This window comes from Nitratireductor kimnyeongensis, from assembly GCF_019891395.1.
Taxonomy (GTDB): Bacteria; Pseudomonadota; Alphaproteobacteria; order Rhizobiales; family Rhizobiaceae; genus Nitratireductor; species Nitratireductor kimnyeongensis.
On the sequence record NZ_CP078143.1, the window covers coordinates 2,332,600 to 2,389,370 of the forward strand.

53 protein-coding genes, 1 tRNA gene and 1 pseudogene (2 of these 55 only partly in view) are annotated in these 56,771 nt (G+C 58.3%); 31 read left to right on the forward strand and 24 right to left on the reverse strand.

Going from position 1 to position 56,771, the window contains the following annotated elements; genetic code table 11:
• Nucleotides 1-212, reverse strand: partial view of a trans-sulfuration enzyme family protein gene (locus KW403_RS11090; protein WP_223019552.1) — the 5' portion only. It extends 979 nt beyond the left edge of the window; the window shows 212 of its 1,191 coding nt (coding positions 1-212); the start codon lies at nucleotides 210-212; the stop codon falls past the left edge of the window.
• Between the two features lie 115 nt (nucleotides 213-327).
• Here KW403_RS11090 and KW403_RS11095 point away from each other — a divergent pair, with 115 nt between their 5' ends.
• Nucleotides 328-1,206: a LysR substrate-binding domain-containing protein gene (locus tag KW403_RS11095; RefSeq protein ID WP_223019553.1), complete on the forward strand. Its 879-nt coding sequence runs from the start codon at nucleotides 328-330 to the stop codon at nucleotides 1,204-1,206.
• A 41-nt stretch (nucleotides 1,207-1,247) separates the two neighbouring features.
• Here KW403_RS11095 and KW403_RS11100 read toward each other — a convergent pair whose 3' ends face one another.
• Genes KW403_RS11100 through KW403_RS11110 form a run of 3 tightly spaced genes read right to left on the reverse strand, consistent with a single transcriptional unit; the run spans nucleotide 1,248 to nucleotide 3,846 of the window.
• Entirely contained in the window at nucleotides 1,248-2,030 is a 783-nt protein-coding gene (locus KW403_RS11100) for an amino acid ABC transporter ATP-binding protein (RefSeq protein WP_378596372.1), read from the reverse strand.
• On the reverse strand, nucleotides 2,023-2,937 hold the full coding sequence (locus KW403_RS11105; RefSeq protein ID WP_246637752.1) for an amino acid ABC transporter permease: 915 nt from the start codon (nucleotides 2,935-2,937) through the stop codon (nucleotides 2,023-2,025). The genes KW403_RS11100 and KW403_RS11105 overlap by 8 nt, the downstream gene beginning before the upstream one ends.
• A 6-nt stretch (nucleotides 2,938-2,943) precedes the next feature.
• Nucleotides 2,944-3,846 (reverse strand): transporter substrate-binding domain-containing protein, encoded by a 903-nt coding sequence (locus KW403_RS11110; RefSeq protein ID WP_223019554.1) that lies wholly within the window; start codon nucleotides 3,844-3,846, stop codon nucleotides 2,944-2,946.
• 655 nt (nucleotides 3,847-4,501) lie between these two features.
• On the opposite strand from KW403_RS11110, the gene KW403_RS11115 reads away from it, so the two are divergent.
• Nucleotides 4,502-5,548, forward strand: coding sequence for a Bug family tripartite tricarboxylate transporter substrate binding protein (locus KW403_RS11115; RefSeq protein WP_223019555.1), 1,047 nt, complete (start codon nucleotides 4,502-4,504; stop codon nucleotides 5,546-5,548).
• Nucleotides 5,549-5,649: 101 nt separating this feature from the next.
• Nucleotides 5,650-7,422 (forward strand): thiamine pyrophosphate-binding protein, encoded by a 1,773-nt coding sequence (locus KW403_RS11120; RefSeq protein ID WP_246637753.1) that lies wholly within the window; start codon nucleotides 5,650-5,652, stop codon nucleotides 7,420-7,422.
• A 369-nt stretch (nucleotides 7,423-7,791) separates the two neighbouring features.
• On the opposite strand, the gene KW403_RS11125 is transcribed toward KW403_RS11120, so the two are convergent.
• Entirely contained in the window at nucleotides 7,792-9,372 is a 1,581-nt protein-coding gene (locus KW403_RS11125; protein ID WP_223019556.1) for a PucR family transcriptional regulator, read from the reverse strand.
• Nucleotides 9,373-9,551: 179 nt separating this feature from the next.
• Between KW403_RS11125 and KW403_RS11130 the strand changes: the two genes are divergently transcribed.
• Genes KW403_RS11130 through KW403_RS11165 form a run of 8 tightly spaced genes read left to right on the forward strand, consistent with a single transcriptional unit; the run spans nucleotide 9,552 to nucleotide 16,725 of the window.
• Nucleotides 9,552-10,742 (forward strand): M20 family metallopeptidase, encoded by a 1,191-nt coding sequence (locus KW403_RS11130; RefSeq protein ID WP_223019557.1) that lies wholly within the window; start codon nucleotides 9,552-9,554, stop codon nucleotides 10,740-10,742.
• Between the two features lie 25 nt (nucleotides 10,743-10,767).
• On the forward strand, nucleotides 10,768-11,751 hold the full coding sequence (locus KW403_RS11135; protein ID WP_246637754.1) for a TRAP transporter substrate-binding protein: 984 nt from the start codon (nucleotides 10,768-10,770) through the stop codon (nucleotides 11,749-11,751).
• A 54-nt stretch (nucleotides 11,752-11,805) separates the two neighbouring features.
• Nucleotides 11,806-12,306, forward strand: coding sequence for a TRAP transporter small permease (locus tag KW403_RS11140; RefSeq protein ID WP_223019559.1), 501 nt, complete (start codon nucleotides 11,806-11,808; stop codon nucleotides 12,304-12,306).
• Complete coding sequence (locus KW403_RS11145; RefSeq protein WP_223019560.1) at nucleotides 12,303-13,574, forward strand: TRAP transporter large permease; 1,272 nt, start codon at nucleotides 12,303-12,305, stop codon at nucleotides 13,572-13,574. Before KW403_RS11140 ends, KW403_RS11145 begins: the two co-directional genes overlap by 4 nt.
• Nucleotides 13,575-13,608: 34 nt before the next feature.
• Complete coding sequence (locus KW403_RS11150) at nucleotides 13,609-13,923, forward strand: UxaA family hydrolase (RefSeq protein WP_162742236.1); 315 nt, start codon at nucleotides 13,609-13,611, stop codon at nucleotides 13,921-13,923.
• A complete protein-coding gene (locus KW403_RS11155; protein ID WP_223019561.1) occupies nucleotides 13,892-15,133 on the forward strand; it encodes a UxaA family hydrolase in 1,242 nt (413 codons plus the stop codon). Before KW403_RS11150 ends, KW403_RS11155 begins: the two co-directional genes overlap by 32 nt.
• Nucleotides 15,130-15,948 (forward strand): sugar phosphate isomerase/epimerase family protein, encoded by an 819-nt coding sequence (locus tag KW403_RS11160; protein ID WP_223019562.1) that lies wholly within the window; start codon nucleotides 15,130-15,132, stop codon nucleotides 15,946-15,948. The genes KW403_RS11155 and KW403_RS11160 overlap by 4 nt, the downstream gene beginning before the upstream one ends.
• Before the next feature lie 24 nt (nucleotides 15,949-15,972).
• The gene (locus tag KW403_RS11165; RefSeq protein ID WP_223019563.1) at nucleotides 15,973-16,725 is read left to right on the forward strand and encodes a fumarylacetoacetate hydrolase family protein; all 753 of its coding nucleotides are present in this window, start codon (nucleotides 15,973-15,975) and stop codon (nucleotides 16,723-16,725) included.
• Between the two features lie 66 nt (nucleotides 16,726-16,791).
• On the opposite strand, the gene KW403_RS11170 is transcribed toward KW403_RS11165, so the two are convergent.
• From KW403_RS11170 to KW403_RS11180, 3 genes are all read right to left on the reverse strand, one after another.
• Nucleotides 16,792-18,063, reverse strand: coding sequence for a TRAP transporter large permease (locus tag KW403_RS11170; protein ID WP_223019564.1), 1,272 nt, complete (start codon nucleotides 18,061-18,063; stop codon nucleotides 16,792-16,794).
• Nucleotides 18,060-18,584: a TRAP transporter small permease gene (locus KW403_RS11175; protein WP_223019565.1), complete on the reverse strand. Its 525-nt coding sequence runs from the start codon at nucleotides 18,582-18,584 to the stop codon at nucleotides 18,060-18,062. The genes KW403_RS11170 and KW403_RS11175 overlap by 4 nt, the downstream gene beginning before the upstream one ends.
• 68 nt (nucleotides 18,585-18,652) lie before the next feature.
• Nucleotides 18,653-19,657 carry a TRAP transporter substrate-binding protein gene (locus KW403_RS11180; RefSeq protein ID WP_223019566.1) on the reverse strand — a complete coding sequence of 335 codons (1,005 nt, stop codon included), beginning with the start codon at nucleotides 19,655-19,657 and terminating at the stop codon, nucleotides 18,653-18,655.
• Between the two features lie 242 nt (nucleotides 19,658-19,899).
• Here KW403_RS11180 and KW403_RS19545 point away from each other — a divergent pair, with 242 nt between their 5' ends.
• The 4 genes from KW403_RS19545 to KW403_RS11200 all read left to right on the forward strand — a co-directional run bounded on the left by KW403_RS19545 (nucleotide 19,900) and on the right by KW403_RS11200 (nucleotide 23,629).
• On the forward strand, nucleotides 19,900-20,049 hold the full coding sequence (locus tag KW403_RS19545) for an integrase core domain-containing protein (protein ID WP_485020655.1): 150 nt from the start codon (nucleotides 19,900-19,902) through the stop codon (nucleotides 20,047-20,049).
• A gap of 274 nt (nucleotides 20,050-20,323) precedes the next feature.
• Nucleotides 20,324-21,010 carry a TetR/AcrR family transcriptional regulator gene (locus KW403_RS11190; protein ID WP_223019568.1) on the forward strand — a complete coding sequence of 229 codons (687 nt, stop codon included), beginning with the start codon at nucleotides 20,324-20,326 and terminating at the stop codon, nucleotides 21,008-21,010.
• A 750-nt stretch (nucleotides 21,011-21,760) separates the two neighbouring features.
• Entirely contained in the window at nucleotides 21,761-22,282 is a 522-nt protein-coding gene (locus KW403_RS11195; protein WP_223019569.1) for a TRAP transporter small permease, read from the forward strand.
• A 30-nt stretch (nucleotides 22,283-22,312) separates the two neighbouring features.
• Nucleotides 22,313-23,629, forward strand: a complete 1,317-nt coding sequence (locus KW403_RS11200; RefSeq protein ID WP_223019570.1) for a TRAP transporter large permease — start codon at nucleotides 22,313-22,315, stop codon at nucleotides 23,627-23,629.
• A gap of 166 nt (nucleotides 23,630-23,795) precedes the next feature.
• Here KW403_RS11200 and KW403_RS11205 read toward each other — a convergent pair whose 3' ends face one another.
• A complete protein-coding gene (locus KW403_RS11205; protein ID WP_223019571.1) occupies nucleotides 23,796-24,332 on the reverse strand; it encodes an OsmC family protein in 537 nt (178 codons plus the stop codon).
• A gap of 186 nt (nucleotides 24,333-24,518) precedes the next feature.
• Between KW403_RS11205 and KW403_RS19505 the strand changes: the two genes are divergently transcribed.
• The 7 genes from KW403_RS19505 (at nucleotide 24,519) to KW403_RS11240 (ending at nucleotide 31,109) form a co-directional block, all read left to right on the forward strand.
• Nucleotides 24,519-24,638 (forward strand): LysR family transcriptional regulator, encoded by a 120-nt coding sequence (locus tag KW403_RS19505; RefSeq protein WP_223019572.1) that lies wholly within the window; start codon nucleotides 24,519-24,521, stop codon nucleotides 24,636-24,638.
• 6 nt (nucleotides 24,639-24,644) lie between these two features.
• Complete coding sequence (locus KW403_RS11215) at nucleotides 24,645-25,469, forward strand: LysR substrate-binding domain-containing protein (protein WP_223019573.1); 825 nt, start codon at nucleotides 24,645-24,647, stop codon at nucleotides 25,467-25,469.
• Nucleotides 25,470-25,999: 530 nt separating this feature from the next.
• Entirely contained in the window at nucleotides 26,000-26,959 is a 960-nt protein-coding gene (locus KW403_RS11220; RefSeq protein ID WP_223019574.1) for a cyclase family protein, read from the forward strand.
• A gap of 95 nt (nucleotides 26,960-27,054) precedes the next feature.
• A complete protein-coding gene (gene hisD, locus KW403_RS11225; protein ID WP_223019575.1) occupies nucleotides 27,055-28,395 on the forward strand; it encodes a histidinol dehydrogenase in 1,341 nt (446 codons plus the stop codon).
• Nucleotides 28,395-29,159, forward strand: a complete 765-nt coding sequence (locus KW403_RS11230; protein ID WP_223022529.1) for an SDR family NAD(P)-dependent oxidoreductase — start codon at nucleotides 28,395-28,397, stop codon at nucleotides 29,157-29,159. Before hisD ends, KW403_RS11230 begins: the two co-directional genes overlap by 1 nt.
• A 72-nt stretch (nucleotides 29,160-29,231) precedes the next feature.
• Nucleotides 29,232-29,720, forward strand: coding sequence for an OsmC family protein (locus KW403_RS11235; protein ID WP_223019576.1), 489 nt, complete (start codon nucleotides 29,232-29,234; stop codon nucleotides 29,718-29,720).
• 258 nt (nucleotides 29,721-29,978) lie between these two features.
• On the forward strand, nucleotides 29,979-31,109 hold the full coding sequence (locus KW403_RS11240; RefSeq protein WP_223019577.1) for a C4-dicarboxylate TRAP transporter substrate-binding protein: 1,131 nt from the start codon (nucleotides 29,979-29,981) through the stop codon (nucleotides 31,107-31,109).
• 567 nt (nucleotides 31,110-31,676) lie between these two features.
• Here KW403_RS11240 and KW403_RS19510 read toward each other — a convergent pair.
• From KW403_RS19510 to KW403_RS11280, 8 genes and pseudogenes are all read right to left on the reverse strand, one after another.
• A pseudogene (locus KW403_RS19510) lies at nucleotides 31,677-31,974 on the reverse strand (transposase); the annotation flags it as partial.
• A 149-nt stretch (nucleotides 31,975-32,123) separates the two neighbouring features.
• Nucleotides 32,124-33,638 carry a tripartite tricarboxylate transporter permease gene (locus KW403_RS11250; protein ID WP_246637755.1) on the reverse strand — a complete coding sequence of 505 codons (1,515 nt, stop codon included), beginning with the start codon at nucleotides 33,636-33,638 and terminating at the stop codon, nucleotides 32,124-32,126.
• Nucleotides 33,635-34,087, reverse strand: coding sequence for a tripartite tricarboxylate transporter TctB family protein (locus KW403_RS11255; protein WP_223019578.1), 453 nt, complete (start codon nucleotides 34,085-34,087; stop codon nucleotides 33,635-33,637). The genes KW403_RS11250 and KW403_RS11255 overlap by 4 nt, the downstream gene beginning before the upstream one ends.
• Before the next feature lie 25 nt (nucleotides 34,088-34,112).
• The gene (locus tag KW403_RS11260) at nucleotides 34,113-35,090 is read right to left on the reverse strand and encodes a hydroxyacid dehydrogenase (RefSeq protein WP_223019579.1); all 978 of its coding nucleotides are present in this window, start codon (nucleotides 35,088-35,090) and stop codon (nucleotides 34,113-34,115) included.
• Nucleotides 35,083-36,384, reverse strand: coding sequence for a Zn-dependent hydrolase (locus tag KW403_RS11265; RefSeq protein ID WP_223019580.1), 1,302 nt, complete (start codon nucleotides 36,382-36,384; stop codon nucleotides 35,083-35,085). Before KW403_RS11265 ends, KW403_RS11260 begins: the two co-directional genes overlap by 8 nt.
• A complete protein-coding gene (locus KW403_RS11270; protein WP_223019581.1) occupies nucleotides 36,381-37,178 on the reverse strand; it encodes a maleate cis-trans isomerase family protein in 798 nt (265 codons plus the stop codon). Before KW403_RS11270 ends, KW403_RS11265 begins: the two co-directional genes overlap by 4 nt.
• A gap of 23 nt (nucleotides 37,179-37,201) precedes the next feature.
• Entirely contained in the window at nucleotides 37,202-37,996 is a 795-nt protein-coding gene (locus tag KW403_RS11275; protein WP_246637756.1) for an HpcH/HpaI aldolase family protein, read from the reverse strand.
• 173 nt (nucleotides 37,997-38,169) lie between these two features.
• Nucleotides 38,170-39,126 (reverse strand): tripartite tricarboxylate transporter substrate binding protein, encoded by a 957-nt coding sequence (locus KW403_RS11280; RefSeq protein ID WP_223019582.1) that lies wholly within the window; start codon nucleotides 39,124-39,126, stop codon nucleotides 38,170-38,172.
• Nucleotides 39,127-39,372: 246 nt separating this feature from the next.
• Between KW403_RS11280 and KW403_RS11285 the strand changes: the two genes are divergently transcribed.
• A complete protein-coding gene (locus KW403_RS11285; RefSeq protein WP_223019583.1) occupies nucleotides 39,373-40,032 on the forward strand; it encodes a GntR family transcriptional regulator in 660 nt (219 codons plus the stop codon).
• Between the two features lie 38 nt (nucleotides 40,033-40,070).
• Here the strand turns inward: KW403_RS11285 and KW403_RS11290 are convergent, their stop codons facing one another.
• A complete protein-coding gene (locus KW403_RS11290; protein ID WP_223019584.1) occupies nucleotides 40,071-41,291 on the reverse strand; it encodes a pyridoxal phosphate-dependent aminotransferase in 1,221 nt (406 codons plus the stop codon).
• A gap of 105 nt (nucleotides 41,292-41,396) precedes the next feature.
• Between KW403_RS11290 and KW403_RS11295 the strand changes: the two genes are divergently transcribed.
• Nucleotides 41,397-42,311 carry a LysR family transcriptional regulator gene (locus KW403_RS11295; protein ID WP_223019585.1) on the forward strand — a complete coding sequence of 305 codons (915 nt, stop codon included), beginning with the start codon at nucleotides 41,397-41,399 and terminating at the stop codon, nucleotides 42,309-42,311.
• Here the strand turns inward: KW403_RS11295 and KW403_RS11300 are convergent.
• On the reverse strand, nucleotides 42,267-43,037 hold the full coding sequence (locus tag KW403_RS11300; RefSeq protein ID WP_223019586.1) for an aspartate dehydrogenase domain-containing protein: 771 nt from the start codon (nucleotides 43,035-43,037) through the stop codon (nucleotides 42,267-42,269). The two genes, KW403_RS11295 and KW403_RS11300, sit on opposite strands and share 45 nt — an antisense overlap.
• A 447-nt stretch (nucleotides 43,038-43,484) precedes the next feature.
• Nucleotides 43,485-44,615, reverse strand: a complete 1,131-nt coding sequence (locus KW403_RS11305) for a helix-turn-helix transcriptional regulator (RefSeq protein WP_223019587.1) — start codon at nucleotides 44,613-44,615, stop codon at nucleotides 43,485-43,487.
• 184 nt (nucleotides 44,616-44,799) lie between these two features.
• On the opposite strand from KW403_RS11305, the gene KW403_RS11310 reads away from it, so the two are divergent.
• From KW403_RS11310 to KW403_RS11325, 4 genes are all read left to right on the forward strand, one after another.
• Complete coding sequence (locus KW403_RS11310; RefSeq protein WP_223019588.1) at nucleotides 44,800-47,526, forward strand: autotransporter outer membrane beta-barrel domain-containing protein; 2,727 nt, start codon at nucleotides 44,800-44,802, stop codon at nucleotides 47,524-47,526.
• A gap of 170 nt (nucleotides 47,527-47,696) precedes the next feature.
• Nucleotides 47,697-47,770, forward strand: a tRNA-Gly gene (locus KW403_RS11315).
• 106 nt (nucleotides 47,771-47,876) lie between these two features.
• Nucleotides 47,877-48,140, forward strand: a complete 264-nt coding sequence (locus KW403_RS11320) for a DUF6460 domain-containing protein (protein ID WP_223019589.1) — start codon at nucleotides 47,877-47,879, stop codon at nucleotides 48,138-48,140.
• Between the two features lie 19 nt (nucleotides 48,141-48,159).
• Nucleotides 48,160-49,506: an MATE family efflux transporter gene (locus KW403_RS11325; protein ID WP_223019590.1), complete on the forward strand. Its 1,347-nt coding sequence runs from the start codon at nucleotides 48,160-48,162 to the stop codon at nucleotides 49,504-49,506.
• 3 nt (nucleotides 49,507-49,509) lie between these two features.
• On the opposite strand, the gene KW403_RS11330 is transcribed toward KW403_RS11325, so the two are convergent.
• Both KW403_RS11330 and KW403_RS11335 read right to left on the reverse strand, forming a co-directional pair.
• On the reverse strand, nucleotides 49,510-50,601 hold the full coding sequence (locus KW403_RS11330; protein ID WP_223019591.1) for a quinone-dependent dihydroorotate dehydrogenase: 1,092 nt from the start codon (nucleotides 50,599-50,601) through the stop codon (nucleotides 49,510-49,512).
• Nucleotides 50,598-50,945, reverse strand: coding sequence for a DUF952 domain-containing protein (locus KW403_RS11335; protein WP_223019592.1), 348 nt, complete (start codon nucleotides 50,943-50,945; stop codon nucleotides 50,598-50,600). Before KW403_RS11335 ends, KW403_RS11330 begins: the two co-directional genes overlap by 4 nt.
• 137 nt (nucleotides 50,946-51,082) lie before the next feature.
• Between KW403_RS11335 and KW403_RS11340 the strand changes: the two genes are divergently transcribed.
• Nucleotides 51,083-51,565, forward strand: coding sequence for a hypothetical protein (locus tag KW403_RS11340; protein WP_343224034.1), 483 nt, complete (start codon nucleotides 51,083-51,085; stop codon nucleotides 51,563-51,565).
• Nucleotides 51,566-51,624: 59 nt separating this feature from the next.
• On the opposite strand, the gene KW403_RS11345 is transcribed toward KW403_RS11340, so the two are convergent.
• The gene (locus tag KW403_RS11345) at nucleotides 51,625-51,999 is read right to left on the reverse strand and encodes a hypothetical protein (RefSeq protein ID WP_223019593.1); all 375 of its coding nucleotides are present in this window, start codon (nucleotides 51,997-51,999) and stop codon (nucleotides 51,625-51,627) included.
• 201 nt (nucleotides 52,000-52,200) lie between these two features.
• On the opposite strand from KW403_RS11345, the gene KW403_RS11350 reads away from it, so the two are divergent.
• A complete protein-coding gene (locus KW403_RS11350; RefSeq protein WP_223022533.1) occupies nucleotides 52,201-52,854 on the forward strand; it encodes a response regulator transcription factor in 654 nt (217 codons plus the stop codon).
• Nucleotides 52,855-52,863: 9 nt separating this feature from the next.
• Here the strand turns inward: KW403_RS11350 and KW403_RS11355 are convergent, their stop codons facing one another.
• Complete coding sequence (locus tag KW403_RS11355) at nucleotides 52,864-56,352, reverse strand: PAS domain-containing hybrid sensor histidine kinase/response regulator (protein WP_223019594.1); 3,489 nt, start codon at nucleotides 56,350-56,352, stop codon at nucleotides 52,864-52,866.
• Nucleotides 56,353-56,552: 200 nt separating this feature from the next.
• Here KW403_RS11355 and mscL point away from each other — a divergent pair, with 200 nt between their 5' ends.
• A protein-coding gene (gene mscL, locus KW403_RS11360) for a large conductance mechanosensitive channel protein MscL (protein WP_223019595.1) crosses the window boundary here: on the forward strand, nucleotides 56,553-56,771 show its 5' portion. Its footprint extends 198 nt past the window's final position; the window shows 219 of its 417 coding nt (coding positions 1-219); its start codon is at nucleotides 56,553-56,555; its stop codon lies beyond the right edge, outside the window.

The window sequence follows — 56,771 nt, forward strand, 5'->3', positions numbered from 1 at the left end:
TCAAGCCTGGAGAGTTTCTCTTCCAATGTGCGTGTCGTGGGGGTTCCGTAGAGCCCGTAGGAATATCCCTTGTCCCCACGTTCGCCGCGGCTTGCATAGGCTGCGGCATCGGAGAATACGATCGTCGATCCGCGATGCACCCCCACGCCCAATGGGTCGAAACCATCTGTGGCGACCCGCGGCGTGACAACACAATCTGTCAAATCACTCATATGAATTGTTTCCTTCCCGAGCGCGAACCACTGTGTGGTATTCTTTCAGGTTATTGAGATTGCTATTTTTGCTTGGAAATCTTATTGGCAACACGTCCATATGAGGGGGCTCCTGATGAACCTGCGTCAGATCGAGGTGTTTCGCGCTGTTGTGACAAACGGAACCACCGCCCGTGCGGCCGAGGTGTTGCGCATATCGCAGCCTGCGGTCAGCAAGATGATCCAGGAGCTGGAGAGAACGCTTGGCTTTCCGGTGTTCGACCGCATCAAGGGGCGATTGCGGCCCACTGCCGAGGGGCAGCTTTTCTTTCGCGAGGTGGAGCAGGCCTTCACGGGGCTTACCGAGTTGCGAAGTGCCGCCGCTCGCATTCGCGATTTCGGGTCGGGGAAACTTCGGATCGCCTGTCTTTCGGCGCTGTCCACCAATATTGCGCCGCGCGCTCTCCAGCAGTTTGCCAAGCGGCACCCCAATATCGCTGTGACGCTTCAGACCCGAACCTCCTCGGTCGCGCGCGATTTGGTCGCTTCTGGCCAGTTCGATGTGGGCATCGTGGCCGACGAGATCGACACCACCGGGATCGATGCGCGTCCATTCGCGAACTTCCGGGTGGCAATCGCCCTGCCTGAGGACCACCCGTTGACGCAGAAAGACATTGTTCGACCGGAGGATCTTGCGGGTCAGAGGTTCATCGCGCTTTCTCCTGAGGACACGACGCGTCAGGAGGGCGAGGCTGCCTTCGAACGCGCGAACATCACGCAGCATACGGTGATCGAGACGCCCTTCTCGACGACGATCTGCGCGATGGTTGCCCAAGGCCTCGGCGTCGGTCTGGTCAATCCGCTGACCGCCGAGCCCTATCTGGGGCGCGGGCTGGTGCTGCGGCCTTTCGAGCCCGCGCTTCATTTCCGTACACTGCTGATTATGCCGCCGAACCGCCCGCCTTCGCGGATTCTGAATGATTTCATCAGCGATCTGAAAAACGTCATCGAATAAGGCGTCAGCTCCCGCTGTCAGGGCCTTCTCGCGCGACATTGTCAAAGCACCTTCGAGAGAAACGCTTTGGTGCGCGTGCTCTTGGGGTTCTCCAGCATCTCCTTCGGCACGCCCTCCTCGACAATCATCCCGTGGTCCATGAAAACCAGGTGGTCACCCACTTCCCGGGCAAACCCGATTTCGTGTGTGACGAGCATCATGGTCATGCCACTGCGCGCCAGGTCCTTGATGACATCGAGAACCTCGCCGACCAGTTCGGGGTCCAGTGCCGATGTTGGCTCGTCGAACAGCATCACTTCCGGGTCCATGGCCAAAGCACGCGCGATGGCGACGCGCTGTTGCTGGCCTCCCGAAAGCTGGTTTGGATAGCGATCGGCCAGATCCGCCAGTCCCACGCGGTCAAGCAGTTCCTTTCCGCGTCGGTTTGCTTCGGCTCTGGCGATGCGCCTTACCTGAATCGGGCCTTCGGTGACGTTCTGCAGAGCGGTCTTGTGTGGAAACAGATTGAACCGCTGAAACACCATACCGGTCAGTCGCCGCTGTTTGTCGATCTGTCGGGGAGACAGTTCGTGCAAACGTCCATTGCGCTCGACATAGCCCTGCAATTCGCCATTGATCCTCACGCGCCCGGCCGAAATCTCCTCAAGCTGGTTGATACAGCGCAACAGGGTCGATTTGCCCGAGCCAGAGGGGCCGATCGCTACGCAAACCTCACCCCGCCCGATCCTGAGATCGACGCCACGCAGCGCGTGAACCTTTCCGAAGAATTTGTGAATGCCCTCAAGCGAGACGGAAAGGTCATCAGACATGGCGGGATTAGACATGGCGGGTCTCAACATAATCCTGCCCCTTTCCGAAATGGCGTTCGAGGTAGAACTGGCCGACCATCAGGATCGACGTGACAACCAGGTACCAGAATGCTGCGACCATCAGCATCGGCACCGGCAGATAAAGCCGGTTGGCAATCGCATTGGTGGCGAACATCAGGTCGAGAGTGAAGGGGACGGCAAGCACCAGTGATGTGCCTTTCAGCATCCCGATGGTCTCGTTCCCGGTCGGAGGGATGATTGTCCGCATCGCCTGCGGCATCAGGATGCGCCACCAGATTTTCGTGCGCGACATTCCTATCGCCTGCGCGGCCTCCGTCTGCCCACGGTCGATCGCCTTGAATCCCGCGCGAAAGATCTCTGCCAGATATGCGCTTTCGTTCAGCCCCAGACCGAGAAGGGCCGCGACACCGGCGGTGATAACCCACTGGGTCGGCACGCCGAAGATTTCCGGACCGAACGGGATCGACAATGAAATCCGCGGAAAGAGAACCGCGACCAGACCCCAGAAGAGGAGTTGCGTATAAAGCGGTGTACCGCGGAAAAACCAGATCCACACCCATGCCAGACCCCGATAGATCGGGTTGTCGCTTTCGCGCATGAGGACCAGGGTGATGGCGCAGACGATAGCCAGCGCCATCGAGGCGATCGTCAATATCAGGGTCCAGCCCACGCCGCTCAGAACCTGTGGGGCGAACAGGTATTTCGCGAAGACGTTCCAGTGAAAATTCGGGTTGACCACGGCACTGTGGACGAACTGCAGAACGAACACAGTCAGAAGTGCCACGCCGATCCAGCGCCCGGGATGTTTCCGCGGCACCACCTCATTGAGCACGACTGTATCGTCGCGGTTCCGGGAGATGCGCGCATCCCCCGGCATTGTCTCTGATGTGTTGACTGACATGCTGCTTTACTGGCTCACATCCGGATTGACGAGCGCTTCAGGCACTGCGAACTGGCCCACACCCCACTCGGCGTAAATATCCTTGTAGGTGCCGCTCTCGATCAGGTGGTTGAGCGTGTCGGCTATGAGTTGGGTCAGTTCCATGTCGTCCTTGGGGACGGCAATGCCGTTGAGTCCCCGTTTGCCCATGGGGCCAACTGGAGAGAGGTTTTCCAGAGCACCGTTTGATTGAACGACAGCATACGCAGCCGTACCACCGCCAGTCGCCGTCGCGTCGGCACCACCAACCGCGACCCTGGTGTTCGCTTCGGTCTGGACCGAGAAGGGAAGTTTCTTGATCGGCTCCTTGCCGGCAGCCACGCAGGCTTCATTGTCTTTGTCGACCTGTTTTTCGTGGTAGCTGCCCGACTGGATGGCGATGGTGGCGCCGCAATATTCGGCCGGATCGAACCCGGTGGGGTTTCCCGCACGCACCACCCAGAGGCTCTGGGTGTCCGCATAGCTAACGAAGTTGACCGCCTCCATGCGCTCCGTCGTTATGGAAAACGCCGAAATGCCGATGTCGAAATTCGTTCCCAGAGCCGGCAGGATCGATGCGAAAGGCGCGGTGCGCGATTCATATTTCAGGCCCAGTGTATAGGCGATGGCCTTGCCGAGATCGACGTCGATGCCCTCTGGCGTCTGGCCGTCCGGGCCCGCCAGATATTCCCACGGCGCATAGGCGTTGTCAGACCCGATGATCAAGACGCCGCGGTCGCGGATCTCCTGCGGAACACGGTCTGCAAGCTCTGAAACGGCTTCCACGCCGGATAGGTCGAAATTCTGGGCTGATACTGGCCCGGCAACGAGGAATGTTGTTGCCAGAAGCGCGGCAGCGGAGCTCGAACAAAGTCGAATTGGAATGGTCATTTCGCAGAATCCCCTCATCAACGCGTTGATCGCATCGGTTGTTGTTGGATGAAGTCGTGCCTTCGAGTGCTCGACAAAACCAAGGCTAAGAGGATGATTCTATTTCGTCCAATATATAATATTCGCCAGTCAATTCCTGCAGGTTATCGAACACGACGTCTAAACAACCAGATTCCGATGGTGACCGCACCAACCTCTCGCCACTGAGGCGCGTGCTCATGGGGTATTTCCGCTCGTTGAGCGCGAAGGGAGTTATGTAAATCTCATAATATGAGAAATTAATATAAGCTCTTCAGGGTTGCTATGAAAGCCAGAATAGTAGAAAAATCCAATGTTGCGCGGGAAATTAAGTTCGCCATGCCAATTTTGGTCCGGTGATATCGCTTAATATCAGATTATTCAATGTTTCATTTGACATAGAAAATCCTGTAAAATAGGATTTTATTGAAACAAAATCGAGAATTGGTGAGGAGTAGCCGTTTGCTGATGTAGAGCGTCTCTCAATGCTCGTCAGGTGGGCATCTGTGCGTTCCGGCGTTTCCGAGAACCTCGTCGCAGAATGAGAGATCTGCTGCCCTCTGGTGCTGGCATCGGCGCACATCTCATCAGCGCAAACGATAAAGAGATCAATCGCAATACCTAGGGAGGAGAACGCGTGAACAACTGGAGAAGCATCTTGAAGCGGGCAGGGGGTGTCGCAACCACCGTTGCGCTCGCTGCCTTGGCAACCTCGTCTTTCGCTCAAGACGATCACTATGCCGGCAAAACGATCAACATGATCGTCGGCGGCAATGCCGGCGGCGGATTTGATACCTATGCCCGCATTTTGGCCAATCATATGGCGGACCACATTCCGGGCAATCCCGAGATTCTGGTTCAGAATATGCCAGGCGCCGGCAGCGCTCTCGCAGCCGAGTACGTTTATGCGAGCAAGAACACAGACGGAACTCTGATCGGCGCAATTTATCCAGGCGCGATTGTAGCCCCCTTGTTCGATTCCAGCTTCAACGGCCGCTACAAGCCGACCGAGTTCGTTTATCTGGGGACTGCGAATTCTGCCAATCGGGTTTGCGGGTTCATGGATACCGCGGCTGCAAGCAGCTTCGAGAAGGCGGCAACCGAAAAGGTGGTGTTGGGTGGTGATGCGCCTGGCGGATCGATTTACGATTACGGCCGGCTTCTGAGCAATCTCACCGACGCTCAGATCGAGGTCATCCCTGGCTATACCGGCACGCGCGATATTATTCTCGCCATGGAGCGTGGAGAGCTCGACGGATTGTGTGGCATCTCCTGGTCCAGCCTCAAAAACCAGGCTCGCCCGCTCATCGAGGCCGGTAGGCTCAATGTCGTGGTCCAGATCGCGTTGGAGCCGGGTGATGAGTTGAACGAAATGGGCGTGCCCGAAGTCTGGAACTTCGTTTCGGAAGAAAACGAACCCGTGCTTCGTCTCGTGGTCAACCAACAGGCCTTTGGCCGCCCCTATGTGCTCTCGCCTGACACGCCGCCCGAGCTGGCAGAGGTGCTCAGGAACGCATTCGATGCCACTATGAAGGACGAGGATTATCTGGCTGAAGCCTCCAAGGCCCAGATCGAGATCGCACCGGGCTCTGGCGGATATATCCAGTCACTGGTGGAGGAAATGTTCGCCGCCGATGAGGCACTGGTCGAGCGCGCCCGCTTGGCGATAGCTCCGCCCGAATGAGACCGGTCTGACATGAGCTGATCAGGATGAAAGTCCTGTGCGGCCACAGGCAACACGCGCTGTGGCCGTTCAATTTCTATTCTCCAGAAAAAGGTGTGCAGATGACCAAGGCGGGTGCAGGGGATTTGAGCAACGGGCATATGCCGGCGTGTGAAACGCCATTGGAAAGCGCCAACGACGGCAGGTTCGGCAGTGACGTCGTCGCCGAGACGCTGCGCGCACTGGACATCCCCTATATCGCGCTGGTTCCGGGCTCGAGCTACCGCGGATTGCATGACAGCATGGTCAATCATCTGGGAAATACGAACCCGCAAATGCTCGTTTGCCTGCACGAAGACGCTGCGGTCGCCATCGCCCATGGCTACGCCAAGGTAACCGGCAAGGCCATGGGCGCGGCGCTCCATTCCAATGTCGGGCTCCTGCATGGGGCGATGTCGATCTTCGACACCTGGTGCGATCGCATGCCGATGCTGATCATTGGCGCCACCGGCCCACTTGATGCGGCGACCCGGCGTCCGTGGATAGACTGGCTTCACACATCACGAGATCAGGGCGCTGTTATCCGTCAATTCACCAAGTGGGACGACGTGCCCTACTCGCCGGCGGCGGCACGGGAGGCATTGGTGCGAGCCAAGTGGGTTTCCGAGACGGTTCCAAAGGGCCCCACTTATGTCAGCCTCGATGTCGACATGCAGGAGAAGCCATTGACGGGGCAGGTTCCGCAAACCGCAGTGGGACGATTGATGCCCCGGCCTGACACTGCTGGCAGCAAGGAGGCCGTTGAGACAGCTTGCCAGATGCTCCAGAACGCCCGGAAGCCAGTCATCCTCATGGGCCGTTTCGATCGCGAGCAGGCGGGATGGGATGAGCGGGTGGCGCTCGCCGAAATGTTGGGCGCAACGGTAATCACCGATCTCAAATTGGGAGCGGCTTTCCCTACTGAGCATCCGCTTCACGTGGGGCCTCCGGGAACGCGGCTGGCTCCTGCAGCCAAAGAGGCTGTGAAAGCCGCTGATGTCGTGCTCAGTCTTGACTGGGTGGACCTTGGCGGGGCTTTGAAACAGGCTGGGCTTGGGGATCATCCCGAACCTCGGATCATTCACGTATCTCGAGATCACACGATCCATAATGGCTGGAGCATGGACCACCAGATGCTGCCAGTGGCGGATCTGTTTATCTCGGCCGACCCTGCAAAGGTGGTCCCGCAGCTCCTTGAGGCACTCGGGCTGAACCGCAAGCCATACGAGCGCCGGGAAGCACTGCCTCTGCCGCAGGCAACAGAAAACGCCGACGAGTTCACCATCCACGATCTGGCGCTCGAACTCCGCCGGGCAATGGCGGACAGATCCGTCAGCATCGCCTGTCTACCGCTTTCGTGGAATGGCAATTTCTGGCCGTTCCGTGATCCCCTCGATTATCTTGGTTTCAATGGCGGCGCTGGGGTCGGAGGGGGGCCGGGCATCGCGGTGGGGGCAGCGTTGGCCCTCAAGGGGAGTGGGCGTTTGCCATTGGCCATCTGCGGCGATGGCGATTTCCTGATGGGGCATACTGCCCTGTGGACGGCTGTTCATTACAAGCTGCCGCTTCTCATGATCGTTGCCAACAATCGCTGTTACTTCAACGATGTCAAACATCAGGAACAGATGGCTGTGACGCGCGGACGGGAAGTGGAAAACAAGTGGATCGGCCAACGGCTCACCGAGCCGGATGTCGATATTGCAGCGCTCGGTGCGGCTCAGGGGGCAAGCGCCTTTGGGCCGGTTTCCAAGGGCGATGATCTTTTCGCTGTCTTCGAGAAGGCCATTGCCGAAGTCGAAGCGGGAGGCGTCGCAGTCGTGGATGTCCGTATCGCAAGCGGCTATGCAGGACAATAGGCTGGAGCTCTCCGGTTTGCATCATCGTGCCTTCCCGGAGGATGGGGAAAGGTGAAAGCAGCGCGGGGACGGCGACAGTTGGCGGCCGATGGCCCCCGCCTTGCTTTCCACACCGATGCCACCCCGACAACTTCACCATCATCTCAAACACCTGTGTGATGCTGGACTTGGGGGCGCGGTATGACGCGCGCTATGCCGGCGTGAGGGAAGGGTGGTCGGTCAGCTCTCGCGATCAGTCAGCTGAATACTCCCCGCAGATTGAAAGGCCGACTTCAAACGGCAGCGGGGAGACGGAGACGGTGTTCTGGGAGCATCATTGAATCTCGCGCCAAGGTCGTCGAGAAGGCGACTTCGCGGGATCCGAGCGCGTCAGGAGACAAGTGGAAGAAGCTTCAGAGCAAGGTGGTAATGCAAGCGCAATTTCGGCTGTAGCGCTTTCTTGCCTGTCAGTTCGGTGATTTGGGAGATGCGATAGCGCACCGTGTTGTGATGTAGATTCAACACCCGCGCCGTCTCCCGGTAGTTGCCATTCGCATCCAGGAAAACACGGAACGTTTCAATCAGGTCGACACGGTGTTGCTTGTCATGGTCGATGAGCGTTCCGAGCCATTCATGCACGAACCGGTTCACGTCCGGCTGCATGGAACTTCTCGAGAAAAGACGGTAGAATCCGGTGTCATCATAAAGATACACACCGCCTGTCCTGCTCGTGCTTCGGCCATGTTCAAGCGCTTGCACAGCCTGCTCATAAGCGCGGTAGAAATGTTCGACGTCCGTCACCTGGCTGATGCCTGCCGACCACAGGACATCACTCGCCCCCATCCTCTTCAACCCTTCATCCACCTGTTCCTTGAAGAAGTCGGGCTGACACAGCCCTTCTTCCTCCTCGGCAACCATCAGCACGACACGGTTGTTGGCGATGACCCCGGTGATGGTTTCGCCATGTTGAGAGAAATGCACTCTCAAGGCATTGGAAAGGCCAAGCAGACGATCGGCAGCGGTGTCATGAAAAGCAACCACAATTCCCACATAGCGTGCATGAAGATGCTTGCCGATCGCACTGTAACGCGCGGTCAATGCGGCATAGGTCTGCGAACCGAGTGTGCGGTCGATCAACGACAGAACCAACTCGTTCTGCCGTTCGAAAACCGTGCTCTGATCAGCCCTGATCTGACGAACCTTCAGGGAGACCAGAACCTTGGCGTAGCCCAAATGGTCGAGGTCCTCACTGGTCAGTTTGCGGTTTTGTTCGACAACGACGAGCGTCCCGGTCATTCCGCCAGACTGCTCATAGGGTGTGAAGACAATGCTCGTGCGATGACCGGTCCTGCGGGTAAATGTCTTGTGGGATTGTATGGTTTCGCTCGGCCATCCTTCTTCCACTAGAAGGGCCCGGGCGTCGGCGATATCCTTGCTGGGCTTGCTGGGAGCATGCAGCACGAGGCCATCCATGGGGCTGGCCACAATCACCGGATTGGCGAGCAGGGCGTTGAGATCATCGAGCAGATCCTGCAGCGTCGAATCGACGAGGGACAGCTTCCCCAACCTCTCTCCAAAGCGTTCGGTTTGAGAAACGGTCTCCGCTTTCACCTCGAAATAGTTCGACATGACCGGCGTGATGATCTCGACCCATGCCACATCTTCGGGAACCACGATTATGGGAAAGTTGAGCGCGTTCGCACAGTCGATCATCTTTTGCGGCACGCGCTTCATGTAGCGGTTGAGCTTCAGACCGAGTCCCGACGCTCCATGCTCCACGAGTTCTTCGACGAAATGATCGAGGCTGTGGCGCAGTTGCAGCAGCGGATAGGTCGAGGTCAGAGCGAGTTCCTCACCCCGCAGCCAGCGTACGGCGTCCGGCGCATCGAGCACTGTTGCGGTTTTGACAACCCGGTCCAGCCCCAATTGTCCGGCAAGGAGACAGCCCTCCTGCATCGCTGGCAGGGCCATAACCTTTCCGATTGTCAACACCATGCTCTTGAAACCCCACCCCATGCGCGTCCCGCGCCGGCAACCTTACAGACTTGTATCCAAAGTACAAAGAACTTTGCCGGCGTTTCATGACGCTGGTCAATAGTTTTCCGGCTTCCGAATCGGTACGTTCATTGTGGGTTCAAGGGGGAAAGCAGTTGAATTCTAACAATCCCGTGGCGTCGCCGGCACGGCTTGATGCGCTCGAATTTCTTCAAGAGGCAGTGCGTTGCAACACCATTTCATCGACCGGCAACGAAATCGTTTTGGCTCGCATGATCAAGGCACGCCTGGACGCTCTTGGGGTCGACTGCGATATCCTTGAAGAGGATGGGCAACAGGCAAATCTGGTCGCCACCTTGCGGGGGCAGGGCGCGGGGAACAAACCTGGTCCACGCCTCGTCCTGAGTGGGCATCTGGATACCGTGCCGATCGGTGATGCCACCTGGACACACGATCCCTTCTCGGCCGCGATTGATGAGGGTCGCATCTACGGGCGCGGCACAGCGGACATGAAAGGCGGCCTTTTCGCTCTGCTGTTTGCGTTTATGAAACAGAAAGACCTCGCGCCTGATCTTTGGAATGGCGAATTGATCTTCGCGGCCACGTTCGGCGAAGAGATCGGTGCGCTTGGCGCATCGACGATGGTCGGCAAAAAGCAGATACCCCGATTTGACGCAATGATCGTGGCGGAGCCGACCGACAACCGTCTTGTCATTGCGCATAAGGGTGTGATCTGGCTTCGGGTGACCAGCTTCGGCAAAACCGCACATGGCTCGATGCCCGGATCCGGCACAAACGCTGTCGACAAGCTTCATCTGTTTTATGACCGCCTCCAATCCCTTGATCTCGGCCCCACGACGACGCCATTGCTGTCTGAGCCCACATTTGCCGTCACGACGTTCAATGGTGGTGGTGCACCCAATGTCATTCCCGACCACTGCCAGATGACCATCGACATCCGGACGGTGCCGGGGCAGGACCAACAGGATGTGGTGGCCCAGATCGAGGCGCTTGCCGCAGCACTTGCAGATGAGGATCCCGAAGCGCGTTTCGAGGTGGAGTGCGCGCTCAATCTTCCGGGCCTGCTGACGGATGAGGCGGCACCGATTGTCCGCATCTGCCAACAGGTTCTCGCAAGACGCACGCCCGGTGCCGAAGCCGTGCGGGGGGCACAGTATTTCACCGATGCTTCGGCCTTTGGTGCGCATGGCGATGACATCGTCATCCTCGGCCCCGGAGCGCCTGAGCAGGCGCATCAGACCGACGAGCACCTCCTCGTCGACGACTTTTTCAACGCGATCGATATCTACGGAGAGATCATCGCGCAGTACTTCAGCCAGAACTAAAAAAGAAAGGGAACACATGACATATATGGCAAAAACGAAAGCAACCCTTGCTGCCGCGTGGCTCGGTGCGGGGTTCATCTTCGCTGCAGGTGCAGCGAATGCGGAAACGACCTTGAAGGTGGGCCATGTCTTTGCGGCCGACCACCCCTGGCAGATCGCCCTGGAGGGACTGTCGAAGGATGTCGCTGAAGCAACAGGCGGTGAGGTCGTCATCCAGGTTTATCCGAGCTCCCAGCTTGGCGGCGACCGTGAAGTGGCCGAAGGCTTGCAGTTGGGAACCGTTGAGATGGGTCTCTTCGGCACCGGCGCTCTTCAGGTTCTGGACAAGCGCCTGATCATCGAGGAGTTGCCCTATGCCTGGCCGACCCGCGAAAAGGCCTATGCTGCCGTGGACGGTGAACTCGGCGATGCGCTCGCTGAAATCCTGGCGGCCAAGAACATCAACACGCTGAGCTGGTGGGAAAGCGGTTATCGCCACATCACGAACTCTGCCCGCCCGATCGAGACTCCCGAGGATCTGAAGGGCATCAAGCTGCGTGTGCCGGAAGCCGAACTGCGTCTCGATACGTTCCGCGAGCTAGGTGCACTGCCGACACCAATGGCGTTCTCCGAAGTCTTCACCTCGCTGCAGCAGAAGGTCGTCGACGGACAGGAAAACCCGCTGGCCACGATCTATGCATCCAAATTCTACGAGGTGCAGGACAACCTCGCGCTGTCAGGCCACATCTGGGGCTCGGCCATTCTCACGATTTCCAGCAAGGCCTGGGAAAAGCTGACGGATGAGCAGAAGACCATCCTGAGCGAGAAGGCCGAAATCTGGAAAGAGAAAGAGCGCGAGATGATCCGCGCGAGCGATGAGGAAGTGCTCGCAAAGCTCGAGGCCGAGGGCATGAAAATCACGCGGCCCGATCCGGTGGCATTCCAAGAAATGGTTCAGCCTGTCTGGGACAAGTATGAAGGCGTCTTCGGGGAAGATCTCCTCGCCATCGTGCGCAAATACTCAAACTAGTTGAATGCGCGCAGGCCGGTGTCGCGCCGGCCTGCCGCAATTGGGGTTTCCGCGATGACGCAATTCCTGCTCGGCGCCAGACAGCTTCTTGTCAAGCTTGTCCAGTGGCTTCTCATGCTGATGTTGCTGACCATGACCTGTGTGATGTTCGCACAGATCATCTGGCGCTATCTCCTGCAATCGCCGCTGGTCTGGTCTGAGGAACTGGCGCTTCTGCTCATGGTCTGGATGACATTTCTCGGCTCGGCGCTGATGCTTGAGCGCAAGGAACACGTCGCCATCGACCTTCTGGTTGAATGGCTGCCGCCATCGCTCAACCGGGTGATGCAAATCATCGGTGCGCTTGTGGTGCTTACCTTCAATCTGGCGCTGACCTATGGCGCGCTCCTCATCGTTGAAACCGCCAGAGAGGCAATCATGCCCGGCCTCAAGATCTCCAGCGCCTGGCAATATATGGGCGTCCTGATAGGCGGCGGGCTTCTCGTGCTCGTTTCCATTGAGGCCCTGATACAGGCCTTGTTCGGCAGTCAGGAAGCGCAGGAGTCGCGTTCATGAGCATCGTTCTTTTCGTTCTGCTTCTTGGGCTGATCCTCATCAATGTCCCGATAGCATTTGCAATCGGCTTTGCCTGCCTCACCTATCTCTTTGTGAAGGACATCAATCTCGCGCTCGTGGCACAGCGTTCGGCGACGGGTATCTATTCCTATCCGTTTCTTGCGCTCCCCATGTTCGTGTTTGCCGGAGTGCTGATGGAGCATGGCGGTATCACGCAGCGCATGATGCGTCTTGCAAACGCCGTCATCGGCCACATCTCGGGTGGGCTTGCCGCGGTCACCGTGGCCGGCAGCGCCCTGTTCGGTGCTCTTTCCGGTTCCGCCATCGGCGATACCGCCGCCATCGGCTCCATCATGATCCCGGCCATGAAGGCCAAGAATTATGCGGCCGGCTTTGCGGCAGCCCTTCAGGGTTGCAGCGGCGTGCTTGCTTCGCTCATCCCGCCAAGCCTGACCATGGTCATTCTGGGGGCTACGGGAAACATATCGATCGCAGGCCTGCTGATCGGCGGTCTGGTGCCCGGCCTCCTGATGGCCCTGCTCCTGATCATCGTGTCCTTGCTCATCAGCCGCCGGCGCGGTTATGGCAAGGGTGAGCGCGCGACATGGCGCGAGTTCATCTCTGCCGTCTCGGACTCGGTGCTTCCGCTTCTGCTGCCGGTCATCATCCTCGGCGGCATTCTGGGCGGCATCGTCACCGTCACGGAGGCTGCGGTTCTGGCCGTGGTCTATGCATTCCTGCTGTCCGCGGTAATTTATCGCGAGGTCAAGATCTCGGACCTGCCGGCGATCTGCATGCAGGTGATGCGCATTGCCGTGCCGGTGCAGCTCATCGTGGCAATCTCTCACCTGTTCGTGTGGATCGTCGCGACCGAGCAAATCCCCCAGCAGCTCACCGCATTTTTCGCGGCTGTGGCGCCGGATCCGATGACGTTCCTGATCCTGCTCAACTTCCTGCTCCTGCTGCTTGGCACGTTCATGGAAAGCAATGCGCTGATCATCATTCTGATTCCGATCCTGATGCCGGTGGTCAATCAGTATGGAATTGACCCGCTGCATTTCGGCGTCATGTTCGTGGTCAATTTGTGCATCGGGGCCAACACACCGCCACTCGGTGTTACGCTGATGACGGGTGCGAAGATTGCCGGGGTGCGGTTTGCCGAAGCGTCGCGGGCGGTGCTCCCGTTCCTCGGGGCCATGGTCATCGTGCTCATACTGACAATTCTGTTCCCGAAACTGTCGACATTCTTGCCGGGCCTGTTCCTATAGCCGGGGCCCGTGAGAGTCATTCAGGAGTTTGACGTTGGAAAAGACAGCCATCCAGATCAAGGAAAGCGATCACGTGGCAACCGCCACGGTCGAATTGTTGCCGGCCGAGACGGTCATCGTCTCAGGCATCGGCAATGGTCGTCCCCTGAGAGTCGAGGAGAAGATCCCGCGCGGGCACAAGATCGCGCTGCGCGACATCGCGGCCCAGGAGGAGATCCACAAATATGGTGAGGTGATCGGGATCGCGACCGAGGCGATCCTGGCGGGCCATTGGGTGCACGTTCACAATTGCCGCGGCGCCAAGGGGCGCAGGTTCGATGAAATCCACGCGCGAAAGCAGGGTGAGTGACATGAAGTTCAAGGGCTATCGCCGCGCCGACGGCTCGATCGGCATCCGCAACCACATCCTGGTCATTCCGACGGTCTCCTGCGTCAACCGTGTGGCGCTCGACATCGCATCGAAGACCGGGGCGGTCACCTTCATGCATCCCTATGGCTGCACCTTCGATGCCGAGGAAAACACCACCACCGAAGACACGTTCATCGGTCATGGCCGCCACCAGAATGTGGGTGCCGTCCTGGTGGTGAGCCTGGGATGTGAGACAGCGTCTGCCCGGCGCATCGCCGACGCGATTTCGACGACGGGAAAGCCCGTCGAAATGCTTATCGTCCAGAAGGAGGGTGGTGCCCGCTCGACGCGTGACACGGGCATCGGGATCGTCGAGCGATTGAAGGGGCAAATTCCTGCCGAGCCCAATGATGAGGGTGACGTCAGCGAGTTGATCGTGGCGCTGGAATGCGGCTCTTCCGACGCGTTTTCCGGGCTCACGGCCAATCCGGCAGTCGGCGAGGCCGCAGATATTCTGGTCGCTGCCGGCGGAACGGTTGTGCTGTCGGAAATCACCGAGATGGTCGGCGCCGAACGCGTTCTTTGGCGGCGCGGGAAAACCGACAAGATCAAGCAGGATCTGATGACCCTGATCAAGGAGTATGAGATCGAATTGTCCATGACCACGCAGGATGACAGCGGCGTCTTCATCTCTCCGGGCAATATCGAAGGCGGCTTGACGACCATCGAGGAGAAATCGCTCGGTTGTATCTACAAGGCCGGAACCCAGCCCATCGTGCAGATCGTCAAATATGGCGAGCGGCCCACAGAGAAGGGCGTTGTCATCATGGATACGCCCGGCTTTGACATTGCCTCGGTCACCGGCAAGGTCGCCGGTGGCGCGCATATGGTGCTGTTCACGACCGGCAAGGGAACGCCCACCGGGTCCTGCATTGCGCCTGTGCTCAAGATCAGCTCCAACAACGACACGTTCAAGGCGCTGCGAGAGGACATCGATCTGAGCGCGGGCGATGTGCTCGAGGGGACCAAGTCATTGAAGCAGGTCGGCGAAGAGATCGTCGAACTGGTGATGGACACGGCAAATGGTCAGGAAGCCAAAGCCGAGTATTTCAACATCCAGGAATTCGCCATCCCCAATGTCAGCGTGGTGCGCAAGGAAGTGATTCATCAGAAGCTGGCCGAACAGAACGATTTCCGGTTTCAGCAATGATGAAGCTTGCCTACATGTATGCCACGCCAGACGTGGCGCCCGCCAGGGTGACGGCGGTTCAGGACCCGATCGAAACGGCAATGAAAAACATTGCCGAAACGGGCTATTCAGGCGTGGAGCTTCTGGTGTGCGACCCCGCGCGGATCGATCGGCGAGCGCTCGCCGCTGCCATTCGCGATCAGGGGCTCGACATGCCGGCGGTCTGCACCGGCGAGGTTTACGGTCAGGACGGGCTTTCCTTCGCCGATCCCGATCCCAACCGGCGGACGACGGCCATCGATCGCATGTTGGCATCGATGGATCTTGCATCCGAATATGATGCGATGGTCAATGTCGGTCGGCTGCGCGGCCGGTATGTCGATGGCATCGCGCCACAACAGACGCTCGACTGGATCGGTGCTGCAATCGCGCAATGTGCCGCCGCGTTTCCCGATGTCCCCATTGTTCTGGAGCCGGTCAACCGCAATTATGCAAACTGTCTGCTCACCACAGGCGAGACCTGCAGCTTCGTGCGAAATCTTGGCGTCTCAAGCCTGGGCGTGATGCTCGACACAGCGCATATCCTCACTGAGCAGGAGACAGTGGCCGACGCCATTCGCGTGGCCGGTGATCTCTTCTGGCATTTTCACATCACCGATTCCGACCGTCTTCCGGTCGGCGATGGCAGCTATGACATCGACGCCGCCATGGGTGCCGTGATCGATTCCGGTTTCGACCGCTACGTGACGGTCGAGACATTCCAGATTCCTGATGCCGGACACGCAATCGCTGCCAGCTTCGAGGCCATGCAGCCCTATATCCCCACCCGCGTCTGACGCGACACATCCAGAGGTTACATTATGAAAATCGTTCGCTTTTCCCATCAGGGAAGCACATCCTATGGGCTGCTCGAAGGCTCTTCTATTGCCGTCTTGTCTGGCTCGCCCTTCGACGGGATAGAGAAAACCGGCGTGGCTCTGCCGCTCGACACCGTGCGAGTGCTTGCCCCGGTAGCGCCTAGCAAGCTTGTCTGCGTGGGTCTCAACTACACACTTCACGCCGAAGAATCCGGTGTGCCGGTGCCAGAAGAGCCGATGCTCTTCATGTGCGCGCCTTCCGCGATCATCGCCGATGGCGAGGAAATCCAGCTCGACAATTCCGATGACCGCATTGATTTCGAGGCCGAGATCGGCATCGTCGTTGGCCGCCGGGCCCGCAATGTCGCCGCCAGCGATGCGGGCGATTACATTTTCGGCTACACCTGTGCCAACGATGTCTCAAACCGGGCTTTGCAAAAGAAGGATGGTCAGTTCACCCGCGCCAAATCCTTCGACACCTACAAGCCCGTCGGGCCGGTCATCGAAACCGACCTTGATCCCGACAATGTCGACATCAAGCTTTGGCAGAATGGCGAATTGCGACAGTCGTCCAACACGAACGACATGATCTTCCCCATCGCGCGGATTTTCGAGTTCGTGTCGAGCATCATGACGCTGGAGCCGGGCGACCTGATCATCACCGGCACACCATCCGGTGTCGGTCCGATGGCGTCTGGTGACGAGATCGTCATCGAGATCGAGAAGATCGGACGCCTGCACAGCCGGGTCGCCTGAACGCCTATAAATCGCCGTTGAACCAGCAATGCCCCGTGGGACCCACGGGGCATTGCTTTATCCAGATTATCGTAGCAGCGCCGTCGGGTAGAGTGCGAGTGCCGGAATGTAGGTGATCGCAAGCAAGGCAAGGATCAAGGCGATGAGAAACGGTCGAATCGCCCGCATGAATTGAGCGATGCTGGTCCCCGAAATCCCGCAAGTCACATACATCAGGACGCCCAGAGGCGGTGTCAGCTGGCCGATAACCAGATTGATGATCATCACGATTCCGAAGTGGACGGGATCGATACCCAGCGTTTCGATTAGCGGCAGCAGGATCGGGACGAGGATGATGATGAGCACCAGCGTTTCCATGAATGTGCCGAGCACGAGCAGGATGATGTTGATGAGCAGCAGTATCAGCATCGGGCTGTCGGAGAAGCCGGTCAGAAACGAAAGCAGCTGTTGTGGAGCCTGACCGATGGACAGGATCCAGCCAAATGGCGCAGCGGTCGCGGCAATCACAAGGATCGAAGACGTGTCGCGGGCGGCGCTTGCAAATACACCCGGTAGCTCGACAATCTTCAATGTCCTGTAGACCAGAAGGCCGACGAGGAAAGCATAGGCGGCTGCAATCGCCGCAACCTCGGTCGCCGTGAAAATGCCCATGCGAAAGCCGACAATGATGATTATCGGCATCAAAAGCGCCCAGGAAGCCTGGAAGAAGGTCTGCCGGAGTGTCTTGGCCGAAAACGCCGCACCGCGCCCGAAACCGCGAAGCCGTGTCATGATCGCCACGGTGACGACCAGCGCGGTGGCGATGACCAGCCCCGGCACGATCCCTGCCACGAACAGATCGCCGATCGAGACATTCGCCTGCCAGCCATAGATGACAAGCAGGATGGATGGCGGGATGATGGGAGCGAGCACGGCGGCGGAGGCTGTGAGGCCGACGCTGAACCCCTTGTCGTAACCATGCCTGACCATCTGCGGCACGAACACGCGTGTCGTGGCCGCACAATCGGCCAGCGAAGATCCCGAAATGCCGGACATGAAGACATTTGTCAGCACGTTGACATAGGCCATGCCGCCGCGGATGTGACCGACCAGCGAACCGGTCAGTGCGAAGAGGCGTTCCGAAATGCCCGACGCGTTCATCAGCGTGCCCGCGAGGATGAACAGAGGGATGGCAAGAAGCGGAAAGGACTGGACACCCGCTGTCATGCGCTGCACGGCAATGGTCAGCGGTATCCCTTCAAGCCAGATCACGGCAATGGCAGAGGCCGCCAGCGCGTAGGCGGTCGGCACCCCGACCAGAAGAAACAGAAGGAGCAGCAAAAGCAGGGTGGTGATCATGCTGCATCCCCTTCACCTGCCTGAACCTCGATCGTGCTCTTGAGCGCGTCCCGCACACCGCCCTCCACACAGTTGCGGATTACGTGAAGTGTGGCGCATATGCTCGTGACGGGCAGGGCGAGCGTGTAAAACCCGTAGGTGACATCCATCATCGGCGTGCGGTCGCCCCAGGTTGTCTGTACATATTTGAGGCCGAAATGGATCACCACCAGGAACACAACCAGGCAGACCAGAACGGCCGCCACGGAAGCCAAGAGTTCATAGCGCGGCGGCAGTATCCGCAGCACCATGTCGATGCGGATATGCTGATGGGTTGAAAGGGCCGAGCTGGCGCCTATGAACACCATCCAGGTGAACAACATGGTCAATAGTTCTTCCGTCCATGTGATCGGGGAACCAAGCACATAGCGGAAGAAGACTGTCGCCGTCAGAATGACGAAAATCGTGGCTAGGAGCAGCCACAGGGCGTGATGTTCAATCTCTCGCACTCGATTGTCGAGCCAAAGAATGCATTGTCTCAATCTGGTCTCCCCTCAACAACAGGACAATGAACACCGGACCGCTGGCGCAGTCCGGTGCTGATGGCAGACTATTGCCCGCGGGTGGCGGAGATGTTTTCACGCACGGTCTCGATCCTGTCGGCACCCCAGCGTTCGGCAAGGGCGGCAAAGACGGCCTCGGTTGTCGCCTCGGCAAACGCCTCGCGGTCCGGATCATCAACGATGGAGATGTCGGCGGTCTCTGCGATTTCCTTCAGCATGTTCTCTTCTGCGCGCTGCTGAAGCAGTGTCATCTTGGCAGAAGCTGCGCCAACCTCTTCCAGAATGATCCGCTGATGGCGTGGATCGAGCTTCGCCATGGAGTCCTTGTTCATCAGGATCAGATTGTTCTGAAGCATGTGACGCGACATCACGATGTAGCTCTGAACCTCGTAGAATTTCCGGGCGTAGATGGTGGGAATGGGGTTTTCCTGACCGTCGACTGTCCCCTGCTGCAGAGCCGTGTAGACATCGCTGAAGGGAATGGGCGTCGGTGCGGCGCCGATCCCCCGGATCATTTCCACCCAGACCGGGGATTCTGGAACCCTGATCTTCAGGCCGGCCATGTCTTCAGGCGTGCGCACCGGCTTTTCCGAAAGCGTGAAATTGCGCCAGCCCCAGTACCAGATCTTGGTGAGCGGAATGATGTTGTGTTTTTCTTCCAACTCGTCGAAGGCCGGCTGCATGGCAGCCCCGGAAATCACCGCTTCCGCCTCGAGCCAGTTCTGCCAGAGAAACGGCGCGCTCGGGATCTCCATCGCCGGCACCAGCGTGCTGGTTGCCGCCATTGAGGCCGCCGTCATGTCCAGAACGCCGTCCCGCAATTGCTGAACCATCTCGGTTTCCTTACCGAGCTGTTCGCCCGGGAATACCTGAATGGTCACCTCTCCATTCGTCCGCTCGGCGATCCGTGCGACGAACTCGTCATAAAGTTTGCTGGAGATTTCACCCGCGACGTTGGGATGGCCGAAGCGCAATACCGTCTCGGCATGAGCTCCCGTCGCCAACAGCATCGTGGCTGCCACGCAGGCTCGAATTGTACTTTTCCACATCATCTACCCCTCCCGTTTGTGATGGTCTCTCTTGTTGATCAGCTTGGCAGGTACCATCCTTGCCCATACCAACCACGCCATCGAGCCTAAGCGAAAAAGCCCCTGAATCCATTGACCAGAGTAATGAAACGGAAGTCCGGATTTTTGTGCTCGGGATACAAACTCAGATCGATCAGGCCCGAGTCGGCAGCCTGTCAGCGCTTGAATGGCGGTATATGCGCGCTGGCGCACACACGTATTCCAACATGCATCGAAGCCGCTTCCGCGACGAGTTCCTGAACGGGGTGATTTTCCACAACCCGTCAGAAATGCAAATCCTGATTGAGCGATGGAGGATTCAGTACAACACCAAGAGACCATTTAGGTCCTTGGTGATTTACTGCTCGCCAGTTTAGGAAAATATCGAGCTGATGGACCGAAGACCGGACACTCGCTAACAATCACATCGACCCTTCAAATGGGGCTGCTCAGTTGTCTGCAACCCTCGATTGACGACGTGTCCCGCGCTATCAACCGTAGCCAGCCTTCCGCGCCTCAGCGCAGTTCATATTGCCGAAATCGCCCAAGTAGTTACATATATGATGTTTACATGATGCGGGATCGAAGCGGGGGAATTGCGATCGATGAAAAACCTGCTTAATTAGCGTTGATCAATAACGGTGAGGCGGCATGGAGGAATCGGCAAAATCAGCCAAAGGTGCAGCGCAGGCGCAGCCTTCTGGAAGAAAACGCAAGCGACTTTCGCCCGACGAGCGGCGAACACAAATTGTGAACAAGGCCATCGAGTTTTTTGCTGAGGTCGGATTCGAGAGCTCTACACGCGCTCTCGCGGAACGCCTCAATATCACTCAACCTCTTCTTTACCGCTACTTTCCCTCGAAAGAGGATCTGATAGCGGAGGTCTATGAGCAGGTTTACGTCAATCGCTGGCAACCTGAGTGGTCTGAGGTGATCTCGGATCGGTCGCGGTCGCTTCAGGATCGATTGAACACCTTTTATGGCATCTACACGGATGCGATTTTTGATCGCAAATGGATGCGCATTTACCTGTTTGCGGGCTTGCGCGGCGTGGATATCAATCGCCGCTATATGCTTATGGTCCGGACCAACATCATACTACCTGTGATTGCTGAAGCGCGACATGAGCTAGGGGCCCCGCCCAGCCCCTGCACCGAACGCGAGATTGATTTCGCCTGGGCATTACACGGCGGAATATTCTATTTTGGGATCCGCAAGCTCATCTACGACAATTGCGGGGATTCTGATATGGATCTGATGATCCAGGACAGCGTCGCAGCACTCCTTCTCGGTCTGAACCGGATCTTCCAACGCACCGGAACCGCAGCCAACCGGTAGCCTTGCGCAAAACTGCGCCAAGGCGGCGAACTCGCGCCGCCTTGGAGGACAATCTTCAGGACGAAAGGCAAGCAAACGCTTGCTGCAGTTTATTAAATCGCACTAGCACATCGATACATCGCTTTCCGCTGCTTGCGACGGAAAATTGGCGTCTCCTGCGTCTGGCCCTGCGTGAAGGCGGTATCGTCAGCTTGTTCCCGCTTGAGACACTGATGCTCGATTTCGGGTACCCACGACCCGCCATGTGCCCTGCCGCCGCCGCCGCTTACCAAAACGGTTTATCTTTTGAAAGAATGGGCCGACTTCACGTCGGATTAAGCCGTTCCCATCGCGATAAATGAGCTTGTCTGGAATTGTTTTTTTGCCCGTCGATCCGGCGTTCACGCAAGCTTAAGCTCCGTGCCCAATGGGAGGCAAACGACAGACCTACGCGCTGATGCGCATTGAGGCAGCGGCAATTTTCTCAGAAAAGCATGTCAGGATGCAGTGAGGCGACGCTCCGAGGTCTTTCGGGTCCCTTCCCAGGCGGTGCCAAAGACCTGCGATGTAGAGAGCCAAAGCCCCACGGATGCTGCCCTCCAGATCCGAAAAATTATTTATCGATCGATATTTACGGCAATTGCGATACCTTTCCGCGCAGAGTGTTTCGGAAAATCGCAGTAGCCTTATTGATCTATCGATAATTAATTGTTGACTGTGCAAGCACCTGTGCGGCAACATAGGTAGCGAACTCGACGATGGGAGGCGGCTGTGTTCAGACATCAACTCAAGGGCGCTCAAGCGCTTCACAATATCTCAGCGGCATGGACGCTTTTTCTGGCATTCCTGCTGGTCGCGGACGTGCTTGGACGAGCAATATTCTCGCAACCCGTGCCAGGCACAAAAGAACTCATTCAAAATTCGATCGTGATGATCGCCTTCCTGCAGCTGCCTCTGGCGATCTACTCAGACAATATGCTGAGGACGTCGCTTCTTCTGGATGCCGTGCCTGTCGGAGCTCAACGGATTCTCAGAACCCTGGCATCGCTGGTCGCATGCGGTCTGTTCCTCGGAATTCTATGGGGCACCTGGCCCTCCTTCATTGATGCCTATCACATCGGTGAGTACGAGGGAGAAGGGGCGCTACGCGTTCCGACGTGGCCTGTCCGAGGTGTGATCGGAGTCATGTCTGCAGTGGCGATAGTTGCATATGCGCAGATGATTGTTCTCGATTGGTTGGATCGCGGATTGAGCGACGACGATGTAAGCGCAGCTGACCACCACGCCAGCTAATTCACAAAACAAAAACAGGGAGGAAGCATCATGGGCTACGAGGTGGTTCTCTTAATGCTCGCGCTACTGATTGCGATGGTTGTACTTGGGGTGCACATCGCGATCGCATTGGCGAGTTGCTCGGCAATCGGCGTTTATCTCATGCTCGGCAATACGAGTGCCGCCGTCTCAATCCTATCCAACACCGCCTTTGATGCTGTCCGTAAGGACGTTTTTGCAGTGGTGCCTTTGTTCATTCTCATGGGGGATATCATCTGGCGCTCGGGGGCGGCAGGAGATCTCTACAGATCTTGCAACCGGGCGTTGCGGCATCTGCCGGGACGGCTTGCCATTGCGACCGTTGCGGGCAACACCATCTTCGCTGCCGTAACAGGTGTTTCGATCGCTGCAGCGGCCGCATTTTCGCGAATAGCATATCCTCAGATGAAAGCACTGGGATATTCTAGGAATTTTTCTCTGGGGGCTGTCGCCGGTTCCGCTTGCCTCGGGATGTTGATCCCGCCGTCCATTCTTCTGATCGTCTGGGCGATTCTTACAGAAATGAGCGTGGGCGCATTGTTCCTTGCAGGGATCGTCCCCGGGCTCCTGCTCGCTCTCTTGTTCGCCGGCTATATTATCATCGCAGCACTGATGAGACCGGAAATCGCGCCGGCCTATGTAGAACCGCTGGAAAAACCCACGCCTGAGGAGCGTCGATCCGAATTGATCGGCGGCATCGGCATCACCGTGCTTATCATGGTGGTGATCGGCGGCATCTGGTTCGGAGTGTTCACGCCGACAGAAGCAGCTGGCGTCGGGGTTGTGGCTGCGCTTATTGTCGGGTTTGCCAAGGGCATGACCTTTCGCGAAACACTCGACACGCTTTACCAGGCGGGTAAGACAACCGCGCCTCTCATGTTTCTGCTGATTTCCGCCAGCATGTATTCACGGCTTCTGGCCCTTGGCGGTGGCGTCAACTACATCCAGAGCCTGTTTCTGGACGCCAATATCGAACCATACATGGTTATAATGCTGATTGTGGCGATCTGGCTCGTGTTGGGAATGTTGATCGACAGCGTGTCCATAATCTTGCTGACGGTCCCGATCTTCGCACCGATAGCGGTGTCACTTGGCTATGATCCGGTGGCCTTTGCCGTTTTCGGCATTCTCGTCGTCGAAGCGGGACTTCTCACGCCTCCTTTCGGCCTGATCGTTTATACGGTGAAGGGCGCGGTTCCCGATCCAACGGTCACTCTTGGAATGGCATTCAAGGGCGCCGTGCCATATTTTCTCCTGATCCTGTTGGCCGCAGCTATCGTCTTGGTGGTGCCAACGCTTGCTACATGGCTGCCCTCCATCGCCCTGTAAGGACGCGTGGGGGTGATTGACCGGGCATGAAAAGATAATTCTATGTCCGGCAATCCGGCCTAGGCGTCGCTCTGATAATTTGGCAGAAGAGAAATTTCTATAAGGACTAAAAAAACGCGGGAGTCGACGCCCGCGTTTTTCAGTTCTGTAGGGTGAGAAAAAGTGGCTAGTCCATTTCGCAGACGACCCACTCGCCCTCGTGCTTGAGGCGATGAACCAGATTTATCGAGAGGATCTGCTCAGCGAAACACCCCTTTGCTGCGGCTCTGACAAGGCGTTTTTGAGCCTCCAGGGAGGAGTCTGTCACGAACTCGATATCCAGGACAAACCTATTGGGATGCGCCACATAGGGATCCTGACCGTTCCTCTGTGCATACCACTCAAATTTGGCCCTGGTCTGCAACCCGCTGACCTGCACACCGCATTGGCGAGCGAAAGTGCGCAGTTGCGTCATGAAACAGGTCACCACGCCTGCAGTGAACAGAGCCAGTGGTTTGGGAGCTGTTTCGTCACCACCGTGGAACTTCCCCTCGTCACTCGCGAGATCCCATTGCTGGAGCCGTTCCGGTTCGACCATTCCGACCTTGACGTCGTTTCTCCGTTTGCCGGATGAGTATCCCTCCAGCTCAAAGCTGACCGGAAACCGGCCTGTGAGCGTTGTGCCGTTTGCCTCCACATATTTCGGTCGCACAGTTTCGTTCATTCAATGATCCTCCATACTTTGCAGTTTTGCCTCTGTTCATAGCGGCATGATGGGAGGATAGCGGGGCTACCATCATCGGAAAAATGCAAACAGGCTATCGCAGTGATGCATTTTTCGTATGATTGTGCGTTTCCATCGGGCAATCTCCGCATCTGAAATTCGTTCCATGTGGCAAGGAGTTTAAGGATGGATGCCGAGTCTTTGCGCTGTTTTCTTCGTATTGCGGAGCTGGGAAGCTTTGGCAAAGCCGCGCAGATACTGAGCCTCACTCAGCCCACTCTCAGTCGACGCATCGCATTGCTGTAGCGCGAGTTGAATGCTCAACTTTTCGTTCGCCACCAGCGCGGGATCAGTCTCACGCAAGCAGGTCAGGCGCTGGGTAAGCGTGCTCTGGCTCTCGTTCGCCAACTGGAGGAATTGAAGGAGGATGTCGCCACACTTGATCGCGAGCCTAGTGGCAATGTGGCGATCGGGTTGCCCCCGTCCTTGGCGTCCGTACTCAACGGGCCGCTGGTGGAAGAGTATCATCGGGCATTTCCGAAGGTCAGTCTGTTCGTTCATGAGGGGATAAGCAACTTCGTCGGGGAAAAACTCATCGACGGCGAACTGGACCTGGCTCTGATGTTCTCCACGCGCGCACACTTGAGGAACACTTCGGTGAAGGTCCTCGCTACAGAGCCGATGGTGCTAGCAAGCGCTCTCCCCTATGCGCCCTCCAAGGTTCTGTTGAGCATGTCCGATTTGTCCAATGTGCCGCTCGTTCTATACAGATTGCCAAACCATATAAGATGGCGCGTGGACGTGGCCTTCCAACAGTTGGGCCTTCAGCCCTGCGTCGCCACCGAAACAAATACGCTTTCGATGTTGCTGGAGCTTGCGAGAAGGGGGGTCGGAGCAGCGATCCTGCCGAGATCGGCAGTAGAGCAGGACGTTTCGCAGAACTTGTTGAGCGCTGTTCCAATTCGCGGCATGTCCATCGACTGGGCACTTGCGGTTTCTCGGGACCGAGCGCACTCGCCAGCCGTTCAGATGCTTGTTCGGAACGTTGAAGAACTCGTTCTCAAGCAGATCAGAACGGGAAAATGGCAGGCAAGGTCGCAGTTGACATCCAGAGAGGAAGGTTCTGCTTCAAACTGAGGGCTGGCAAGCACTGTGTTATTCGCGGTGCTCAGTGAGGAAACCTGCCGGCTGAGGCCATGTCAGCGTCCGATTTGTGTGCGATGTGGTCGTGCCGTTGCCGGAAGTATCAGATGTTCATTGTGTCGCGTATGTCCGTCAGGTGCACCCCTGCGGACGGTTAGGCGGCCGTTGTTCGATGCCGGTGCCGAATTTTCGGTTGATCCCATTCTCGAGGAGCGAAGGCAATCTGCGTCCTGCCGGAGCGCTGCTGAAAGCCGTGACCGTTCCCTCTCCCGGATGCGCCGACATGAAGGGAGATTATTCGCTCATATCACTCTCTGGAGTGAGGAAGAGCCCCCCCTTTTCTTCATAGTTTTTGAGGTACAAGGCATAGGGATTCGTCATCTAACCATCTGAATAAAAAGAAGAAAAATTTCTTCCCTTGGTAGGCGTTGCGCACCTTGCGAAAAAAATCGTTGACAAGATAATGCCTTTAATTATCTTTCGATAAATAACGAAAAAAGCGCATATGGGTGAGGCGAATACCGATGGCAAAGAATCTTTCCAGACAGGAAATCTACGACACTGCCAAAGAGCTCTCGAATTGGGGGCGTTGGGGGGACAATGACCAAATCGGCACGCTCAATAACGTGACCGAGCAGGATGTCGTGGATGCTGCAAAACTGGTTCGGAAGGGCAAGGTGTTTGCGCTTGGTCTGGATCTGAAAGAACCGATTCAGTCTGGTCTTTTCGGTGGCCGCTGGAACCTCATCCATCAGATGCTCGCCACTGGCACGGATGCCGTGCAAGGCGTACAGGATGGGGATGGAAAGGCATATCTACGCTATGCGGATGATGCCATAAACCTCCCATGTCAGGGCTCGACGCAGTGGGACGCGCTTTGCCACATCTTCCTCGATGACAAGATGTACAATGGTTATCCGGCTACTGATGTGACGGTGAATGGTGCAAGCAGGCTTGGCATCGAGCATGTTCGCGACAAGATGGTCGGCCGCGGAGTGCTGCTTGATATCGCTCGATGGAAGGGTGTCGACAGCCTTGAAGACGGTTATGCGATTACGAATGCCGATCTTGACCAGTGCGCCGCCGCGCAGGGAGTGGAGATCAAGACAGGCGATTTCGTGATCATCCGAACAGGCCACCAGGAGCGTTGCCTGGCTTCAGGTGATTGGACAGGTTACGCCGGCGGCGACGCGCCGGGCATGGCTTTTGAGACGGCACGTTGGATCCGCAATCGGGATATCGCAGCGATCTGTGCGGATACCTGGGGGTGCGAGGTTCGTCCGAACGAGACCGAAGAGGCCAACCAGCCCTGGCATTGGGTTGTGATCCCTGCGATCGGAATATCCATGGGCGAGATCTTCTATGTGAAAGAGCTCGCAGAAGACTGTGCCGAGGACGGAGTCTACGAATTCTTCTTCTCAGCCCCGCCGTTGCACATACCCGGTGCCGCAGGATCTCCGATCAACCCACAAGCCATCAAATAGCAATTCGATAGCCGTGTTTCGGGGCAGCTCCAGGAGAAATGGGGTCGCACAAATCAGCGAAAATTCCACGGCATCACGAGGAGGAGTAGAACAGTATGCCAATCAAATGGCTCAAGCGGGGCAAGCCGGAAGCTGAGCGGTCAGAGGATGACGCAAAAGTCAGAGGGATCGTGGAGGCGACACTCGGACAGATAGAGCGTGAGGGGGACAAGGCCGTTCGCGAACTTTCGGAAAAGTTTGACGGCTACGCTCCAGCCTCGTTTCGATTGTCATCCGACGACATTTCTGCGCTCTTGAACAAGGTTCCGGCGCAGGACCTTCACGATATCAAGTTTGCACAGGAACAGGTGCGCAAATTCGCCCAGGCACAACGCGATTCAATGCGTGACATTGAAACCGAAACACTGCCCGGTGTCGTGCTTGGGCACAAGAACATCCCGGTTCAGTCTGTCGGGTGCTATGTGCCTGGTGGCAAGTTTCCCATGGTTGCATCGGCGCATATGTCTGTTGCCACTGCAGATGTTGCCGGGGTGCCCCGCATCGTGGCAGCAACCCCTCCGTTCAAAGGTGAGCCCAATCCGGCGGTGATCGCTGCCATGCATCTTGGCGGGGCCCATGAGATCTACGTTCTTGGCGGTATCCAGGCCATTGGCGCAATGGCGATCGGCACCGAAACGATAAAGCCGGTGCACATGCTCGTCGGGCCAGGCAATGCGTTCGTGGCCGAGGCCAAACGCCAGCTCTTCGGACGCGTGGGGATTGATCTTTTTGCAGGCCCCACCGAAACGATGGTGATCGCCGACGAGCACGGAGCAGACGCCGAGCTTTGTGCGACCGATCTGCTGGGGCAGGCCGAGCATGGTTACAATTCGCCGGCGGTCTTGTTGACGAATTCGGAAAAACTGGCGCGCAAAACCCTTCAGGAAATTGAGCGCCTGCTGGACGTACTGCCGACTGCGGAGACCGCACGGGTTTCGTGGAACGACTACGGTGAAGTCATTGTCTGCGACACATATGATGAGATGCTGGCAGTCGCCGATGATATTGCCTCGGAACATGTTCAGGTGATGACTGACCGCGATCAGTGGTTTCTCGACAACATGACCTGCTATGGTGCGCTCTTCCTTGGAGCCCGCACCAACGTCGCAAACGGCGACAAGGTCATAGGCACCAATCACACTTTGCCAACGAAAAAAGCCGGACGATACACTGGTGGGCTCTGGGTGGGGAAATATCTCAAAACGCATTCGTATCAACGCATTCTTACCGATGAAGCGGCAACTTTGATCGGCTCGTACGGCTCCCGCCTTTGCATGCTTGAAGGTTTTGTCGGTCATGCGGAACAGTGCAATGTCCGCGTACGACGGTACGGAAAGCGCAATGTCGGCTACGGTCAGCCGGCCGAGCCGCTGGACAGGAAAAAGGTGGCAGGGTGATCAAGCTCCCCCGAACCCCGTCCTTTCGTCTCGACCAGCGCATAGCCCTTGTGATCGGAGCCTCTTCGGGAATTGGACAAGCGAGCGCGGCATCGCTTGCGCAAGCCGGGGCTCACGTCATCTGCGCGGCGCGCGGTGTTGCCAGGCTTGAGGAAACGGTCGCGGCAATTGTCGAGGCGGGCGGCTCTGCCGAGGCCGTAGAGCTCGATATGGCAGATGTGGAAGAGACAAAGCGTGTCGTCGCTTCCTGTCAAAGGCTGGATATCTTGGTGAACTCTGCAGGGCTGGCCCGTCACGGTCCCGCAATGGAAAGTACTGAAGACGATTTCGATGCGGTCAGCCGGGTGAACTGGAAAGGCGCGCATTTTGCGGCCTGTGCTGCCGCCGCCAAGATGATCGAGACCGGGGCTGGAGGATCGATCATCACAATCTCATCGCAGATGGGGCATGTAGGCGGCATCGACAGATCGATATATTCAGCCTCCAAACATGCGCTGGAGGGCATGACCAAGTCTATGGCGATCGAATGGGGAAAACACAACATCCGGGTGAACACCCTGTGTCCAACATTCGTTCGAACACCACTTACAGAGGGTACGTTCGCAAATCCTGAGCGTGTTGCCTGGATCCAGGAGAAGATCCGGCTGGGACGCTTTGGCGAAGTCGAGGACATAATGGGGGCCGTTGTGTTTCTTGCATCGGACGCCAGCGGAATGATCACCGGTTCATCGATAATGATCGATGGCGGTTGGACAGCCGGTTAGAGGGTCTGCGGCCAGGGACAGCCGAGATCCGTGCAAAGAGTTGAAAGCAATGTCGTCAAGGGAGGAACATACGTGGCAGACAGTCTGAAGAAGTTTGACCTCATTTTTACAAGCCATGCGGTCGCATCTGGGAAAATGCGCAACGACATCGTTGTGGAATGGCCGGACATGAAAGAGAAATTCGAGCTTGCCACCGATGAAGGTGCCATGCATGGAGGAGATGGAACGGCACCGCCGCCACTCGCGCTGTTCTCTGCAGCACTGTGCGGTTGCATCATGACCCAGATACGGGCGTTCGCGAAACGGTTGAAGGTCGAGATCCGCGGGGTCGAGGTCAATGCACGTTTCCATTGGAGCGCTACGCAGTCGGGCAAGGATCCCTATGTCTCGGAACCGGTATCGATCGATCTGGACGTCAACATCGAAAGCGATGCCACTGACGATGAGCTGCGCGCGGTCCACGCTGCAGCGCGCAAAGGCTGCTTTATCGAGCAGACGATCGCAGCGGGCCTTCCGGTGAACCATCGCCTGAAACTCTCTGAAGACTGGGTGGCCGCCTGATAAGAGACTTTCCGGAAGAGAGACAGGGCTTGTCATTAACCTGATCGTGCTCAACGCAACACGGCAGCGTCAAACAACACATTGACCGCCCAGCCACACACTCTCTCTTCCCGCAACTCGCTTCGCTCGGGCCGTCCCTTGCTTTGAATTGCCGGTTCAGATCTCACATTGTTCGGACGCCAGCCGCGTCCGACGGGACCGCATGGAGGCAATAAGCGCTGTGAGCATGATTGGGTAATCGTTGAATAAATTGTCGCAATGGAGGAAGCGCAAATGAAAAAAACATATAAATTAGACGATCAATTCAGAGCCGGATCCAGGTTTCAGAAATTTGCATTCGGCATGCTGGCGGCCTCTGCCGCGATCGGTTGGGCAGGAGCATCCCTGGCCGATAGCTTCACTCTTCGAGTTGGTGCGGGCCACCCCGATGGGGCCACTGCATATGTTTCGGAAATGGCCGATTTCTTTGTTCCTGAAGTGAAGAAGCGCGTTGCAGAAAGAACCGATCATACGGTGAACTTCGTTGAGGCTTATGGCGGCACTGTTGCCGGTCTCACCGAGACGCTTGAATTCGTGGAAAGCGGATTGCTTGATATTGGGGTGATATGCTTCTGCTTTGAGCCGTCCAAGCTCTTCTTGCATAATTTCCCGTATTATGCGCCGTTTGGGCCTGGAGATGCAGTACAGGAGATGCGTGCAGTGCGGGCGGTTTACGACGCCAACCCGTGGCTCACCGAGGTCTTTGAGACGGATTACAATCAAAAGCTGCTCGCTCTGCACGGGTGGGACACCTATCATCTGGGTACGACCTTCGAATGGGACAGCGTCGATGACCTGAAGGGCATCAAGATCGGCGGCGCCGGTCCTAATCTGCCATGGCTTGAGTTCTCGGGAGCAGTGCCGGTGCAGTCGGAGCTGCGCGACGGCTACATGTCGATGAAGACGGGTGTATATGAAGGTTGGCTGATGTTCCCGTCGTCCTATCTCGGGTTCAAATTGTATGAGCCGGCGAAATACTACACGCTCGTCGGGTTCGGTGCGATGGGTGTCAATGGCGTCACCATGAACCTCGATGCACTGAAGCGCCTGCCCGAGGAAGTTCAGGAGATTATCTCCGAGGTTTCCAAGGAATATGAAGAGCGTGCCGGAACCGTTCTCAACAAGCGTCAGGCCGAAGGCATCAACGGTTTGAAGGAGGGCGGCGCTGTCGTCAACGAGCTTGATCCTCAAGTCCAAAAGGACTGGGCCCGTGCGATGGCCGAATTTCCAAAGCGTCAGGCCGATGATGCAAACGGCCGTGGGATGCCAGGCACTGCAGTTATGACCAGCTACATTCAAGCGGTCCGAGATAGCGGGTTCGAGTGGCCCTACGAATATGAGGTGGAATAGAAAGCGACCTGATCTCGCAGCGCAATACCTTTCGGTAGCGTAACTGATAATTTGCGAGACGTGGCATTGAATGGTTGGCGAACCGGATGCGGGGGCATCGGGTTCGCCGAACACCATGGCACAGTCGGGCGAAGGAGCTTCTTCCCAAGACCATGCAGAACAATGCCATCCCGAAGGACGGTGACCTGCTAGTGAACTTTCATCCAGCCGCAACCGGAGCCCGTTGGTGTCCCCGCCAGATGGTGCCGGTTGACTGATCACCCGACGCGCGGAGCTTTCATCTCGCGCAGCGGATCGAGGGCTTCCGGTGGCTGGGGTTCGGGCGAACGGAGTTGTAGGCTGTGGCCCGGGCTGCGATCACGACACGGGCGTGAGCCGGATTCCGGAACATGCTCTCATTTCGGATCGGCTTGCCGGTACGATATAAAGTCAATCGATCCGCTGCTCGGAACACTAGCGCGGGAGGGCGTTACCGTTCGGTTCGGTTTTAGTGTCGCACACACGCATTCCAGTCTTTCCGCAGCGCTCGATCAGGACCGTCAGTTCACGCGCAACCCGGTACCCCCCTCGTTCTGAGAAGCCGAACATGGCCTTCAGATGCGCCACCGCGTCGCGCCACATGGCAGGCCTGACCACCTTTTTTTTGAAACCTGTTCTTTCATTGCGGCCAGGTCCGGAATCTGCTCGGCCAGAAGCTTGTTAAACTTGGCATTCTCGTCTTCAAGCGCTTTCAGCCGTTTGGCCTCCGGCACCGTCATGCCATGAACTTTGCCGTCCAAGTGTGGAAGGTGTCCTCCGACATGCCGTGCTTGCGGCACAGGTCCGCGCACTTCGCGCCTGTCTGGTGCTCGGCCAGAATGCCGATGAATTGCTCGTCGGTGAACCTCGTTCACGTCATGGTCCGTCCTCAGATTGGGCCGGACTCTAATCGCCGGTTGAGGAAAAAAGCCCGTGTGAGATCAAGTCTCAAAAGACCGCTGGGGAGACGCATACTGTCCAGCATCCCCCAACATTCTAATCCTGTGGAAGTTCCTTCGACAGGCGCCTTCTCCAGCCTTTTGTCGCCAGCGGCAAAAGCAGAAGGAGCAGTGCCAATAGCATGATCGTCAGGGTAAGGGGCTGTTGCCAGAATATCGAGACATCGCCTCCCGAGATCAGCAGGCTTCGACGGAGATTGGCCTCCATCAACGGCCCGAGAATGTACCCAAGCAGCAGCGGCGCGATCGGGAACTTCAACAGGGAGAGCGCGTAGCCCAGCACTCCAAGCACACCCACCATGATCACGTCGACATAGGAAGAATTCACCGAATAGATGCCGATTGCGATGAAGACGAGAATGCCGGGATAGAGGATGTGGTAGGGAATTTTCAGCATCGAAACCCACAGGCCGACCAGCGGAAGATTCAAGATCAACAGGATCAGATTGCCGATCCAGAAACTGGCGAGCAGGCCCCAGAAGATGTCGGGGTGCTGGGGGATCAGGGTCGGTCCGGGCGCGATGCCGTGGATGAGCAGTGCGCCGAGCATCAGCGCCGAGGTGGCGTCACCGGGAACCCCAAGCGTGAGCGCAGGGATAAGAGCAGTCTGAGACGCGGCATTGTTGGCGCTTTCGGGCGCCGCTACGCCCTCGACGATACCGCTGCCAAGTTTTTCTCTGTTCGGCCCAACCCGTTTTTCAACCGCATAGGCCATGAAGGCGGCAATCGTGGAACCGGCTCCTGGCAAGACACCGACGAAGGAACCCAGGATTGAGCCTCGCCATATCGGCGCATGCGACCGGCGCATGTCGTCTCTGGTGGGCATGAGAGATCTGAACGTGATCTTCTGTTTGGCAAGCCATTCGGCCGAATCCGAGCCGATCGACGCGATAACCTCACTGGCACCGAACATGCCCATGGCGACAAGAACAAGCGGAAGCCCGTCGTAGAGATAAGGCGCACCGAAAGCGAAACGGATCTGCCCCGAAATCGTGTCGGTCCCCATCAGCCCCACCAGCAAGCCGAACACCACCATGGCCAGCCCCTTGAGCGGCGCATCGCCGATGAGTGTGACAGCCGCGACCATGCCAAGAAGCATCAGCGCAAAGTAATCGGCAGATGTCATTACCAGTGCGAACTTGCTGAGTGCCGGAGACAGAACGGCCATCACCACAATCGCAAAACAACCGCCAGCGAATGAGGCGATGGTGGTGATGCAAAGCGCGACGCCAGCGCGGCCGGCCCGGGCCATGGGGTAGCCGTCGAGACAGGTCACCGATGCCCCGGCCGTGCCGGGCAGATTGAGCAGGATCGAGGCGGTGGAGCCGCCATATTGCGAACCGTAGTAGATGCCTGCCAGCATGATGATGGCAGTGGTCGGATCGAGATAGAAGGTCAATGGCAGCAGCATGGCGATCGTGGCCAGAGGACCGATACCCGGCAAGACGCCAATAAATGTGCCCGCGGTCACACCCAGAAAACAGAACAGCAGCGTTTGAGGGCTGAGCGCTGTGGCAAACCCCTGGCCGGCATGCCCGATGAACTCCATCATAGTGAAAGCTCCAGCACTGGAATGGGCAGGCCGAGCAGGGCGATAAAGATCAGCCAGCACAGAAGCGCCAGTGAACACGCCAGGATGAAAACACGCCCGAAGTGAAATCGGTTGTCCGCGAAACGGGCAATGAAGGCTGACGCAAGGGTTGCCGGCACAAGGCCGAAAGAACCGATGAGCAAGGCGAAACAGGTGAGCGACAGCATGACAACGCCTGCCGCTCTCCAGTTGGGCTGCCGAATGCTGCCGGTCCTGCCAACCGAGCCGGCGATGATCCCGAGGCCGAGCAACACCATGATGATCCCCAGCGCCAGCGGAAAGGCGCCTGGGCCGATGTTGGAAATCCTGCCTATCGGGTATTGAGAGCTGATGCCGGCGGTCACCAGCCCGATCAATGTGACCAGCACACCGCCGATGGCGTCGGTTGGTTCCAAGCGTATTGATCTCATGGTGTTCCCCTCGCTTTGCGCGATTTTATGTTTTTCTGCGGCTTTCCCAGACAGCTACGTCGACGAGACTCTCCGGACGTTTGTTTGCCAGCGCATCGACAATGTGCTGCGCGCAGGCAAGAGCCGTGGCTTTCAACGCATCTTCGGTAGAGCCTGCGACATGCGGAGCGAGCACGATGTTTCGAAGCCCTGTAAGCGGCGAGCTTTCATCCAGTGGCTCCGGGTCGAAGACATCAAGGCCCGCCGCGCGGATCACCCCGCTCTCGAGCGCTTCAGCCAGAGCAGCTTCATCGATGAGCGCACCGCGCGCCGTGTTCACCAAAATGGCATGAGGCCGCATTTTACGCAGGGTTTCAGCGTTGATCATGTGGTGCGTATCGGGGCGGGCGGGTCGGTGCAGCGAGATGACGTCAGAGCCTTCCAGAAGGGCGTCCAGAGTTCCAGCCGGCTCGAAACCATTGTCGCGGATGGTACCATCGTCAGCGGAAGGCGACCAGATAAGGACCTTCATCGCGAAACCATTCTTTGCGATCTCGCCAAGCAGCCGGCCGATGGTGCCGAAGCCGGCAATACCGAGCGTCTTGCAAGTCAACTCGCTCATGCCGCCTTCGAACTTGAAGCGGAAATTGCCGTTGCGCGCTGCATGATCGGCCTCGACCGTGCGCTTCGCGCAGGCGAGGATCAGCATCATCGCGTGTTCGGCGACGGAACGGGCATTGGCCGTTGGCGTGAAAGAGATCGGGATCCCGAGTTCTGCGGCGTGCGCGACGTCGATCTTGTTGGTGCCTATGCCGTGATTGGCTATGATTTTCAGGTTCCTCGCGCTGTCCATCGCCTCGGCGTTGAGCCCGGCATCGCGCGTGATCAGGGCATCAGCCGTTTCGATTTCGGCTGCGACCGTTTTCATGTCCTGTGCGCTTGCGCGCCGAACCCTTATTCCCGCAGCCTCAAGCGCTTCTTCGCCGGCGGGGTGGATCGGCTGGACAATCAGGCATTCAGGCATGTGAGGTGTTCTCCATCGGTTGGCAGTCCCTGAGCATTGGCGGTTCTGCATCCATTGCAGCTCCCAGAAGACGGGTGGCGACCGCGAAATCGGCCATCTCCATCGCTTCTTCAGGGTTGTGGCTACCGTTGTGATTCCGTACGAAAATCATCGCAGAGGGGATGCCTTGAAGAGCAAACGTCGCCGTATCGTGCCCGGCGCCGGAAGGCATAACGCGCGCGTCAATTCCGAGCGCTTCAGCCTTGTCCATCATTTCGGAAATCAGTTCGGCATCCATGGGTGCTGGCGTGCTGGCGGTGCGCGGTCCCAGGTCGAAACGTGTGGATGTCTGCTGCTCGACATTTGCGACCTCGCGCAAAACGACGCTCTCAAATGCCTCAAGTGTCTGCGCACTGGCGGAACGCACATCGATGCTGAAATCGACGCGACCGGGAACCTTGCTGAAATCCGCCTGTTCGCCATCTGTCGAAAGCTGCCCGAATGTCAGCGCCAGATCAGCACCGTTCTTTTCAAACGCCGACCAGTGCGCATTCAAGCGTTCGATGAAGGCTGCGGCGGCCGCAACTGCGTCGTGGCGATGGGCCCGCGGCGTTGCGCCTGAATGGCTGTACACACCATTGATCCGGGCATGCCGGTAGCGGAAACTGCCGCGAATGCCATTGACAATACCGACCGGCTGATTGGATCCCACGAGCACCGGCCCCTGCTCGATATGCACCTCGATGAAACGGCTGACGGTTCGTGGATCAAGAAGACATGTACCCGATGCGAGTGCCCGAGGATCGCCCCCCGCCGCCTCGATCGCTTCGCCCAGTGTCACGTCCCGGTCGAAGCGCTTCAGCTCCAGCGCTTCGGCTGGAAGCTTTCCGAAAATGGCCTTGGAGCCCGGATAGGAAACCGGAAACCAGGCTGATTCCTCGGCGCGAATGGCGATGACGACGGTGTCGCGCAGGGGCTTTTTTCCTGCTTGAAGCCAAGCTGAGAGCACGCTTATCCCGGCAATGACCCCGGCTGCGCCGTCGAAATTGCCGCCACGGGGAACGCTGTCGAGATGCGAACCGGTCATCACGGCCGGCAGGGAACGATCCTCGCCGGCAAGCGTGACGTAAAGGTTCATGGCCGCGTCGGTGCGTGTTTCCAGCCCCAGGTCCCTGGCCGTCGACGCGATCAGATCATGCGCAAACGCCTCGCCCGCACCATAGCTGTCACGGGTGATGCCGACGCCGTCCGACGTGGCTTCGGCAAGTCTGTCGAACAGCTTCCGGGCAAGCGAAATGTCAGGCTCGACGGTCATTTCGAAGCCGCGGTGCCTGGCAGGTAGAAATCGGATTGGGTGATCGGATCGAGACACTCACGCAGCAGCCGACCGTGTCCTTCGATCACGTCAGTAAGACCCATCAGGCGCAAACTCGCCCAGAAGCAGGCCTGGTTGGAGGTGATGACGGGTTTGCCAAGATCCTGTTCGATCTGCTCGATGACATCGAGCGTGGCGAGGTTGGTGCAGGAGATGAAAATCGCTTCGGCATCAGGCCGGTCGATCATGCGGGCAAGGCGGTAGACCTGCTGCGGCGGAACCCGGCCGATGCCGCGCCGCTCTTCCTGTGTTTCGCCCAGCCGCAATCCGTGCAGGCTGGTGCATTCGAAGCCGTAATCTTCGAGAAACTGCTTTTCGCTCTCGTTGACGAAATCAACATAGGGTGTTCCGACGGCAACTTTCTTGACCCCGAGGGCATTGAGCGCGGCGATCACCGCGCCCGCCGTAGCGCAGGCCGGGGTGTTGGTTTGTGCCGACATGCTGTCGAGCAATTCCGGCATCGGGCACACGATCGATCCCGACGTGCAGCCATAGACGACGATGTCGACCTCGGCCGTGGCAAGGCGCTCGGCCGCCTGCGCGAGGGCATCGGCCATCTTGTCGTAGCTTTCCTGCGTGGCATTGCCGAGCAGCAACACCCGGTCGGTGTGGATCGTCACCCCTTCAGGCGCCAGCCGCCAGAATTCCGGCTCGTTGACCGTGTTGGTGGACGGCAGGATGAGGCCGATTTTTCCGCGCCATCCATAGGCGCTGTACATGGAGACAGCTTTCATGCGTCTGGTTCCTTTGTCTGGCGTCAGCGTGAGGCCGCGGCCTTGAGCCCGGCGGCAAGCGGCGAAAACGTGTTGAAAATGGCGTTGGCATCGTTGGAGAGCGGCACCCACTGGATCCCGCGATCGATCCATTTCTTGCCGGCTTCGATGGATTGGCACGAAAAGCCCCAGGGGATGTTCTTCTGGGTGCAGACCTCGATCACCCGCTCGGTGGCTTCGGTCATCAACGGATGAGACACCTGGCCGGGAACGCCAAGATTCTGTGAGAGGTCGTCGGGACCGATCATGATGGCGTCGAGTCCATCGACATCACAGATTTCCGGCAGTGCATCGAGGCTGTCGCGTGTCTCGACCATTGCCACCATCAGTGTCTCGGCGTTGATGTGCGCGATCTGCTTGTCGATGTCTTCGTAGCGCAGATAATCGGTATGCGACCCGCGCAGGTTCAGGATGCGCTCGCCGCGCGGGTAGTATTTGGTCACTTTCATGATGGCCTCGAGCTGCTCGGGGCTGTCGATACAGGGCAGGAGCAGACCTTGCGCGCCGGCATCCAGAAGCCGCGTCATGTCATGCGGCTTGTGGCCGTCGGGCCGAGCGATCGGCACGATGCCGGATGCCCGTGCAACCAGGGCCATCGCAGACACGTCCGAGATCGAAAAATCGCTGTGTTCCATCTCCAGGAGAACGAAGTCGAGACCGGTCGCAGCCAGAAGCCTCATCATCTTTGGATTGCTGACGAGGGTGGCCCAGGTGCCAAAAACCGGTTTGCCGTCGCGCAGCAATTTCTTGACAGGGTTGGAGGCAATTTCTTCGATCACTGTGTTCTCTCCGGATAGGCATGGGAGCCGGGAGGCTGGCGCTCCGGGCTTTGTGAGGTTCGGCTGGTCTGGTGGTGAACGACCGGAATCCCGCTATCGCGGTGCGCTTGGGGTCGTTCGACGCGACCGGGAGCCGGGAAGCGAGACGCCGTATGGCGTCCCGCCTGATGCTTTTATTGGTTCCAGGGCGTGGTTTCCCAGAGTTCGTGGAAGCTTTTGTCCAGGCCCTCAAGGATCGAGACGTAACGATCTGATGGAATGAAGCGTGCTGGAAGATTGGCCTGTTTTGCGATCTTCAGATACTCCGGATCATCGCTGACCTTCTTGAGTGCGTCTTCCAGCTTCTCTCTGACCTCATCGGGAAGGCCGGCCGGAGCACCAATGCCGCGCAGCGAACCACCGATCACCGGATAGCCCGCGGAAGCGAAGGTCGGAACGTCCGAAGCCATCGGCGAAGCTTCGTCGGCCATCACGCCGAGGATGCGCCAATCCGTCCCTTCGGAGAATGTCAGAGCCTCACCAAGATTGGCCGTCGTTGCCATGATCTCGCCGGAGAGCAAAGCGTTGCGACCGGCCGAGGAGCCATCAAAGGGGATTGGCAGCAGGTCGATGCCGGCAGCCTGCTCCAGCAGCAGAGTGTTGATGTGGCCGGCCGAGCCCGCCCCCTGCGTTGCGACCGTGACGCGGCCGGGCTTTTCCTTTGCAGCGGCTACCAGATCCTCGATCGAACCGATGTCGCTCGACCCGAGAACGTTGATGGTGCCGGGGTCTTCGGCCATCGCAGCGAGGAAATCAAAACTTTCCAGCGAGAATTGAGCCTCACGCTCGATCGGTATCGTGATGATGCCGGGCGTGTTGATTATACCGATCGTGTAGCCGTCGGGGTCGGAGCTTGCGAGTTCGGAAAGTCCGATCTCACCGCCAGCACCCGGGCGGTTCACGACAACGACAGGTTCTCCCAGTTCCTTTTCCAGAAATTGAGCGACCGTGCGCGCATTGAGGTCCGTGCCTCCTCCGGCGGAGAAGGGAACGATCAGCTTGATCTGCCGGTCCGGATATTCGGCAACGGCAGGCGTCGCGGCGATACCGATCGCCATGGCGGCGATCAGGGCGAGAGGTTTGAAGGTCATGTAGTTCCCCTGTGTCTTCGGTCTGTTGGCACTCGGCTTCTTCGGCAGATGTGCGGTTTGATTTTCGGGCGCGGCTCAGCCCGATGGAGCAAGAATATATATTGCCGATACGCTGTCAATATATTAAGTGAATATTGGAGGATTGAGGATTGAGTGCAATTTGGAGGTTGTGCTCTTGCACTGCTGCAAGAGCCGATAGATACCAAGGCAGGCGGGGCGGAGCGTTGCCAGCCAATGGGGGATGAGATGGCCAATCAGGCAGAAACAAGACTGGCCGAGGATGCCTATAACCGCATTCTCGCGCACATCATGTCCGGCAAGCTGGCAGCCGGCACTGTCATCCAGGAAAAGGTTCTGGTTGAGGAACTTGGCCTCTCGCGTACGCCCATGCGGGACGCACTCCTGATCCTCGAAGGCGAGGGGCTTCTGGTGCGCGAGAGCCGGCGCGTGGTGCGGGTCTTGTCGATGGATCTCTCGCACTATGTCGAAAATCTTGCGATCCGCCGCCTGCTTGAGTGCGAGGCGGCGGCACTTGCGGTGGGCCGAATACCCGAAGACTCTCTCGACCGTATGAAAGCCGAGATCGAGACGCTGATGAGCAATCACGAAGCCCGCATGCCGGCGGGACGCGACGCGGTGCGCCGGATCGACGAGGAGCTTCACCGGACCATCGCGGAAGCGGCGGGCAACCGGCAACTCGCCGACATCGTCGCAGGCCTGCGCCGCAAAACCCATATTTTCGATCTCAAGAACATGCCGGAGCGGTTTCTCGAGACCTGCCGGGAACATCTGGCGCTCATTGAAGCGTTGCGCCCGGATTCCGAGCCTGAGGTCGCTCGCCAGGCAATGTACCGCCACATCAACGCGATCCGGGAAAGCATTGTGCGCCGCCTGCTTCAGAATTGAACGATGCAGACGGTGCACAGCGATCTTCTCCGATGCCGTCAGGCGCGATAGCGCTGCACCAGTGTCGCCAGTCGCTCGATGGCTGCCACTGAAGCGGCATGATCTTGCGAAAAGTTCAGACGGATGCTGTCAGCACAATGGGGGCTGAACTCGGTGCCGGGGGTAACGATCACACCGGCCTGAAGGCGCAATGCCTTGATGAAATCGCCAGGTGCCACCGTCAGTTCGGGTAGGCGGGCAAACAGATAGCTGCCGGCCTGTGGCACGCGGAGCGTGCATCCGGGGATACCGCGAAAAAGCGCCACAAGATCATCACGAATCGCCTGATGGCGGGCGATGCGCTCTTCCATCCATCCCTCGGGCTCGTTGAACCATGTCTTGAGCACCGCCTGCGAATAACCGGCCGCCCGGAGCGAAACGATGGCCTGCAGTTTCTCCATGCGGTTGATGATGGTTTTTGAGCCGAAAGCGACCCCCAGACGATAGCCGCTCAGCGATTCTGTCTTCGAGGGCCCCATGATCGTGACAACATTTTCAGACGCCGTGCTCACAGCGCGCAAATGCGTATAGGTCACGCCCTCATATCTGAGACGGGAATAAAGCTGATCGACGATGACTGTGGCGCCGTATTGCTCCGCGAGAGCTGCAATCCGGGACACTTCCTCCGGCGAGTAGACGACACCTGCCGGGTTGTTCGGATTGGAAAACAGGAAGAGTTTCACGCCGGATTGGAACGCCGCTTCAAGCTCCTCCAGGTCGAGACCGGCCTCGTCGGTTTCAGCCTCGCCATAGCGAAGCTGGACCGGAACGATTTCACCGTCAAAGAAGGTGACAAGCTTCCTGTTCGCGAAGTAATCGGGCTGGACGATCGCCACCTTGTCTCCCCGCGAGACGGTCGAGGCAATGGCCAGAAAAAGCGCCCCTTGCGTGCCTGGCGTTATGATCAATCCGTCGCGGGCATCCACGTCGGCGCCGGTAAAATCTGCAAGCCGGGGAGCCAGCTCGTCGCGGATATCGAGTGCCCCGCGATATTCCGTATAGGCCTGCGAGCCGCCGCGCATGACACCGGCGGAGAATTCATCGAACGCGCCCGGAGTTGGCTCGTGGGCATCGACGTCCCCATGGGAAAAGTCGACGCGTTGTCCTTCGAGTGACTCGCCCTTCAGGTAGCCGTCTTCGAGCTTTGCGGCCTGCCGCACTTCCTGGCCCGGCGCATTGTCCGTTTCCAGTTTTCTGAACTTCTTCTCGATTTCCGACATGGGTGTTTCCTGCGATGAACTGGCGATATTCGGCAGGGAGTTTAAAGCGGCAATACGATAGAAAAACCTATTTTTTCTTGCTTCAAAAGATGTAAAAACCAATGAATGGATATTCGCTTTCTCGAAACCTTTCTGGCGATCGTCGACTGTGGCTCGATTGCCGAGACCGCCCGCAGAACCAACAAGACGCCGGCGGCGCTCTCCCAGCGCATTCAGGTTCTTGAGCAGGAGCTTGGCCACAAGCTGATTGTCCGTTCGGGACGGACCGTGCAGCCGACGGCGGCGGGTCTTGCCGTGCTTGAAAGGGCGCGGGAGCTGGTGGAAAAGACGCGTGACCTCAGCGCACTTGCTGCGAATGGAGCGCCAGCCGGCCAATTGCGCATCGGAGCCACGTCAACCGCCCTGATCGGTCTTATGCCGGACATCATCACGATGCTGAGCGATCGGTACCCGGCCATCGATTATTTCGTTCAGCCTGGTTCATCGTCTGAACTCTATCATCGCGTGACTGCCGGGGAGCTTGATGCCGCTCTGATCGTCCGGCCTGATTTTGCACTGCCCAAGGCGATGGGTTGGTGCACGATCCGCGAAGAGCCGCTCGTGTTCATCGCCCCGCATTCCCTTCCCGAATTGCCCCCGCACGCCCTTATCGCCAGTCAGCGGTTCATTCTCTATGACCGCAACCAGTGGGGTGGGCAGATCGTGGCGCGCTATCTGGCGGAGAACGGACTTGCGGTTCGTGAGTGGCTGGAGCTCGACGCGCTCGATGCGATTGCCGCGCTGGTCAGCCGCGGCCTGGGTGTCGCCATCGTTCCCGATTGGGCACCGCCCTGGCCGGAGGGTCTGAAGCTTCGAAAGGTCCTTCTGCCTTCGGGCGGCGTCCGGAAAACAGGCATCTTGTGGCGGCGGTCCGGTGCGCGCGCCGCTGCTGTTGACGCCTTTGTCTCTGCGTGCCGCGATGTCTCCCTGCGCCACTCAGACGGCAACGATCCCGCCGCCGCCGAGAATCCGGCGAACTGAGCCGACCGCCGAATGCGGCGTATAGGAGCCTGTCACTCCGCCGAGGGAACGGGAGGAGACACGAATGTCCCACGACAATCCCGGTCCACTCACCTCGATCTGATGTTCCATTGTGGGAAGGTCAGGAACAGCAACAATCCGGCTGACCGTCCGGTCAAATCCCAGACCCGCAAGGGCAATGGCCGCGTGAACATTGACATTGCGGGGAAAGCGGGCGCAGGCCTCGCGTGTCGCGCCTTCAAACATCAATCCATCGGCTTTGGGGTCGATGCCAAGGCTCTTTCCGCTCTTCGTGGTTGTTACGGTCACTTGCTCGATGGCCGCCCGGCCATCGGCAATGCCATCCAGGGAAAGGATGGCGCCGTGCGGGACGTAAAACGTGCTGCCGTGCCGTGCCGTGACGGAGCGAATCTCCTCTTCGGTCTCGCGTCTGGCCATGGCCGTGCTGGAAAAGGCGCAGAAGTCCGCCGTCCGAAGAAATCGCGGAGCAAGCTCCTGAACGACCGAGGGCATCGCTGCCTCGACAACGAGATCAACCGGCCGCGAAAGAGCCTCGTTCGGGTCATCGGTGACGATACCGTCCGGGAGGTTGAAGCCTGTCATACGATGGACGCTGGAAACCAGAACGAAAGCGATTTCTGTGTCCGCGGAATTGTCGATCTCGCGGATGATAGCGCCCCCGATCGCGCCGGCGCCAATGATGCCAATTCGTTTCTTGTCACGCATGTCTCAATTCCTTGGGGGCTGTTTTTTCGTTGGTAAAGAGGCAACGCGCCTCTGCGTGAGGCCGCGCCGGAAGACTGGATAGGTCTTGGTAGGCGAGGCGGTCTTGAAAGCCAAGCTTGAGGCATGTCGGAATTTCAGTCCGGTCAAGAGTACGCATCTCCGGTCAGCGGCGAAGCCGTGCAGCGCATCGTGGACCATCTTGTGGTGAGCGCGGCTGCGCAGCGTTGAAAGGCATGACGTCCGGAACCATCGGATTCGCCAGTCATGCCCATTCGACATTGGCGAGGTGATTTGGAAAACGGCAACAAGATGAACCCGCAGGATCCGACTATCTGACGGTCGGTGGGCCACCATTGTGCCGTTGGCGTCGAGCAGGTTGTTCAATGGGCCTCTACGAGCGGCAGCAAGAAAGGCCGCTGAAGCTCGTTTCAATCACACGCCGAAGCCTTAGTGCCTCATCGCTGTTACCATGCCCACAATATCGGACTGCCGGCGTGCCTCCATTTTTCCCATGGCAGCGTGAAGCTGGTTCCTCACCGTGCTTATGCTGGTGCCGCGCAGCTCTGCAATTTCCTTGGGGCTCAACCCTTCTGCCAGATGCGTGGCGACGCGTGCTTCATTGGGTGTCAGTCCGAATGTTTCACACAGCAGCACGGCGACGTCAGGGCTGTCGGAACGACCCGCGAGCGTGACGAGGAAACAAGGCTCTTCATTGCCAAACAAAATGCCGGATGGTCGATACTCGAGCTCCTCCGTTGCAAGAGGAGCGATGCGGCAGGTCAGGGGAGGTTTGCCGTCGGAATTCGAGATGCTGAAGGTTTGTGGTTGGCGAAAAGAGCCATCGCTCTTGGCAATGATTGCAGAGAAGTGACGCTGCCAGGTTTCGGAAGCAAAGGCAAAACGATGCCTCAGGTCGCATCGGATCACATCGCCGGTTTCGAGCAATGTTTCGGCTTGCTGGTTGGCGAAAACGATTCTGCGGCTGCGTGTCACGACAAGACAGCCGGCAGATGCCGGGTCAACCACATTGACGAGTGCCTTCTTCTCGATCTCGGCTCCAGCCACTGTTCGGGCAATCTCGAAAGCCTGTTGCAGATGGGGCAACATATGCCTGACGATTTCCTGCCAAGGCGCTTCCAGCCGCTCGGTGTCTTTGGCGCGAATGCTTCCGCTAAATGCGAACAGGCGGCGCTCCTGTTTGAACAGCAATGCCGAACACCCACCAGTAATGTCTTCCTGCGGGCGCACCCAGTCGTCATAAAATTCCGTGCGGCGCAAGGCGGGATCCCTCCACACGTCGCCATAGGTGACGAGCTGCCCGGCCCCTGCCGACAACATCCTCCCGGCCAGAAAATCCCGTTCGAAAAAATAGTCGGCATAGGTCTGTTCAAAGGCCGGATCATAGCCGAACTGCCGTGCCCCCAGATCGATATGGGCGTCCAGATCATAGCCTGTCAGGCAAGTGCGGACACCGCCTCCTGCCACATCCGAGCACGCCTGCAGAAAGCTGCTCCATTTCCCGGCATCCAGTGCAGCCGCGTAGGCCAGCTTGGTCAGCGTGTCCAGCTTGTGTTGCACGTCTCATCCCCGGTGAAAATTAGCAGTTCAGAATAGGCAATTTGTATCATGAGCCCAGAATGCCCCTCCCGTAAACAGAGTTTCGGCAAAGCCGGGCAGGCTGTTGCCATCAGCAGGATTATGCCGACGCTCCGAGACGATTTCTACTCTGAGTTTCGGTCCGAGGATGGGGAAATACAGATTCATGATGATGAATATCATGCCGAAGGTTGCCGTGCGCCACGCATCCGGGCAGCGCTACTTTCACCGTGCTTGTAGCGCAGCCATGTTGTCGACAAGCGCATTCGTTGTGTGGGCGTCGCCGCCGGTAGTCCCAGATGCGCATGCCCAAACGGTCTGGTATGGAACCAATTCCGGCAGATGGTCCAGCCCATCCAACTGGGTCCCTGCCACTGTGCCGGACTCCAATGAGAATACATACATCGCGGCGGCCGATCCCAACAACCAGCCGATACTGGACGGCTTCGTCGGCACGGGCGTCGGTCTGACACGTGATGTTTTCATCGGGTTCGATGGCACAGATCCCAATCTCGGCGTGCTGACCATTCAGAATGGAGGTGTCCTGAACAGCAGCGGAGATGGGCTTATCGGCTTCAGCGTGGGCGCGGTCACGGGTGAGGGCCGGGTCATTGTGCAAGACACTGGATCGCAATGGAGACTGCCCAGCAATATCCTGACGGTTGGGTACACCCATGAGGGCACTTTGACGATCCGCGATGGCGGCAAGGTTGAGAGCTATCAGGGCAGAATCGGTTTCGCTACGAACGGCGTGGGCATCGTGAACATATGGCGCACGGGGTCTGCGTGGCATCTCACCAGCGACATTGTCATCGGCGAAAGCGGTCGGGGAGAACTCACGATCTCGGACAATGGCAAGGTGACAAGCTCCAATGGCGTTCTCGGGCTCAACAGCACTGGCAGGGGCGCAGTGACCGTGGCAGGGACGGGAACAAAATTCACCGCTGCCAACAACATGTTCGTCGGCGTTAAGGGCGAAGGCGAACTGACGGTTTCTTATGGCGGAGAGGTTGAGATCGCTTCCGCGTCGGGAATGGTCAAACTGGCCGACGATGCAAATTCCAAAGGCACGCTCAATATCGGTGCGGCCTCTGGCGATCCGGCGGCGGAGGCAGGGACGCTGAATGCGCCGAGCGTGGCTTTCGGCAACGGAGAGGGTACGCTTGTCTTCAATCACATCAACACCGGCTACATTTTTGGTGCGGATCTCTCTGGCTATGGCACGATCCTCCATGAAGCTGGAGAAACGACTTATACGGGGAACGGCGGCCCACTCTCCGGTGAAACGAAAGTTTCGGGTGGCCACCTGCTGGTGAACGGTTTTCTGGGTGCGATGACAACCGTCAATGGTGGCGTTCTTGGAGGCAGCGGCAATGTCCTGGACGTTGCCGTCAACTCCGGCGGCACGCTGGCGCCGGGCAATTCCATCGGTACCCTGACGGCCGACAATGCGACCTTCAATGCCGGCTCGGTTTTCGAGGTGGAATTGAACGACGGGGGCAACACCAAGGGTGTGAACAACGATCTGCTGGATGTGACCTTTAATGCCGGCAACCTTGTGATCAATGGCGGCACCATACACGTGAAGCCGGAAAACGGCACCGACGACGGGTCGAGCTACACGCCGGGATTGACCTATACGATCATCGAGGCAAACGATCGGACCGGCGAGTTCGACCAGGTGATCGATGATTTTCCATTGCTCACATTTACCGACATCTATTCCGGCGCGAATGTCTACCTCCAGTCGGCGGCGGCCTCGACCTGCCCGGGTGGCATGACCTTTAATCAGACCAACACCTGTGGCGGTGTTTTGTCCGTAGGGTCGGGCGGCATGTACAATGCTGTTGTCAATCTCACCGGATCCGAATTGCCGGATGCTCTCGACCAGCTTTCCGCCGAAATCCATGCTTCGGTCAAAGGGGCTCTGATGGAGGATAGCCGGTTTCCGCGAGAAGCGGCGAACGCCCGTATCCGCTCGGCTTTCGGTGCAGTGGCTTCGAATCCAGCACCGGTGCTGGCCTATGGAGACGATAGGGAGCTGCCCCCCGTGGCCCCTGGTGATCGGGGACTGGCCATGTGGGCGCGGGGGTTCGGTTCGGGTGCCAATTGGGATGGAGACGGAAACGCCGCCGACGCGCACCGTTCTACCGGTGGCCTGCTTTTCGGGGCTGATGGATTTGTCACCGACAGGGTCAACCTCGGTCTGCTGGGCGGCTATTCCCGGTCGTCCATCGATGTCGACGCCCGTAATTCGACTGCCACGGCCGACAGTTGGCATCTCGGTGTCTATGGCGGCGGCGAATGGGGCGGGTTCGGTCTGCGCGGCGGCGGCATTTACAGCTGGCACGGTATCGACACCAACCGCTCCGTCGCCTTCCGTGGCTTCTCCGACACTCTGTCTTCGTCATACGACGCAACGACAGCCCAGATCTTTGCCGAGACGAGCTACCGTTTCGATGCCGCGACTGCCAGCTTCGAGCCTTATGGCGGTATTGCCCATGTGCGGCTTGCGACCAACGGCTATAGCGACGCTGGAGGGGAAGCGTCTCTTTCGAGCGCCGACGGGGTTCACAAAAACACGTTCACCACACTTGGCCTGCGTGCCGAAACAGAGATCCAGATTGGTGACGACGCCATGGCTCGCCTGAGCGGCGGCATCGGTTGGCGGCATGCCTTCGGTGAAGTGACGCCGACAACCGTCCATGCCTTTGCCGGTGGAGACACTTTCACGATCGCCGGTGTACCGATTGCCCGGGATGCTCTGGTTCTGGAGCTCGGAGCCGACTTTGCGTTGAGTGAGATGTCAAATCTGGGTGTTTCCTATTCCGGGCAGTTCGCCGGCAACACTGCCGATCATGGGGTAGAACTGGATCTTTCTGTCTCGTTCTGACCGGCAACCCATTTGCCACAGGGGCGCTGCCGACGAGCCCTGTGGTAACCCCGTGATAGTCGGGTGTGAGATTGAGTGCGCCGCATGTTGACGAAACCAACAACAACCGCATCACCCCCTCACAAACCCGCTTGACGCCGGGGCCCGGGTCGCGGATTAATGCGCGCTGCGCGGGTATGATGTAATGGTAGCCTGTCAGCTTCCCAAGCTGAACGCGCGGGTTCGATTCCCGCTACCCGCTCCAGTTTCCCGATCCAAGCCTGATCCCTGCAAGCCTTTTCGGATTGCCCGCGCTTGCGCGCCCGGTCGTGTATGCGTATCTGTTTGCGGTCAAGATCAAGGAGCTTCCGGTGTCGGCACTGACCAGATTCCTGGGCGACAGCCCGCTGCGCGTCATCATCAAACTGCTGATTGTTTCGCTTATTGTCGGTTTCGTGATGAGCGCCTTCAACTGGTCGCCATTCGATATTTTCTACGCTCTGCGCGACACGGTTGTTCATCTGTGGAACATGGGTTTTGATGCGCTGGGACGCTTTGCAAGCTACATCCTGCTCGGGGCCGCCATTGTCGTGCCGGCCTTTTTGATCCTGCGCCTTCTGAATTATCGGCGGTAGGAGGCCCTGGGGGCATCCCATGGATCACGCTCAGCCGCAGACCCGCGTCACGCACCCTTTCCAGGTGACGAACCGCCTCGTCCTGTCGATTGCCTTGCCGATGACGCTGGCATATCTGACGACGCCGCTGCTGGGCATCGCGGACACGGCCATTGTGGGCCAGTATGGCGATGCGGCGCTCCTGGGCGGGTTGGCCGCAGGTGCCATCGTCTTCGATGTGGTCTTCACGACTTTCAATTTCCTGCGCTCCGGCACAACCGGTCTGGTCGCCCAGGCCTATGGTCAGGCAAATGCTCTGGAAGAACAGGCAGTCCTCTGGCGGGCATTGCTTGTCGCCCTGGTCGCCGGACTTCTCGTCGTTCTCGCCGGCCCGCTCATCATCGCCGGGGGCGCTTACTTCATGGATGCCGGCCCGGAGGTCACGGCCGCTATGCGGGCCTATGTCGCGATCCGCATCTTTGCCGCGCCGATCTCCCTCATCAACTACGCGATCCTCGGATATGTGCTGGGTCGTGGCGAAGGAGCGCTCGGGCTGGTGTTGCAGGTCATTCTGAATGGCACAAACATTGCGCTCTCAATGTATCTCGCGCTTTCGCTCGGCTGGGGAATCGAGGGCGTGGCCTGGGGCACGGTGGCTGGCGAGGCGATCGGCATGTTGGCCGGGCTCGCATGGCTGGCAAGGCGCTTCCGGCAGGGCCCGCGTGTGTCTCCGAGGTGGATTTTCGACACCCACCAGATCGTTCGCATGGTCGCGATGAACCGCGACATCATGATCCGATCGTTCTCTCTTCTCGCGGCCTTTGCGCTCTTCACCCGGCAGGGCGCGCAGTTTGGCACCGTCACCCTCGCCGCCAACGCGGTGTTGCTGAACTTCTTCCTTGTGGCGGGCTACTTCCTCGACGGCACGGCGACCGCCGCCGAGCAGTTGTCAGGTCGTGCGGTGGGCGCGCGTTATCTGCCCGCTTTCGTGCGTTCCGTCAGGCTGACCATGGCTTGGGGGTTCGGCTTCGCCCTTCTCATGTCGCTCTTCTTTCTTCTGGCCGGCGAGGCCCTCATCGCGTTCATCACGACAGCACAAGAGGTGCGGGCAGCCGCAAGCGCATTCCTTCCCTGGGCTGCGTTGATTTCCATTTCGGGTGTGCTCGCGTTCCAGATGGATGGCGTCTTCATTGGCGCCACGTGGTCACGCGACATGCGCAATATGATGCTGCTTTCTTTCGCCGCTTATCTCGTCTGCCTTTTCGTTCTGACAAGAGCCTTCGGCAATCATGGCCTGTGGGCCGCCTTCCATGTGCTGCTGCTGGTTCGTGGTGTGAGCCTGTTCGCAATCATTCCCTCGCGCATGCGCAAGACATTCGCCGAATAGGCGTCAGTCGAGTCGGCGTGCCGCCCATTCGTCAACGCGTGTGTCGCGAAGCTGGCGCAGGGAGGAGAGGTTTTCGCGCTGGGCAAAGGCGCTCATGTCGGCCAAGATCCTGCCGGGCAGGCATGTGCCGCCGAAAATCAGACCGCTATACATTTGCACCAGGTCGGCGCCGGCCCGAATTTTCTCCAGCGCCGTCTCGGAAGAGTCCACGCCCCCGACGCCGATCAGCGGCATCGCGGGGCCGATCAGCAGACGCAACTTCGCCAACACGATGGTGGACCGCTCGAAAAGGGGAAGTCCGGAGAGCCCACCTGTCTCGTGAGCCAGACGGCTCGTTACGCCTGTTCTTGAAAGAGTGGTGTTGCTGACAATCAATCCGTCGATACGCTTGTCCAGCGCCACATCGGCAATGTCCGAAAGAGCGGCATCGGTCAGATCAGGCGCGATCTTCAGGAAGAGCGGAACGGGAGCGCGCCGCAGCTTGGCCACCTCGTTGCGCCTGGCCAGCACCCGGGAAAGGAGTTCGGAAAGGTTCGCGCGATCCTGCAGCGACCGAAGACCCGCGGTGTTGGGCGAGGAGATGTTGACGGCAAGATAGGAGGCGATGTCTCCAAAAGCCCGCACACCAGCCTCATAGTCGGCGATGCGATCTTCGCTGTCCTTGTTCGCGCCGATGTTCACGCCAACAATTCCACCCTTGCCCGCGCGGTCGATAATGCGCTTTCTCACGCTCGCAATGCCGTGATTGTTAAAGCCCATCCGGTTGATGAGCGCGCTGTCTTCCTCCAGCCTGAACAAGCGGGGTTTTGGGTTTCCCTCCTGCGGCAGTGGGGTGACAGTGCCGCACTCCACAAACCCGAACCCCAGTTGCAAGAGCCCATCGGCCGCTTCGGCGTTCTTGTCGAATCCTGCGGCCATACCGAGCGGGTTGGGGAACACCATGCCGCCGACGATGGTTTTGAGACGCTTGCTGACCTGTGGAGGGCGAGCGAGGGGCATCCCGCTTTTGAATGCCATGATTGCGAGGTTGTGCGCGCGCTCGGAGTCCATCCGAAACAGGGCTTGTCGCGCGATCTTGTCGAGCAGGCTCTTCATTCTGGCAGCTCTGGAAAAACGTGAAGCCCGTCCGAGCCGAGTGGGAGAGGGTGAACCCACTTGACCTTGTCGAGCTCAAGCGGTGCGTAAAGATGCGGGAAAAGAGCGCCGCCGCGCGAGACTTCGTATTTCAGGGCGCTGCCAAGCGACGCGGCATCAATGGCGATCAGGAGCAGGTCATCCTGCTGCGCAAAGTGTTTGGCCGCCGTTTCCGCAACCTGCCCGGCGGTGGAGAAATGAATATATCCGTCCGCAAGATCGATCGCCGCGCCGTTGAACACACCCGCCATCTCGGCTTCCTGCCAGAGCGCACGGGGACAGAGTTTGTAGATCAGGTGAGCCATGCCAGCGGCTATACTTGCAATGCGGCGGTAACGAAAGGCCCGAAAAAGCGTTTTCGGGGGATTGCGGTTTATCCCATTTATGGCGCATTCCTGGCTCATGAACCCATCGTCAGAAGCATGAACGCGGAGCTGCCCCCATGCGCAATACAAGAACGCGCAATACAAGAACGCGCAATACAATGATGCGCAATACAATCGCAGCGACAGGCACGCTGATCATACTGTCCACGCTGACGAGCGCCACGGCACAGGAGGCTGAGCGCTTTCAGTTGGAGCGCACGGACGAAGGCTATGTGCGCATGGACACGAAGACCGGAGCCATGTCGCTTTGCCGCGAGCGGTCAGGACAGCTTGTCTGTGCGCCTGCAGCTGATGAACGCACGGCCTATGAGGAAGACATCGCGGCGCTGCAGGACCAGCTCGGAGCCCTGGAAAAGCGTGTCGAAGCGCTGGAGAATGGTTCTGCTGAGGCCAAGTCGGAACTGCCCTCTGAGGATGAATTTGAACAGACCTTGGGTTTGATGGAGCGTTTTTTCCGCAAGTTCATGGGGATCGTGAAGGACTTTGAAAAGGAGGACAGCACGAGCTCGCCCGATACACCGACCCCTGATCGAACCTGAGGTTGGCAAGGGCAGGAAAACCATTCCGACCATTGCCGTCATATTGATGGATCCTGACCCTAGGTGGCGGCTCGCACCAGACGCAGCACCATCGAAAATGCAAAGAAACCGCAGCCAACCTGCAGGCTCAGGACGGCAAAACGCAGATAGATGTCTTTCAGTATTGCTATGAACACCTTCGCTCCCGAACGGCCGACCGGGCGCGCGTCTGGATTGAGATGCATCCAGACCTCGGTCTTCTTGGGGTTTTGTCTCGCAAGAGCATAAGCCTTGAGTATCAGTAGCTCCGACATGATGAGCGTCATCAGTGCCCCGGCGCTGAAAGCGAGAATCAGGTCGAACGAAAAGCTCAGCATCACAAGCCCGATGGCAAAGGCGCCGAACAGAACGGCGCGTCCGATGCAGAACATGGCTACCTTGCGGATTTTCTCCATAGCAGGCTCACGGGTTTTCACCCTCGGAGCGAGTCTGTGGCATAGATCTGGGGCAGACAAGTAAATCTTCCGCGAGCAAATTGGTGAGTGGTGGAATGTCTGACCATGGCAGAGCTTGAAATGACGGCTATTCCCCGCATAATCGCATCCAGATCCGCGGCAGCAGAAGACACAATAAAGCGGCGGGCGCGGGAGGGACTTTTGGCATCGGGCTATAGTTTTTTGGTCGCCGACGACCATCCTCTGTTCCGAGGGGCGTTGAAAGGCGCGCTTTCCGGTCTCGACGATGCATGCAAGATATTGGAAGCGGGCGACTTCGAAGGCGCGAAAGTGCTTTTGGATGATACTATCGATCTCGTCCTGCTCGATCTTACCATGCCTGGTGTGAGCGGCCTTTCAGGACTGGTCGCCTTGCGTGGAATGAATGCGGCGGTACCCATCGTTGTCGTTTCCGCACACGATGATCCCGAAACCATCAGACGGGCTCTGGAGCTGGGCGCTTCCGGTTTCATCTCAAAATCGTCAGGCATGGACGAGATCAGAACGGCGGTTCAGACAATTCTGAACGGCGGAATCTACACGCCTGCCGACATCGATCTGGGAGCCGAGGCCGATCCGGAGATCGCAGATCTCATCAGCCGACTTCAAACCTTGACGCCGCAGCAGACGAGGGTGTTGAGCATGTTGGCGGAAGGGCTTTTGAACAAGCAGATCGCCTATGAGCTCAATGTTTCCGAAGCCACGATAAAGGCACACGTCTCTGCAGTCCTGCAAAAGCTGAACGTGGATAGCCGCACCCAGGCTGTCATTCGTCTGTCGAGGATTGGCACCGACACGATCACCACGGAAAACTGATCCTGACAGTTATTCCGCTGAGGCAAGCATTTGACGACAACGCGTCAAAAGCGTGCGCAGTGAGGCCGGGCGCAAGGGCTTGTTCAGCACCATGGCGGTAAGAGCTTCTGCCTCTGCTCGCACTTCGTTGGAGCGATCGGCTGTGATCAGGATTGCCGGTATCGTTCCCCCGTAACGTCCGCGCAGGGCCAAAATCACATCGAGCCCCACCTCATTGTCAAGGTGGTAGTCTGCGAGGATGATGTTTGGAGGACCGTCCGAGAAATCGGGAAGCGAGCTTGAGCCGGTTGCTGTTGAAACCACACAGCCCCATCCTTCGAGAAGACGACGCATTCCGTCGAGGATGCGTGCATCGTTGTCAATGCACAACACACGCAGACCTTCCAGCATCGTCTGTTGGATCGCTGCCGGGCGTGCGCGAATGTCGGCTGCTTTGGCTTGGGTGGAACTGATTGGCATGATGACGGAAAAGCGCGTCCCGCCATCAATCTGGGAATCGAGCCGTATCTCCAGGTTCAAAACGCGCGCAATGCGATCGACGATGGACAGGCCGAGGCCTAGCCCCTGTGCCTGACGCACCCCTTCATCAAGCCGCGTGAATTCGCGAAACACCGTGTTCAGCTTGTCGGAGGCAATCCCGATACCGGTGTCGATAACCTGCAGCTCAAGCAACGCGCCGCGCCGCCGCACGCCGACAAGAACCCGGCCGCTGGGCGTGTACTTGATCGCATTGGAGACAAGGTTTTGAACAAGTCGGCGCAACAGGTTTCGGTCGGTGTTCACCGTCAGCGTTGAAGGGATGATTGTAAGCTTCAACCCTTTTTCCTCGGCCAGCGGCATGAAATCTGTTGTGAGTTGACGCATCAGGCCATCAAGCTGAAACACAGTGGGAGAGGGCTTGAGCGCCCCGGTATCCAGACGCGATATATCGAGCACAGCGCCGAGGATCGCCTCCACGGAATCGAGTGACGATTCGATGTTGCCCACATACTCGCGGGTCTCCCCGCCTTCTGCGCGTTCCATCAGCGAAGAGCAATAGAGCCGGGCGGCGTTGAGAGGTTGGAGGATGTCGTGGCCTGCGGCTGCCAGGAAACGCGTTTTTCCGAGATTGGCTTCCTCCGCGATCACTTGCGCCTGCGCCAGTTCTTCGTTGACCCGCATCAGTTCCGCTGTGCGATCGGCCACGCGCTGCTCGAGTGTTTCGTTGATGCGCTTCAGCGCAAGGTCCGCCTCCACGCGCGGACTGATATCGGTGTAGGTGGCAACGATCCCGCCATCGGGCATCGGGTTTGTGCGCAATTCGATGATACGGCCGCTCTTTTGCAGCCGGATCTCCCATGGCATCCCGAAGTCGGTAAAGCGGTTCAACGTAACCGTATAGGCGTCGAGAGGTATCTCGCCGCGCACGGTGAGCAGGTTGACGAACCGATCGAGTGACACGCCGACCTGACCCATTTCATCCGGCAGATTGAAGAGGCTTCTGTATTGCCGGTTCCAGCAGATCAGCTGAAAATCCCTGTCAAAGACCGTGACGCCTTCCTCCATCTGGTCAAGTGCGGTCTGCAGAAGATCGCGGTTGTGCTGCAATGCCATGGAGGCATCGTCGAGCAGTCGTAGTGCGTCGCGTGGCGATCGATCGTTTCTTTGAAAGAGCAGGGACAGAATGAGACGTGAGGAGGAGGACCCCACAGCGCTCGCGAGCAATTGTTCTGAAAAGCGCACCAGCGCGATGCCGGTCTGATCGTTCCCGTTGAGGCGAACGCCATGGGTCGCTTCAAACGTGGCAAAGGAACGCTCCGTGCGTTCAGCTCCCAGATAGCGCGAGATAGTATCTTTCAGATCGTTGACGGTGACTGCCGTGCGAAACCGCCGCAGCGTCGGGATAGGGCCTGTATCGCGGGGCACGAAGATCGCGGCCTGAATACGCTCGAGCGGTTGTGCGGCGCGTGAAAGGGAGCCGAGAACGAAGAAAAGCGTGTTGACGGCAAGGCTCCACAAAACCCCATGGTTCAAAGGCTCGGCGACGGTTCCAAAAAGCGCTTGTGGCCTCAGTGCAGGCAGGCCGAAGAGACCGTCGGTGATGATGCCTGTGCCCTGTGGGGCAAGCGAGGGAAACAAAAGCGTGTAGGCCCAGATCGCGAAGCCTGAACCCATTCCCAGAAGAGCGCCGCGGGCATTCGCACCACGCCAGATCAGGCCGCCAAAGAAGGCCGGTGCGAACTGCGCGATGGCCGCGAAGGAGATAAGGCCAATGGCGGCCAGACGGGTATTGTTGGTGGTTTCGCGATAATAGAGAAACGCCGTGAAAAGGATGATGAAGATCGCGGCGCGACGGATGTTCAGGATGCTCGTCGACCAATCGTTCTTCTCGTGATGATCAGGACGCAGCAAACGGCGCAGAAAGAGCGGGATCACCAGATCGTTTGAAATCATGATAGAGAGCGCCACACTGGCGACAATGACCATGGCCGTCGCAGCTGAGAGCCCGCCGATAAAGGCGATCAGGGCGAGAAGGTCATGCCCGGCAAGCAGTGGAAGAGCGAGCACGTAGAGATCCGAGTTGGCATTGTCTCCAACCAGCGCGAGGCCGGCGAAGGCTATCGGGATCACGAACAGGTTGATCAGCACGAGATAGAGTGGGAATAGCCAACTCGCGGTCTCCAGCTCCGTGGTGCTGCGGTTCTCCACAATGGTGACATAGAACTGCCGGGGTAGCATGAAGATGGCGAAAGCGCTGAGGGTCGTCATGACGATCCACGTCGCCAGAGAGGTGGGATAGGTGTAAGCCTTCTGCACCTCTGGAAGGCTGCTTACAGCGCGCGCCAGGTCCAGCGGCCCTCCAAAGAAAAAATAGGTTATGGCGATGCCCACCGCGAGGAAGGCCGCGAGCTTCACAAGGGTCTCCACCGCTACGGCAAGAACCAGACCCTCCTGATGCTCGGTGGCATCGGCGTGGCGCGTTCCGAACAGAACGGCGAAGATCGCCAGAAGGAAGGTGACGATCAACGCCATGTCTCCAACGAAGAAGTCGATGACCGGTGGTGCGCCGTCGTAATGCGTGACCATGAGGCTCACGGAATCCGAAATCGCCTTCAATTGGAGCGCGATATAGGGAACCGTTCCGAAGGTGGCGATCAGCGTTGCGACCGACGCGACCGCGAAGCTTTTCCCATAGCGTGCCGCCAGGAAATCCGCGATGGAGGTGATCTTCTCAGATTTGGCGAGCCGAATGATGCGTTTGAGGATCGGGAACCCGAACAGGAAAACCAGCACGGGGCCGATATAGATGGCCAGAAACTCCAGGCCGCGCTCGGAGGCCAGTCCCACCGAGCCGAAGAATGTCCAGGAGGTGCAGTAAATGGCGATGCTCAGCGCATAGATATAGGGGCGCGAGCCCAGCCCTCCCTGACGGGCAGCCCGATTGTCGCCGAGGCTCGCGATGAAGAAGAGCAACGTCACATAGGCGACGGCTATGATGGCGATGACCCAGCCCTGCACCGGTCGAGATTCTCCTCCTCAAAGGTCTATTGAAGGCAAACACAGGCCAGGTTGCGTGTCCAATGCTTCTTTCGGCGAATTTACTTTGCAGATACCACCGAACAGTTTTTGTTGCGCTTTCCACTCCCGATGCTTCTACTGTTCGCGTGTTGGTGGCCTATGAGTCGCCGGAGTTGCAGTTAGATTGGGGAGACACCCTTATGATGAAGGAATTTCGGGAGTTCATTGCACGAGGCAATGTAATGGACCTCGCGGTCGGCGTGATCATCGGCGGCGCGTTCGGTCTCATCGTGAAGTCGTTGACCGACGACATTATCATGCCACTCGTTGGAGCCATCTTTGGCGGCTTCGATTTTTCCAACTATTTCGTTCCGCTTTCTTCCACCGTGACCGCCACCACGCTGGAGGCCGCGCGGGAG

What these genes read in the sequence shown, in the direction of transcription:
- KW403_RS11290 (WP_223019584.1), bottom strand. Translation starts at nt 41,291, where the DNA reads ATGTCGGAAATCGAGAAGAAGTTCAGAAAACTGGAAACGGACAATGCG.
- KW403_RS11240 (WP_223019577.1), top strand. Translation starts at nt 29,979, where the DNA reads ATGGAGGAAGCGCAAATGAAAAAAACATATAAATTAGACGATCAATTC.
- KW403_RS11265 (WP_223019580.1), bottom strand. Translation starts at nt 36,384, where the DNA reads ATGACCGTCGAGCCTGACATTTCGCTTGCCCGGAAGCTGTTCGACAGA.
- KW403_RS11140 (WP_223019559.1), top strand. Translation starts at nt 11,806, where the DNA reads ATGACGCAATTCCTGCTCGGCGCCAGACAGCTTCTTGTCAAGCTTGTC.
- KW403_RS11295 (WP_223019585.1), top strand. Translation starts at nt 41,397, where the DNA reads ATGGATATTCGCTTTCTCGAAACCTTTCTGGCGATCGTCGACTGTGGC.
- KW403_RS11300 (WP_223019586.1), bottom strand. Translation starts at nt 43,037, where the DNA reads ATGCGTGACAAGAAACGAATTGGCATCATTGGCGCCGGCGCGATCGGG.
- KW403_RS11160 (WP_223019562.1), top strand. Translation starts at nt 15,130, where the DNA reads ATGATGAAGCTTGCCTACATGTATGCCACGCCAGACGTGGCGCCCGCC.
- KW403_RS19505 (WP_223019572.1), top strand. Translation starts at nt 24,519, where the DNA reads ATGGATGCCGAGTCTTTGCGCTGTTTTCTTCGTATTGCGGAGCTGGGA.
- KW403_RS11270 (WP_223019581.1), bottom strand. Translation starts at nt 37,178, where the DNA reads ATGAAAGCTGTCTCCATGTACAGCGCCTATGGATGGCGCGGAAAAATC.
- KW403_RS11095 (WP_223019553.1), top strand. Translation starts at nt 328, where the DNA reads ATGAACCTGCGTCAGATCGAGGTGTTTCGCGCTGTTGTGACAAACGGA.
- KW403_RS11190 (WP_223019568.1), top strand. Translation starts at nt 20,324, where the DNA reads ATGGAGGAATCGGCAAAATCAGCCAAAGGTGCAGCGCAGGCGCAGCCT.
- KW403_RS11105 (WP_246637752.1), bottom strand. Translation starts at nt 2,937, where the DNA reads ATGTCAGTCAACACATCAGAGACAATGCCGGGGGATGCGCGCATCTCC.
- KW403_RS11145 (WP_223019560.1), top strand. Translation starts at nt 12,303, where the DNA reads ATGAGCATCGTTCTTTTCGTTCTGCTTCTTGGGCTGATCCTCATCAAT.
- KW403_RS11120 (WP_246637753.1), top strand. Translation starts at nt 5,650, where the DNA reads ATGACCAAGGCGGGTGCAGGGGATTTGAGCAACGGGCATATGCCGGCG.
- KW403_RS11125 (WP_223019556.1), bottom strand. Translation starts at nt 9,372, where the DNA reads ATGGCCCTGCCAGCGATGCAGGAGGGCTGTCTCCTTGCCGGACAATTG.
- KW403_RS11335 (WP_223019592.1), bottom strand. Translation starts at nt 50,945, where the DNA reads ATGGCTCACCTGATCTACAAACTCTGTCCCCGTGCGCTCTGGCAGGAA.
- KW403_RS11330 (WP_223019591.1), bottom strand. Translation starts at nt 50,601, where the DNA reads ATGAAGAGCCTGCTCGACAAGATCGCGCGACAAGCCCTGTTTCGGATG.
- KW403_RS11110 (WP_223019554.1), bottom strand. Translation starts at nt 3,846, where the DNA reads ATGACCATTCCAATTCGACTTTGTTCGAGCTCCGCTGCCGCGCTTCTG.
- KW403_RS19545 (WP_485020655.1), top strand. Translation starts at nt 19,900, where the DNA reads ATGCATCGAAGCCGCTTCCGCGACGAGTTCCTGAACGGGGTGATTTTC.
- KW403_RS11250 (WP_246637755.1), bottom strand. Translation starts at nt 33,638, where the DNA reads ATGATGGAGTTCATCGGGCATGCCGGCCAGGGGTTTGCCACAGCGCTC.
- KW403_RS11200 (WP_223019570.1), top strand. Translation starts at nt 22,313, where the DNA reads ATGGGCTACGAGGTGGTTCTCTTAATGCTCGCGCTACTGATTGCGATG.
- KW403_RS11255 (WP_223019578.1), bottom strand. Translation starts at nt 34,087, where the DNA reads ATGAGATCAATACGCTTGGAACCAACCGACGCCATCGGCGGTGTGCTG.
- KW403_RS11165 (WP_223019563.1), top strand. Translation starts at nt 15,973, where the DNA reads ATGAAAATCGTTCGCTTTTCCCATCAGGGAAGCACATCCTATGGGCTG.
- KW403_RS11155 (WP_223019561.1), top strand. Translation starts at nt 13,892, where the DNA reads ATGAAATCCACGCGCGAAAGCAGGGTGAGTGACATGAAGTTCAAGGGC.
- KW403_RS11285 (WP_223019583.1), top strand. Translation starts at nt 39,373, where the DNA reads ATGGCCAATCAGGCAGAAACAAGACTGGCCGAGGATGCCTATAACCGC.
- KW403_RS11180 (WP_223019566.1), bottom strand. Translation starts at nt 19,657, where the DNA reads ATGATGTGGAAAAGTACAATTCGAGCCTGCGTGGCAGCCACGATGCTG.
- KW403_RS11135 (WP_246637754.1), top strand. Translation starts at nt 10,768, where the DNA reads ATGGCAAAAACGAAAGCAACCCTTGCTGCCGCGTGGCTCGGTGCGGGG.
- KW403_RS11220 (WP_223019574.1), top strand. Translation starts at nt 26,000, where the DNA reads ATGGCAAAGAATCTTTCCAGACAGGAAATCTACGACACTGCCAAAGAG.
- KW403_RS11340 (WP_343224034.1), top strand. Translation starts at nt 51,083, where the DNA reads ATGCGCAATACAAGAACGCGCAATACAAGAACGCGCAATACAATGATG.
- KW403_RS11325 (WP_223019590.1), top strand. Translation starts at nt 48,160, where the DNA reads ATGGATCACGCTCAGCCGCAGACCCGCGTCACGCACCCTTTCCAGGTG.
- KW403_RS11100 (WP_378596372.1), bottom strand. Translation starts at nt 2,030, where the DNA reads ATGTCTAATCCCGCCATGTCTGATGACCTTTCCGTCTCGCTTGAGGGC.
- KW403_RS11260 (WP_223019579.1), bottom strand. Translation starts at nt 35,090, where the DNA reads ATGCCTGAATGCCTGATTGTCCAGCCGATCCACCCCGCCGGCGAAGAA.
- KW403_RS11310 (WP_223019588.1), top strand. Translation starts at nt 44,800, where the DNA reads ATGATGATGAATATCATGCCGAAGGTTGCCGTGCGCCACGCATCCGGG.
- KW403_RS11345 (WP_223019593.1), bottom strand. Translation starts at nt 51,999, where the DNA reads ATGGAGAAAATCCGCAAGGTAGCCATGTTCTGCATCGGACGCGCCGTT.
- KW403_RS11205 (WP_223019571.1), bottom strand. Translation starts at nt 24,332, where the DNA reads ATGAACGAAACTGTGCGACCGAAATATGTGGAGGCAAACGGCACAACG.
- KW403_RS11170 (WP_223019564.1), bottom strand. Translation starts at nt 18,063, where the DNA reads ATGATCACCACCCTGCTTTTGCTGCTCCTTCTGTTTCTTCTGGTCGGG.
- hisD (WP_223019575.1), top strand. Translation starts at nt 27,055, where the DNA reads ATGCCAATCAAATGGCTCAAGCGGGGCAAGCCGGAAGCTGAGCGGTCA.
- KW403_RS11280 (WP_223019582.1), bottom strand. Translation starts at nt 39,126, where the DNA reads ATGACCTTCAAACCTCTCGCCCTGATCGCCGCCATGGCGATCGGTATC.